The organism is Legionella sp. 39-23, from assembly GCF_001897665.1.
Lineage (GTDB): Bacteria > Pseudomonadota > Gammaproteobacteria > Legionellales > Legionellaceae > Legionella > Legionella steelei.
On record NZ_MKTO01000004.1, the window covers coordinates 115,344 to 173,014 of the forward strand.

The following is a 57,671-nucleotide window of genomic DNA, read 5'->3' on the forward strand; positions in this document are numbered from 1 at the left end:
GTGAAATTCTGTCTTTATATTTTTTTGAATCTCTAAACTTTAATCGGTCTTGGGGTTCTAATGATGCAGCGATCTCTTCTTGACCACCTTCATCAAGAAATTGCTGAATTCGAACACGCGCTGATATCCTGTGATGAAAATTACAGGATGGGCAGACCATTAAATTTCTTTCTAATTCAGTACTGTAAAGAACTTCATTACACCCTAAACATTTAAGCCATAAACCTTCAGGAACTCCCTTTTTTTGGGAAGAATCAGTACTTACTCTCGAAGGCAATAGTTTTTTAAACCAACTCATAATTGGAACCTAATATTATAGAATCACAATATTATACACAGAAAAAAATATTCTTAAATCTATATCAAGGATGGCTTGCTGCTTTTCTCATTAGGTAGCCCGGATTAACCCATATCTTTGCCATAATTCCCACCACAACGAGGGATCTACAAAGCACTACCGCGTAGAGTTCCCAGTTGTATTTGAGATCGTTGGACTTTTTCGCTATGCATCGACCAAGTATTTTTTTAGTAATCCTATAGAGCAACAAAGTAGAAATTCATAGAAACAACAGATTAACGCTCAATCCTTCCCATATTTTTAGCTAAATCATTAGTAAACTCATACAGAATATGACATCCAAATACCAAATTGCACAAAAATACAACTCATTAATTCTAATAAATAAATTTCCCCTATTTTTGAAAAAAAATAGTGATAAGCCTAAAGTTTTCCGCATTCTGTCCGATAACATTTTTGCGTACGGTAAATTCACGCGTAAAAAGGAATTTGCCAATTACAAATGTCCCAAACCAGGGATTCAGGTCTGAGGAGACTATAATTATGGCTCAAATTATTAATACCAACGTACCGTCGTTACTTGCACAGCGTAACTTATCTAAATCCAGTGACGCGATGGCTACTGCGATACAAAGATTATCATCTGGTCTAAAAATTAATAGTGCGAAAGATGATGCGGCAGGTCTTGCAATTGCAACAAATATGACATCACAGATTCGCGGTATGGACCAAGCAGTGAAAAACGCAAATGACGGTATTTCATTGGCACAGGTAGCTGAAGGTGCAATGCAAGAGTCAACTGACCTCTTACAACGCATGAGAGAATTAGCACTTCAATCTGCAAACGGAACCTACAGCCAAGCAAACCGTGACGCGTTACAAAATGAAGTGAACAACCTTTTGAGTGAAATGGACGATATTGCCCACAATACTCAATTCAACGGTCAAACAATATTGAACGGATCATACACCAATGCTTCACTGCAAATCGGTGCTAACTCTGGTGAGACCATTACATTTTCTATCAACAGTGTTGCATCTGCTGATATAGGTCATATTGCTTACCAAACAGGAACTACAGTAAGCGGTAATGCTGCAAGTGATATTACGATTGCTCTTGGCTCTAGTGCAGCAGTCAGCATTGGATCTTCTGCAAACTATATCGGTGCAGCAGCTAGCCAGGACAGCACTTCAGCTTTTGCTAAAGCAGCAGCACTTAACGCGGCAGGTATTTCTGGTCTAACTGTAACTGCTTCAACAAGTGGCAGCGCAACCGTCGGGGCTATTGGTGGTGCAGCCGGCGATACTTATAACCTGAGTATTAATGGAGTTAACATATTTATTAACCAAGACGTGTCTACTGCATTAAGCAACAACTCGCTTTTAGACGCAATTAATGCTTCAAGCCAACAAACTGGTGTGGTAGCCACACTTAATGGCGGTAGTATGACCTTAACTGCAGCAGATGGAAGAAATATTGACGTAACAGAAACTGGTACTGGATTTACAGCTGGTACAAACGGACTAAGTGTTACTGGCGGTGCATTTGCTACAACTTTACGTGGAAATATCACTATGAGTGCGGCAGAAGCCATTACTGTCGGCGGAACAGCAACAGATATTGGCTTATCTAGTGTGAGCGTGGACACTAGTGGGGTTAATATAATTGATATCACTACTCAAGCTGGTGCAGAAAAAGCCATATTGAGAATTGGTGCTGCTTTGGACAGTATTACGACTAACCGTTCATCATTAGGTGCGATGCAAAACCGACTTGATGCAACAGTAAATAATCTGCAAAACGTATCTGATAATATGTCTGCTGCGCGTAGCCGTATTCAAGATACCGATTATGCAGCAGAAATGGCTAGTTTAACTAAAAACCAAATCCTGCAACAAGCTGGAACAGCAATGTTGGCGCAAGCAAATTCAATGCCACAATCTGTTCTTTCCTTGTTAGGATAGTTGTAACAAAAGAAGTAAAAAACCGAAATGCGGCATTTGCCGCTTTCGGCTTATTTGTATCCCAATGATTAAAGATACAAATCAAGGGAAAGGAGTAAAAAATGACTATGGAATCGATTCCTCCAGCAAATAATAAATTGCTACAGACAGATTCAGCCAAATTAAAGGACAAAAACATTAAGCCTGTGACCAAATGCGCCACATCGGATCTTAATTTGGATATTGATTCGAAACAAGCCATAGATAATGCCACTGGTCTTCTGCAAACTATTGTCACTGACAAAATCTCGGCAAAGATAATTCGCAAAATACCCTCAGACGAATATTTGCATTTACTACACTTGCTTGATGGGATAATTAGTGGTTCTATAGATAAACATGTTTGATGCAATTTATGGATAAAATGTAATTTCAGAGGAAATTATTAAAACAGAAAAGGGAATGCTATGGGTCTATCAACGCCAGGTATTGGATCAGGTTTAGACATTAAAGCAATGGTTGAAGGGATGGTGAAAGCAGATCTCATGTCAATTCAGCTAAAACATGATAAAAAACTTAATTCAGTCGCTACTGAATTGTCTGCATTTGGGCAATTAAAAAGTGCCATATCAACCTTTCAAACGAGTCTTAACTCCCTATCTTTTGCTAGTGAATTTAATCAAATGAATTGTACAATCAATGAAACCGGATATGTTGCTGCATCAGTTACAGGAACAGGGGTTGCAGTTGATGGTTTATATCAAATACAAGTTCAACAATTAGCTCAAGCACAAAGCCTTGCCAGTGCTTATTTCGCCAACAGCACTACTGCTGTGGGTAGTGGCAGTATCACCATTAACTTTGGCACATACAGCAACAGCAATACAACGTTCACGCAAAATACAACAGTTCCTCCTGTAACAATTAATATAGCTTCAGGAAATGACAGTCTCACTGCGGTTTGCGATGCAATTAACGCTGCGAACGCAGGTGTTACGGCATCGATTGTGCAAGATAGCCTTGGCTCAAGATTAACCCTAACCTCATCAGAAACAGGTGAGAATTATGCGATGCAAATTACAGGCAGCTTGACTGCTTTAAATTATGACCCAACAACAAGCAATACTCAGTTAACTCAAACCATGGCCGCGCAAAACAGCCTAGTAAAAATTAATGGATTAGTTCTAAATGAAAACAGCAATCAAATTGAAGGAGCGATATCAGGAATCACTCTTGATCTACAACAAGCTGATCCAGCAACAACAGTAACTTTGACTGTAAAAAAAGATGTAGAGCATGCCAAAGGCTTAATTAATGATTTCGTCAAAAAATATAATGATTTTATGAAATTCATCACCAACTTAACTGGTTTCGATATGCAGACCAGAAAAAAAGGCGTGTTACAAGGTGACAGTAAGCTTAGAGAGTTAAAAACCAACTTATATAACTTGGCCACCAGCCCATTAACTTCTGTTGGACCAATCCAAAGTCTCGCTGACTTAGGTATTACCTCCGATAAACATGGTTTATTACAAATTGACCCGGATATGTTGAATGAGGCCATTGATAATAATTATCAAGCTATAGGTAACTTATTTGCAAAACAAATTACAGCGACTGATCCCAATATTAAACTCAACTCTTTAGACACTGAGGTCGCTGCAGGTTCATATGATGTTATATTGAGCGAATATACTCCTGGGGTAAGTATGTCAGGGACTATAGGTGGCATTTTAGCCAACTCCCCAGATGGAGTTACTCTAAATGGTACAGGCGATTTCAGTACATTATCGATCGACGTGCTTTCAGGATTAGTGGGAAATCGAGGCCAAATTATCGTTAGCGATGGTTTAGCCTCATTGATCGATGGCTATTTAGACTCCTTGGTGGATGATGATGGCGAAATTGAAGAACGAATAGACCGTTTAAACGATCAAGCAAAACAATTAGATGAAATGCAAATACGCATTAACGAACGCAGCATTACTCTAGAAAAAAGATACTATAAGCAATGGAATGCTGTGGATCTCTTAATTTCACAGATGCAAAACACCAGCAATACACTGACTCAAATCTTGTCGAACCTACCCAAATTGAAAACCAAATAATTGGAGCATCATTAATGAAAAAACCCTATCAACAAGTTATAAATCAATATAAAACCATTGAACTACAGACTCGTATTGATACAGCCTCTCCACATGAATTAATTAATTTATTGCTGCAAGGTGCACGAACTCATATTGCTACAGCTCAAGGCAATATTGATCGCAATGAAATTCAAGAAAAAGGAGAGCATATTAGTAAAGCATTAAGTATTATTGAAGGTTTAAAAACCAGCCTAAACCGTGAACAAGGTGGGGAAATAGCGGAAAATTTACTCCAATTATACGGACATATTGAGTTTTTGTTGTTAAAAGCCAACCTTAATAATGACAAAGAACTGCTGACACAATCTAATTCATTGCTTGCACAGTTGCATGAGGCATGGCAAAGAATAAGCCCCGATAATCTAGAGTCTGACTCATCGCTCTCTTAATTATAGATACTGAAACTTAATAAGCATTGTACCTGGGTGCAGCGCAGCGGAACCCGGGAGCCGTATTACATCATTCCAGGGTTCCGCTGCACTGCACCCAGGCTACAAAAACACACCTAGTATCCCTTAACCGTCATTATTGGCATTGAGTCAACATAAGCCTACCATCATTTAAATCAATAGGGTCAACTCACTGAAATAACTACAAAACTTTATTTTAAAAATTACTGCAGATTTGCAATTTTATGCTAGACTTTACCACGAGTGGTTGCTGTATATTCCACGTTTTGTTGTTTAAACATCAATCAAAGGAAGACTATTTAAATGGAACAATTAAAACAAACCTTTTTAAAATCCACCCTTGTAGTTGCCTTATTCGCATCAAGCTCTGTTTTTGCAGCTGGTGTTACAAGTGGACAACTCGTCATAATTAATGGTCTCGGGAATGCCGACTCCTCTTCAGGCTACCCAGGAAGTACAGCTTCGAGTATTTCTGTAGTAGTATCAGACAGTACAGGACCATGCTCAACTACTGCAACAGTTGCTTATTATGGTACAGTAACTGTCAAATGGTCTGCTTCAAATACCCATAGTTCAACTTCTTGTACTGGTATTACTTCAGTAGCAGTAACACCTCTTAAAACATCAATCGGTACTGTTTCAACTGTAGTTTATGACAGTGTGACTACCACAACAGTTCCTGCAACTACAGCAACAGCAGTATCCTTCACTCCTCCTACTACAGCTTATGCTAACATAGCACTTCTTGTTACTGGAGCTGGAACTCCAGCTTCAGCTGTTACAGCATCTGCTACAGCATGGGGTGTAGGTGCAGCAGCAGCTCCAGTTTTTGACACAGCTAATGGTGCTCTAACTACTGTAGGTATTCCAGGTGCTACAGGTCTATATGGAATCAGAGCAGAAGAAATTATGAGACATTTTGCAATTATGCCGTTTCTGGGTTAACAATTAATTAAAAAACACAGATCCTTGAGTTGTTAGGCCAAATGCTTCAACTCATTGCCCCCAATTTACAAGGGTTTGTGTTTTTTATCTAAAGGCAGCTAACACCAGATGAGTTTCTCCTGAATTTTTTTAATCTTATCGTTGTTTTCTCATTTTTTCACTAAGGATTATCCTTATTATTTCTCCCTATAAATGCTAGCTTTTTACTCAATATCCTTTTTTACTTAACATTAATTAACATCGAAATGCTGGTTTTCATTCCAACTCGCATTATCAAGAACTAGCATAAAAATAGAGCTCATCAAATTTAAAGTTATTTTTAAAAGTGTCGCTATAGAGAGTACAACGACTCAAATTGAGATCATGTTATGAAAATTATGATATCAATGACCGTCTCAATTGCTTTACTAACGGCCAGCCAATTCGCTTTTTCCTATACGCGATATGGTGAAACTTTATGTAATTCACCTGATTATTTTTGTATGAAAGTTAAAAATGGTGAAAGCTGGGAAAAACTATTTCCTAATACTGAAGAACGAGATATGGTTCGACGAATTAATCGCATGAATATTTCATTGCGCTCCGGAATGACGATTGCTGTACCTAAAAATATCGATCGCTTAACTATCTATGACGTTTCTCCCTTTCCACGGTATATTGACTCTGAAGGAGAGAAAACAATTTATGTAAGCCAAAAAAAATTGGCTTGGGCTGCCTATGATCAAGATGGAGAATTACTTTGGTGGGGGCCAATTTCTTCGGGGATAGGAAAGTGTCCAGGGGTCATAGGTGGTTGTGGTACACCTACAGGTTCATTTCGTATTGTGCGTAAACAAGATATAGATTGCGTATCTACGGTATTCCCGAGAAGAGCTGATGGCAATGATGGAGGTGCGCTAATGCCCTATTGCATGCATTTCTTTAGAGGTTATGCATTACATGGAAGTTATGATGTGCCAGGTTTTAGAGCAAGTCATGGTTGCATTAGAATGTTCATTGAAGACGCACGTTGGCTAAATGAAGAGTTTGTTGATCTACCCGGTGATGGCATGAAAGGTACTCGTGTTATCATTGATCCTACTGATGACCCAAACGAGCAATAGACAAATTATAGACAAACTGTTAATATTTTACATGGTGAAATTTATATATTTGTATGATAACGTTGCCCGTTGACTTCGTGATTTAAAAAACTGCATAGAGTACGCTATGGTCAGAAAAAAGTAACCGTTTGCTTGAATCTCGGGAAACAGTTGGATTTGAGCGCAGATTGCGCCAAATTACAGCTACTCAATGAATAGGGCTTGAGCTCTTACAAAAAAGTGCGGGTTGAGTAGGCTACATCTGGACATCTTTTTCGATTGAAGAATGTTTCAGAATAATTGGTCAAAATAATGCTAAGCGCTTATTTTATGCCAAAGTAGTAATACAAAATCAATCCATGTAGATGAATTTGGAGAATGATAAAAGCATGGCACATTACAATACACGATCCGAATCAGCAGTTAGCTTTGGGATGCAGTCGATAATGCCTTGGATGGTATGGGGCTTGGGTTGTTTATTTTACTTTTATGAATGTCTTTTACAAGTATCCCCTAGTGTTATGAGTAACGAATTAATGAGAGATTTCTCAGTTACCAGTCAAACATTAGGAATTCTATCTGGTGTCTATTTTTATTCTTATGCAGCGATGCAATTACCTGGTGGCGTATTAATGGACTATTTTGGTCCACAACGATTGTTAACACTAGCGACTATTGTTTGTGCAATAAGCACTATCGCCTTTGGAATGACCAATAACTTTTTTATGGCGTGTGTCGCACGCTTGATGATAGGTTTTGGTTCAGCCTTTGCAGCTGTAGGTACGATGAAACTCGCTGCAAATTGGTTCCCTGCTCAACGTTTTGCTCTGCTGACGGGTCTTATGGTTACCATAGGAATGTTAGGAGCAATTGGTGGTGAAGCACCGTTAGCATTATTAGTTGATAGTTTTGGCTGGCGCCATAGCATGCTCATTATGGGGACTATTGGTCTTGTTCTTGCTGTTTTAATTAGCATCATTGCTAAAGATACTCCTAAGAATCATGAAATTGCCCATCAACATCCTATCGAAGAAGAACACCTAATCCCCAGTTTATTAACGCTAATAAAAAATAAGCAACTTTGGTTGGTTGCTTGCTATGGGGGGTTAATGTATATGGCCACTCCTGTTTTCTGTGGGCTGTGGGGTGTTCCTTTCCTAATGACTAAAATGATGATCACCAAAACAACTGCAGCAAACTATATTTCCTTAGTTTTCATCGGCTGGGCAATTGCTAGTCCATTATGGGGAATATTTTCGAATCGTATTGGCTTACGCAAACCACCTATGTACATTGGATGCATTGGTGCGCTTATCTGCTCTACGATTTTTATTTTTGCCCCAATTAATAATGCAATATATATGGAAATTTTGTTGTTTGCATTTGGTATATTTTCCGCAGGTTTTTTACCTGCATTTACTGTAGCCAAAGAATTATGCAATAAAAAATATGTCGCTACCGGTTTAAGCTTTATGAACATGATGAATATGATAGGCATTGCATTAGCACAGCCACTTATTGGTTTCGTCCTGGATAGGATGTGGCAAGGAGAACTGAATGGAAATGTTCGAATATATCCATTAGAAGCGTACTATACCGGACTTGCTATTCTTCCTATAGGAATGCTTATTGCGCTAATTATTTTACCAAAAATTAAAGAAACTTATTGCCAAAGTGTACATTAATGGAATAATACGTGACTTCCTGGGGTATAATAACCTGGGTGCAGCAAAGCGAAACTCAGGTTTTCCTGTCGCAGATTATGCATGCACTCAAATACATTTTTTAAAGTAGATTTGATATGGCTAAAAAACTATACATCAAGACCAACGGCTGCCAAATGAATGAATACGATTCAACTAAAATGGCAGAAGTTTTGCAGCAATCACATGGCTTAGTCAAAACGGAGCATCTAGAAGAGGCAGATGTAATATTGCTTAATACATGCTCTATTCGTGAAAAAGCACAAGAAAAAGTTTTTTCCCAATTGGGACAATGGCGTGAATATAAAGCAAAAAACCCACATGTGGTTATTGGTGTCGGTGGCTGCGTTGCAAGCCAAGAAGGTGAGGCAATCATTAAAAGAGCCCCATTTGTCGATATCGTTTTTGGCCCTCAAACCCTACACAGACTTCCAGCATTGCTCAATGAGCGTGCAGAAAAGAAAAAACCCGTGGTTGATATCAGCTTCCCTGAAATTGAAAAATTTGACCATTTACCGCCACCAAGAGCCGAAGGTCCAACTGCATTTGTCTCGATTATGGAAGGTTGTAGTAAATACTGCAGTTTCTGTGTTGTCCCTTATACCCGTGGTACTGAAATTAGTCGCCCTTTTGATGATGTACTTGCTGAGTGTTATCAATTGGCCACACAAGGTGTTAGAGAAATCAATTTATTAGGACAAAATGTTAATGATTACCGAGGCGTGATGGAACATGGTGATATCGCTGACCTGGCACTTTTAATTCATTATCTTGCTGCTATAGAAGGTATAGATAGAATTCGTTTTACAACCTCACATCCTTTGGCATTCTCAGATAATTTAATTAACGCTTATGCAGAAGTACCGGAATTGGCAAATCATTTACATCTGCCGGTACAAAGCGGTTCTGACCGCATTTTAGGTTTGATGAAACGAGGCTATACAGCGTTGGAATTCAAATCCAAGATTAGAAAATTACGTAAAGTACGCCCTGATATTCGTTTATCTACAGACATTATCGTTGGTTTCCCTGGAGAAACAGATAAAGATTTTCAAGACACTATGGATTTGGTTCATGAAATTGGTTTCGATACCTCTTTTAGTTTTATTTATAGTCCAAGACCGGGTACACCAGCAGCGAATTTGCCTGATGACACCCCATTGGAAGTGAAAAAACAACGGCTGCAGATATTACAAAATAGACTAGTACTAAACGCTTCTCGTTATAGCCAATCGATGGTTGGCAGTACACAAAAAATATTAGTTACTGGCCATTCTAAAAAAGACTCCCAACAACTGTCCGGGCGCACTGAATGCAATCGAGTTGTGAATTTTGATGGCCCAGCTCATTTAATAGGTCAATTCGTCAATGTGCAAATCAATGATGCCTTACCTAATTCATTACGAGGGCGTCTCAGCGAAGTTGAGATTGAAACAATTTAATGATAGAGCATATTCACAAACAATTAACGGTTCCACGCGAGTACCATAATCAACGTATTGACAGTGTACTCGCCCACCTACTCCCTGATTATTCGCGTTCACAAATTAGCAATTGGATTAAAAGCGGTACAATAACACTCAATCAGAAACCATGTAAGCCTAAAGACAAGGCGTTGGACGGGGATTACATTGAGGTCAATGTTAATTTCACGTTAATGGATAATGATTTTAATCATTGTGCCCCTGAACAAATTCCTTTAAGTATTGTTTATGAAGATGACGACATTTTAGTACTCAACAAACCTGCAAACATGGTCGTTCATCCAGGCGCGGGAAATAGAGAGCATACTTTAGTAAATGCTTTGTTACACCATGCCCCTTCCTTACACCATTTACCTAGAGCAGGCATTATTCATCGCTTAGATAAAGATACAACCGGTCTTTTAGTCGTGGCAAAAACATTACCGGCACATACTGCTTTAATACGCCAAATGCAGGCACGCGATATTCAACGTCATTATATTACTTTGGTACAAGGGCATATTATTTCAGGTGGTACGATTGATACTGGTTTTGGTCGACACCCACGAAATCGGTTAAAAATGGCCGTGCAAGAGCACGGTAGACAAGCAGTAACTCATTATGCAGTAAAAAAACAATATCAAGATTTTACTTTACTGGATGTCCAGCTGATGACTGGACGCACTCATCAAATTAGAGTTCATTTGTCTTATATCAATCATCCTGTTGTTGGAGACTCGCTTTATGGTGGTCGGATGCGTGTTCCAGCTCATGCGACGGAGCAGTTACGCACTCTAATCCAAGATTTTAAAAGACAGGCACTGCATGCACGTACACTCTCATTTTATCATCCACAAACAGAAAATGAGTTGACGTTTACAGCGCCAATACCTGATGACTTTCAACTTCTTCTTAACACATTGGACGAGCATTATGAAGAATAACCTAGCAAATTGGCCTGCGCCAAAAAATATCACCGCCTTGAGCACAACTCGTCTATCAGGGTATAGCCAAGCACCTTATGACAGCAATAATATGGGTTTGAATGTGGGTGATAACGATCAGCACGTGTTGCAAAACCGACAGCAGCTTATAGAGGTGTTGCACCTGCCCGGCGAGCCCCAATGGTTACATCAAACACATGGTACTCATTGTGTTATTGCCGAAGAGGATCCGAATCGAAATGCGGATGCTTCCATATCCCGCTCTATGAATCACCCTTTAGTTATTCTTACTGCCGACTGCCTGCCCATCATGCTTTCTAATGTACAAGGCACTGAAATTGCAGCGGTTCATGCTGGCTGGAAAGGATTAGCTCATGGAATTATTGAACATACCCTTGATAAAATGAACAGTCTGACATCTGATATAATAGCCTGGATAGGCCCATCAATTTGTCAAAAATGTTATGAAGTTGGCGAAGAGGTATACCAAACGTTTACCGATACTTATCCTTTAAGTAAACAAGCATTCAAACCTGTAAATGGAAAATGGTTGGCTAATTTACCCCTTATCGCTGAAATTGTTTTAACTAAAAGAGGCATTAAAGCTGTATATCAGTCTGGATTATGTACTTTTGAGTTAAAAAATGAGTTGTATTCCTATCGAAGAACATCACAAACAGGTAGAATAGCTACCTTAATCTGGTTTAATGATCAACCTCAGGACTAATAATTATGATAAAACATATCAAATTCATTATAAGTACCCTGCTTCTTGTAACAGCCTCATCAACTTATGCGGCAAACGAAGCAGCAGCCCCTTCCCCTACGCCTATGCCCAGTTTGGCTCCGGCTCTAAAAAACATTATGCCTGCGATTGTCAATGTTGCAGTACAAGGCTATTTACCTCCTAGTGAAGCTCAAAACAACAAAAAGCAAGGACCAAATTCTGAAAAAGGACGTAAATTTGAAAGCATAGGCTCTGGTGTCATTGTTGATGCGCAAAACGGGATCATCATAACTAATGATCACGTAATTCGTAATGCGAATCTTGTTACCATTACGTTACAAGATGGTCGACGTTTAAAAGCAAAACTGATCGGTAGTGATAGTGAAACTGATTTAGCCATATTAAAAATTACTGCTACCAATTTAAAATCCCTGCCTATAGGTGATTCGGATCAACTGCAAGTTGGTGATTTTGTAGTGGCTATTGGTAATCCTTTCGGTTTAAACAGTTTTGGCAACAGCCAGTCTGCAACATTTGGTATTGTCAGCGCATTAAAACGCAGTGATTTAAATATTGAAGGCGTAGAAAACTTTATTCAAACTGACGCAGCAATTAACCCAGGTAATTCTGGTGGTGCGCTGGTTAATACAAAAGGGGAGTTGATCGGAATTAATACTGCAATTCTTTCTCCTTATGGCGGTAACGTGGGAATTGGTTTTGCCATACCCATCAACATGGCAAAAGATGTTGCCCAACAAATAATTAAATTTGGCTCAATTCATCGTGGCTTAATGGGTATATTTGTTCAACATCTCACGCCAGAACTTGCCCATTCATTAGGATATGCTGAAGATTTTCAAGGTGCGTTGGTATCACAGGTTAATCCAAACTCGCCTGCTGAACGTGCTGGTTTAAAAGCGGGCGATATCATTACCCAAATTAACAATACAAAAATCACGCAAGCGACTCAGGTCAAAACAACCATTAGTCTCTTACGCGTCGGCTCCAATGTTAAAATGATGGTACAACGTGATGGCAAGACAATCACCTTGGATGCGGTCGTAACCGACATTAAATCTCATGAACAAAAGCTTCAATCAGAAAATCCTTTCCTTTACGGACTGGCATTAAAAAGCTTTGAACAAGAAACCCCTCCTCACGGTAATGTGATCGGCGTACAAGTCGTCGGCGCTTCAGAAACAAGTGCAGGATGGCGTGCAGGTTTAAGACCTGGGGACATTATTATCTCTGCTAATAAAACTCCAGTTAAAGACGTTAAATCGCTACAACAAGTTGCGCAACAGAAAAAACAAGAATTGTTGGTTCAAATATTACGTGGACCAGGCGCTATGTACTTATTGATTATCTAATTTTAAGTACTTTGTAGCCCCGGATTAACGCAACATAATCCGGCTACGTCAGCAAGTGTAGGCTGGGCTGTTAAGCCCAGCACGCGCTGAATTAATTCTCCAAAATGTCTATTCACAAAATCCATCTCTGTAGACCAATTAACAAATACTTATCCATTGTTCTTAAGAAAGATATTGGTGTTGTTAATGCAGGGCTTAGCAGTCCAGCCTACGGTTATTTAGTTTTGTCAACGAATTACCTAACGCCTACAATCCCGCCCCAGGCACAACACTTGGGCTAGCCCTTTTGTCTTAATGGGTTGTATAAAAAATTTATAAAAAAGCACGATAAAAGCCCACTTTACTTATAATCAGAAAAAAATCAAAAAAAATAGATTAACAGACTTGACAACTTTCCATTAAAACGACAAAATCACGCCTCTTGTGGCTATGTAGCTCAGCCGGTTAGAGCGCGGCACTCATAATGCTGAGGTCGGTGGTTCGAGTCCACCCATAGCCACCATCAAAATCAAATTTATCCCGAAAACATGCATCTTCCCAATCTTGGGAAACACCTTTAAAGAAAAAGCGCCTAACACCAACTCTGTAACTGTTGAAACTCTGCAACAAGATATATAAGATAAAATGTTGGGTCAAAATAACTCAACCTACTTAAAATGCAATCTTCTGGCTGATATATAGTTATTAAAGGAGTAATAAACATGCCTGGACTTGGTTCTCATTTAGATCTACATAATGATAATGACACTTCATCGAGTGCTTATAATCTTTTGTACCTACTTTTTGCGCTCGCTACACTCACGTATTTACTTGCAAGATACTTTGAGTCTCGTAATCGCCTTAACTATGAAAGCCGCTCTGCTCGTATAATATCCGGTTTAATAAAGACTACGACGGACTTGTTGCATACCAAAAGCGACGATATAAAGATTACCGACTATGAAGGTCAAATCATTGCAGTAGGACCACATCGAACTGGTCTAGTGGACGGAGCTGTTGTTGCCTCAAAAATGGAAGGCATACCACCTCATGTTTTTGCCACAGATGACTATGATAAGATACCCGGAGTCCGTACTTTTCTGGATATGTTTCAAGCGATAACAATAAAATCTAAAGCAAGTAAAAGTAGTGATGGGCGATCGGCTAATGCCGAAGCACTAGAAAAAGCTGGGCAAATACTTAGAGAAAAAGGCTGCTTAGCACTCTTCCCTCAAGGTAATCTTGCAAAAATAGGCCAAGAGCCACACAGAGTCTATGACGGAGCAGCCAAGCTTGCAGTGAAGAATAATGCAGCTATTCGTGTTCTTCGACTAGATGGTTTCTGGAGTGTGGATAACCCGCTCATTCCTGTATTTATTCGTAACAACTCTATTTATCGTGCATTAGGATCTTTTCTTCATATGAACAACGTACGCGTCACCGAGTGTTGTGTCATTGATTTCCACACCAAGCCTGGTAGTGAAAACCTAAGTGAGGTGGAGAAAATTGAGAAGATCTGTATGCAACTTTATGCATTCTACCGTCGTCCAGAGAACCTTACTGTGAAACAAATTCGTGCTATTGAAAAAGAAGTTGTTGATATTTCTGATAAAACGCATCACCTAATTTGGGCTAAAAAACTCAAACGTGATGGCTTAGTCAAGGAGCTCGCAACTTTAGAAACAGAAAGAGCCGAACTGGAAAAAACTGCTTTAACATCAATGAACGCGAGTCACTGAGCTAGTTAAGTAGTAGCCGCGACCTCAAATCCAAACTCACCATCGATGGTTGGGTCAAAATACCCAACCTACTTGCTACTGTATAAAGCAGCTGAACCACGAAAGCTTATTTACAACGATTCTATCTGATAAGGCTCTTAGAAAAACCCCACTCGCAAATAATAAGCCAACCATTTATTGTAGTGATAAACGCCAATCTGTTTCTTTTATACAGGGATCCGTCCCGGACCTCCACATAAATATTCTAAGGATACCTATCTCTTAAACTTTAGCCATTTGCATTTGGAGGATTTCCTCAATCCGTCTCTATCCATAAGCCTTCACCCAGGCTATTTTTTTGACTACCAGTAAGCTTAGATTTTGTAGTAGCAACATCAAATATCTGGCATCATTGTAAAACGAGATAAGCACAGGAATGAGTCATGGCCTCCAAACAAAGTACCGTTGATTTTATCATTGACCAAACTGCAACAGCAGGAATCGTATATGCGAAAAAAATGTTTGGTGAGTATGCCATTTATTGCGACAACAAAGTCATTGCTTTAGTTTGTGATGATCAATTATTTGTTAAACCCACTCATGCGGGTAAAACATTTATTAATAACTACATTGAAGGCATTCCCTATCCAGGTGCAAAGCCCTATTTATTCATCTCAGCTGAATTATGGGATGAAAATGAATGGTTGACTCATCTCTTTCAAATTACGGCATCCGAAGTACCCATGCCTAAGAAGAAAAAAACTATTAAAAAGTAATATCCCTATGAATCATCAAAGCTCCTTCAATTTTAAACCATTACATGAACAGGATATCAACCTTCTTTACCACTGGTTTCAGGAGCCGAACATTAATCGATGGTATGCTCGAGGTATGGTTTGGTCCCTTGACATGGTAACGAAGAAGTACTTACCAAGAATTTATGGTCAAGATAATGTTCCTAGTTTTATTGTTTACTTGGATAAACAAGCCATAGGCTTTATTCAATACTATTGTTTCAAAGATCATCTCCCTGAAGGTATTTCACATACCAAGAATGCTTTATTTCAAAAGTATCAACCGAATGAATTGGCAGGAGTGGATCTCTTTATTGCAGCAGGCGATAATCGCGGTAAAGGATTAGGCAAACACATGTTGGATATTTTTACAGAGAATCTACCTAACACGTTTCGTGCTGTTGTCGTTGATCCCGCAATTAATAATTACCAAGCAATTCACTGTTATGAAAAAGCCGGATTTCAACACACCGAATATAGTGAAGATAAAGATTATCTGCTCCTGCTGAAAACGTTACGCTAAGGCTTAAATAATATGGGTACACAACAAACAATCAATCCAGTGATACTGGAAAAGGTTACTCAAATACTACAACAACTTTTTAAAGTAGAAGTTGAAATTGCTTCTTTACAGTTTTTAAGCGAGCCAGAGCGCCGAAATGTTGTGTTACGAATTATGCTCCAAAGTACATTGAGCTCTATTCCCCAAAGCATTATTTTCAAACAATCATTACCCGAAGAATCAGAAGCCGATGATAAAGAGGCATACGTACGATTTGCCCGCGATTGGGCTGGTCTTGAGTTTGCAAACGAAATTCATCAAAGCATGCATAATGTCCCGCGCTTTTATGGCGGTGATAAAGAGTATCGATTTATTCTCATCGAAGATTTAGGAGCACCACATATAAGTTTGGTTGATGCATTGACACTCCCCTACCGCGATAAAGCGATTCGGGCTTTAGGTCGCTTCATGCACGCATTAGGGAGCTTCCATGCAGCAAGTTTTTCTAAAACAGAACGGTATGAAGCCATTCTAAATAAAATTCATGGGAATGCGGAAACATTGCAAGAGGACTTGGCGTTCACTCGTACAGATTTACTCGAGAAATTGCACACAATTAATAAAAAACTCAATCTGACTTTAACAACTGCATGCATTAATGAGTCCACTGCACTGATTGAGTCGATACTCACGCCAGGTCCATTTACTGTTTTAACTCATGGGGATATTTGCCCGGATAATGTTTTTGACCACGAAGAAACACGTGATTTGCAACTCATTGATTTTGAATGGGCCTTTGTACGCAATGCCCTATTGGATGGAACTTATCTTAGAATGAGCATGCCTACGTGTTGGTGTGCCAAAGCCATACCCGAGGAGGTCATAGCCCCTCTTGAAATGATTTATCGAGAAGAACTCAAACGAACTATTCCCGCAGCATCTGATGATTTAGCTTATGCTAAAGCCTATACTGAGGCCTGTGGTTTCTGGTTATTGCAACAAACCCTCCACTTTCTTAATTCGACTCTGGAAAAAGACAGAGTAGGTCCTTCAGGGCCTATTCCTCAAAACTCATTATGGGATATCAAAGAAAATTGGGTAAGGCCGAGAGCTTTATCACGTTTACAAGCATTTATTCATGTTGCATCCAAAACCAACTTATTACCCCATTTAAAACAAATGGCGGAGAACATACTCTGTGAAATGAACAAACTCTGGGCTGATGCAAAACCCCTAGAGTTTTATCCTGCCTTTAGGACACTAGATAAAAAATTTTATATTAGAGCTTTTGAAGCAAACGACACACAAGAAATCTGCCAACTCTTTTATGATACAGTCCACAATATTAACTGCAACGATTATACCCAAGAGCAACTTGACGCATGGGCACCTAAAAATCCGAATGTGTTCGAGTGGCAAAAATCTCTTACTAAAAACTACACCTTTGTAGCTATTGCTCTAGAAAATAATAAAATCATTGGATTTGCAGACTTAGAAGAAAATGGCCATCTCAATCGAGGGTATGTGCATAAAGACTATCAAAATCAAGGAATCGGAAAAGCATTATTAGAAGCACGTGAACATAAAGCAATTACCTTAGGAATTGTTACACTCTTTTCAGATGTCAGTATCACTGCGAAACCATTTTTTGAGCGTCGCGGGTACATTACGAAAGCAAAACAAACTAAAGAACTGCGTGGCACAATGTTTACAAACTATCGCATGATAAAAAAGTTGACGTCATCTACTAAATAAAATGTCTATGCAAACAAATGCAAAAGATGATTAGCGAAACATTGCTTCATTGTTTTCAGTGAGGCTTTCAAGATGCGTTTTTCGCATATAAATTACAACAAGCCCTAGATACTTTAAACTGAATTTTTGTTATGTTTAGTAGAAATCACTCACTAATGACATTGCGATAACCAGTGTCTTTAAATTCACTTTTAAATAAGAGTATAAAACACTATGGAGCGGTTAAAAGCCTATTTTCTTAAAGACACGACACTAAGAACTGAAATCATTGCAGGGATCACCACTTTTTTAACAATGGTGTATATTGCCTTTATTAACCCAAGTATTCTGCATGATGCAGGGATGGATCAAGGTGCAGTATTTACAGCTACTTGTCTTATTACTGCTTTTGCCTGTTTACTCGCAGGCCTCTTTGCTAACACCCCCATCGGTATTGCTCCGGGTATGGCTTTAAATATCTTCTTTTCCTATACGGTCGTACAAGGAATGGGTATACGCTGGGAACAGGCTTTGGCTATTGTTTTTCTTTCGGGTGTCTTATTCTTTTTTATGTCGCTCACTAGCCTGCGACGTCTTTTAATTGAAGCAATCCCCTATAATTTACAAATTGCTATCTTAATAGGGATTAGTCTGCTCATTGCGTTAATTACCTTACAAAATAATCAAATTATTATAGCGGATAACCATAATTTAATGCGTCTAGGTGAAATCAATCGGCCTGAAGCAGGATTATTTTTCTTAGGTTTTCTACTTATTCTGATTTTGGATTATTTTCAAATACCAGGAGCTATTATTCTTGGGATACTGAGTATTACCGCTTTAAGTTTGTTAATGGGCTTGTCCACCTGGCAGGGATTAATTTCCATGCCCCCTTCCATGCAAGCTACTTTTTTAAAACTTGATTTTTCTGGTCTAAATACTGCGCTTGCCATAAAAGCCACTTTCACCTTTTTTTTAATTGCTGTATTTGATGCAACAGGCACATTGATCGGATTATTGAATCCATCAGTATTCAAACAACAAAAAAACTATGGGAAACGCCTGAGTAACTGCTTAACAGCGGATGCAGCAGCTTCAGCTGTAGCGGGATTATTGGGCTCAGCAAGTACATCTCCTTATATTGAATCAGCGGCAGGTATTGAAGCGGGTGGACGTGGTGGTATTACCGCAATCGTCATTGCTCTCGGTTTTATTCTCATGTTATTTTTCTCACCTTTAGCGCGAATGATCCCTAATTTTGCTGTAGGTCCCGCTCTTCTTTATGTCGCATGTTGTATGATGAAACACCTTACTGATATGAAATTAAATGATATTAGTGAAACAGCACCCTGCATGGTTACAATTATGATGATCCCCTTTACTGCATCTATTGCGGATGGGATTGGTGGCGGTATTATTCTTTATACTTTGTTGAAACTATTAACACGGCAAAAAATTAACTTTTTACTCTGCATATTAAGCATTGTTTTTGTAATATTCTTTCTGGTTAGTTAAACAGAATTGGATTCGTTTTTTACTGCATATTTTGCAAAATTAATCATAAGGATATTCTACGATGTCCATCAAATGTTCCGTATTTATTGCTACTAGTGTCGATGGATTTATTGCTCGAAACGACGGCTCTATTGATTGGCTGATGAAAGTAAACTCCATTGTCCCTGAAGGTGAGGATGGTGGTTATAAAGCCTTTATTTCGACAGTTGATGGATTGGTCATGGGCAGGCACTCCTTTGAACAAGTCCTATCATTTGCTGAATGGCCATATGGAACACTTCCAGTAATTGTCATGAGTAGTACGGCAATAAATATTCCTCAGCACTTACAAAACTACGTTACCTCATCGTCTGAAACGCCCACTGCCCTCGTGCAACGCTTAGTAAAAAAAGGAATGAAACACCTTTACATTGATGGAGGAATCACCATTCAAAAGTTCATTGCAGAGCGCCTCATTAATGAATTAACCATTACATTAATTCCCGTTTTACTCGGTTCTGGTAGGTCATTATTTGGCCCTCTAAAAAATGATGTCGAACTGGAGCTTTTGGATATAAAGAATATTGGCTGTGGTATTGTACAATTAAAATATCGTCTTCCAGGCCCCAATTATTTGCATAATAAAATGCATTCAACTTAATGCAGTTGACGGGGTAATCACATTCGTGTACAAAAGTTGATTGAGCTTAATCGGCACTATAAGTTCAACTGAAATTGTTGTATGTAATCACCAACTCATCCATCTGGAGATTCGCATGCCCAAATTTTTTGATAGAGATACAAAAACGTTGTTCGTGACCAGAGGCCAAACAAGTACAGGTGATTTATCAGAAAATCATTTGGTTCTATTACCTAATCCCGATGAAATCCTCCCATCACTCGTACTTCGAAGACAAAATGCAGTGATATCAAGATTTTTTGAAAAGTGCTACATCAGTTCAGCAGGTGAAGAGCTTCATGGCAACTTTGATTTAAATGATCCGAGTAATGCCGATCTCGAAGAAGTAATTGATACAATTTATTGCCCTTAACTTTTCCTAAAATTTGCAAAAGCTTTCTACATATAAATGTAGAAGGCTTTTTCTCATCATTATGCTAATGCATTGATAGTGTTTAAATTTTATAGTGTTCGAAAAGCCATATACATTTGCCAAACTCTCTGCATATAATGCGTTTGGATGATACTTAAAATGTACACTTATATTCTTTATCATCAGTACACGTCAATAAATAAAATTCAATTCTTAATTTAATTAGGGTGAAATAATATGACTTCAAGAACAACACATGGACATCAGCCAAACGCCCATCAATCAACTACCCAACCACACACTACAGTAGTTGTTACGACTCCGGTAGTACAAGGCGCCCATCATAACGGTTTCTTTCAGCCACATCATCATGTACATAATCCATACCAAAATAATCACCATCATCAACAACAACATCATCAGCAACAACATCATCAGCAACACCATCAGCAGCATGACTCACATACACATACCCACCATCCTTAGTTAAGAGAGAGTCCCGGATCAACATTAAGTGATCCGGGACTGCAGTTTTTTCTGTATAAAAAATGAACACTCAGAAATCAATTTGAAGAAAAAAAGAAGCACTATGCATCGTATTTCATTAATTTCTTAACAATTAATATAATCTTGAAGCAAAATAGAAAAATGCTTCAAAATACCTTCAGTTACTCGTCAAAAAAGCTATGGTAAGTTTATAAATTTAGTTATTATGTTATTTACTTATGATTTTGCGGTTTTTCAATGCGCTCGATAGTAATTATAATTTTAACATTTATCTGCTCTGCATTAATTCATGCAAACGAAATTAATATTTCCACCACAACCAAGAACGGGAATACTATTTTTTACCTGCAAGCAGGAGCATTTAATTTAGAAAAAGATGCAAAGCAACGTGAAAAAGAGCTATCTGGTCTTGTTAGTGAACATGTAACAATTAAGAATCTATCAGATAAAAAACTTTATCTTGTACAAATCGGTCCTATTAGTGATTATCTTAAAGCGCGTGATTTGCAGAATAAACTAACCCAACAAATCAGTGCTCAAAAAAATCAAAAAAATAATGAGCAAAATCAAACACCTCCCTCGGTACAAACAAATCAATCTGAAAATTCAAGTGAGCCAACAGAAACACTGCCACCAAATAGTCAAATATGGAATTTAAGAAACGCGGATATCCGAGCTGTCATCGCTGAAGTATCGCGCGTTACAGGAAAAAACTTTGTCATTGATCCTCGTGTTCAAGGGAAAATATCGATTGTATCGTCAACACCAATGAATAATAACGAACTCTATCAAGTTTTCCTTTCCGTTTTGCAAGTATCGGGCTATGCTGCCATACCCAGTGGTGCAGTGATTAAAATTATTCCGAATATTGATGCGAAAACCCAATCACCTGATCTGCTGAACGAAATAAAACATCCGCCTCAAGGCGATGATATGATGGTCGCTGTTGTGCCTGTTCATTATGTTCCAGCAGAACAATTAGTCCCTGTTTTACGTCCGTTAATGCCCCAATGGAGTAGTATCTCCGCATATGCCCCTTCAAACATGCTCATCCTCTCAGGAAGAGCAAACAATGTTCATAGTCTTGCAGACATTATCAAACAAGTAGATAACTCAACCGCAAATGGTATTGATATGGTCCATTTAAGACATTCTTTAGCAATGGACATTGCCGCAACTCTAAAAGATCTAGTAAAAACCCAACCCAGTATGGGAGGAGCTCGAACTCAGTTAACTGTAGCGGCTGATGACCGCTCAAATTCTCTATTAATCAGCGGATCCAAAACAGATAGAATACGTCTTAGAATGTTAATATTAAAGTTAGATAAAGAAAGCTCTGAGGGTCTTAACACTAATACTCAAGTTGTTTATCTGAACTATCTCCGCGCAGAAGACCTAGTCCCCATTCTTGCCGGTATTGCTCAAGCAAACTTCAGTGGTAATGTTGGAACAACTATTGGCACAGTCACGCGTCCCGTTTTAGACAGCACTAACCCTGCTTCCAATCTTGTAAGCAACAGTAATAACTCTAGCTCTAGTCCGAGTTCGACTTCTCCTTATCCAGCAGGAGGCTCTCCATTGGCATCACCTGGGGCGACTGCAAATACTACGTCAGCAACCTCACAAAATGAAGGCTCCACAAAACCAACAGTACAAATTATTGCTGAGCCCAATACAAATTCTATTATTCTTAATGCCCCAGCGTCTGTAATACGAATTCTGAAAAAAGTAATTAGCCAATTGGATATTAAGCCTGCGCAAATTCTCATTGAGGCCATTGTCGCTGAGATAAATCAATCAGACATTAATGACCTAGGTATAGAATGGGGTAGTAATCAACAAACAGGAAAACCAGCCAGCTTTAGGCCTGGGTTTGCTATAATTAATAGCAAGACCAGACTTGATGATTTTCAAGCGCAAATATATGCCTTGGCAAGAGAAAATAAAGCGAATATTTTATCAACACCTTCGGTTGTAGTTCTTGATAATCGTCAAGCTAAGATACTGGTAGGTAAACAGGTTTCGATTGCATCCACTACTCAGCCTGCCAATGCGGGAGGTACAACAAATAATGGCGTACCATTTACCACTTTTGATCGGGTTAACGTTGCATTACATCTTTATGTCAGACCTCAAATTACGCGTGGCCAAGGCATTCAAATGCAAATCGATCAGGGCAATGATACTTTAGACCCACCAGTTGTTGCACCAAATACAACCACGCCAACATTTAGAATTAGCAGTATCGTTACTTCTGTTCATGTTGACAGTGGTGACATTGTTGTTCTAGGGGGATTAACTCAAGACAGTCTGGGTAATGACGATAATCGTATACCTGTGTTGGGAGATATACCAGGCATAGGTCGCATTTTCAAACGTAACGTAAATTCTCGCGAAAAACGTGTACTGATGGTCTTTATTAAACCCATTATTTTACGTAATGAACGAGATGCGATGCATATGACTGGCGAAAAGTATAATAGCGTACGTCAATACCAACTGGATTGGATAAGATCACAAGATGCATTTTTACAAAGTAATAACGCAACGGTAATGCCTGCTTTAAAACAAGCAGAATTACCTAAACCGTTTAATCGTCCACCTTTATTAGTAACGAACTAAACTATGGAACATGAAGAAACATCACTGAAAATCCCATACAGTTTTGCAAAAAACCATGGGATTGTTGTTGCCAGTGAAATGAGTGATGGTCATGTTCTTGTTTATTATTTATCTAACACGCCCTTACAAGCACTTGCCGAAATCAAACGATTATTACAATGTGAATTTACTTTAAAACAAGTTGATGAATCCGCGTTTCAGCAACATTTAGCTCATGTGTATCAATCAAAATCATCAATATTGGAAGCTGCTGGAGGAATGGAGGATGATATGGATCTTTCATTACTTGCAAGCCAACTACCTGTAAGTGAAGATTTGTTGGAAAATCAGGATGATGCACCAATTATCCGCTTATTGAATGCATTATTTACTCAAGCGATAAAGCAAAAAGCTTCTGATATTCATATTGAAACTTATGAAGATCGGGTCTTAGTACGTAATCGAATTGATGGGGTTTTACATGAAGTTTTAGAAATTCAACGGGCTATAGCTCCCCTAGTAATTTCCAGGGTCAAAGTTATGGCCAAATTAGATATTGCAGAAAAGCGTATTCCACAAGATGGCCGTATTTCCCTGCGTATTGGTGGACATAATATTGACGTCCGGGTTTCAACACTCCCCTCTAACCATGGTGAACGTGTCGTTTTAAGGATTCTAGACAAACAGGCTGCTCAATTAGATTTAAATTTGCTCGGTATGCCTGAGCCAACTGTGAAAGCCATGCGACGAATGATTGCCGAGCCTCATGGCATTATTTTAGTTACTGGGCCAACTGGTTCTGGAAAGACTACGTCCTTATATGCCATGTTAACCGAGTTAAATGAAGTCACACGTAATATTCTAACCATTGAGGATCCCATAGAATATGATCTTGAAGGTATAGGACAAACGCAGGTAAATACTAAAGTACAGATGACCTTTGCTAAAGGCTTGAGAGCAATTCTTAGGCAAGATCCCGATGTCGTTATGATTGGGGAAATCCGTGATTTGGAAACCGCTGACATTGCCGTGCAGGCGAGTCTTACCGGGCATTTAGTACTGTCAACTTTGCATACAAACAGTGCACTAGGCGCGTTAACCCGTTTACGCGATATGGGAGTAGAATCATTCCTTCTCTCCTCAAGTATTGTTGGACTCATCGCCCAACGACTGGTCAGAAAATTATGCCATCAGTGTAAAACACCTCATCAATTGAGAGATGATGAAAAAGAGCTTATGGGACTTGCTCCTGACGCAGATACTTCTAATGTTTTTGAGCCCAACGGCTGTGACGCCTGTAATCACTTAGGCTATAAGGGGAGAACGGGGATTTATGAGCTGATTACTATAGATGAAGTATTAAGAGGAATGATTCATCGTCATGAAAATTTACAAACAATGGAAAATCATTTACGCCCCACTACTCCCAGTATTCGCGATGATGGATTTCAGCGAGTGCTGGCCGGCGATACCTCACTTGCTGAAATCCTTCGCGTAACAACACAGGGTTAATTGATTAAGCATCACATCGAAGTGTTGCACAAAAAACAGAAAAAAAATGGAATAAATTAATACACTTTGTTCATATTAATATTTCTTTAAGCTTTTTCTTATATAATTTGAATTACTTTTATATTTTTAGCACAAAAAAGTGTTTAAAAAGTATTCGATTTTTTATAGTTAATCGCTGGGAGAATAACCATGCCATCTGGGAAACAAAGAGAATATTTTCACAAAAAGACTCAAGAAGCGCTTCAAAACTTACAAAAAGTAGGTACCCTTCATTTTTTTCGTGATCCCATTTTTAATGAAGCTTTGGCAATACCAATACCTAAAACAAAGAAAGTTGACTCGTTAGAGACTTACTTAGATAATTTAAGTAATGTGTTTAATAGCATATTATATTCTGCAGAAGCTGGTTTTTATAATGCTCTTAAAGTCAGTGATCAAGCTTCTCAAGTTGCTCCCGTTGCGAGCTTTTGTCTCGAGGTATTAGGTTCAATAATATATAAAATATCAGAGTTATTGCCTAAAGATGACAAAGAAATAGAACTACAGCCCATGATAAAAGGTAACTGAGTATTGCAAAATATCATACTCTCGTCATCCCGAGCTGACGTATACCTGGTTTTTTGAACATAAATTTGAATTAATTGCTCTTACTTATGAGCAAGCCATCATCCCTGCGAAGGCAAGGGATCCATCCATCAAGATGGTACAATGCCAAAATAGTAATAGATCCATGCCTTGCAGGAGTGACAACAAATTCATGGAAATACATCAGATCCTGAGTGTAGAGAAGGTTCTTCACTTCGTAACATATGTACCCTATTGCACTTGGGATAACAACACCTTCAATTATTCAAAAAATTGTTTCCTATTAATCGATAGAAAATTCCTATGAAAATCAAATGTTAATGGTTACTATATAGGATATTTGCTATATCAGTGGCTGGGCTCATTAAGTTAAGGAATTAGCAGTCTGTCCTTAGGACCATAAAGTCACGAATGCATGGAATGGGATAATTTTTTAGGATTGAGTGGTGCTGCCAAATAAAAAGGGATCAATTATGCGGCTTTGGATAGTAGGATGTATTTGTTTTAGTTTGTACGCATTAACATCCTGCACTGTATCTCTGCCCCAACAAAGCCAAGTTAAAAATATAAAAGCCATTCCGAATATGGAACACACCATTAAAAAAAGCTTACAAAAAAAAGCCATTTATTCTAAAGGCAAATGGCCCAGAGAACAATGGTGGTTATCTTATAATAACCCCGAGCTCAATACCTTAGTTGTAGAAGCATTAACGAATAATCCATCAATTCATGAGGTCAGAAATCGTATTGAAGTTGCCAAGCAACAAGCAATTGTTACGCGATCTGTATTATTCCCTTTAGTTTTCTTCAATGCAGATGAAAATCGACAATATATAAGCAAAAACGGTTTATATCGTGCGTTCAATCATAAATTCCCCTTGAATGCCACACTCTTAGACCTTTCGCTTTCCTTTAATTATGAGTTTGATTTCTGGGGAAAAAACCGTAATCTTTTTCACGCTGCATTAGGCGAAGCAAAAGCACAAGAAGCAGAAGCTGCTGAAGTAGTTTTGATTACAAGCACAGCAATCGCGCAAGCTTATTTTGCTTATAAAACGAATCTTATAAGAAAGCAATTGTTCACACAGTTAATTGATGTACGACAAAAAATTGCAAAATTGCAGCGCTTACTAGTACAAAAAGGACTTTCCTCAAAATTGCCCGCATTAGAAACTTCAGCAAACCTACTTGAATCCCAAAAATTACTCTCAAGTATTACTGATGAATTGACGGCAAATAAACACTTAATTAATACGTTAGCAGGTCGTGGACCAGATACTCCTCTTATGATAAATTCATCCCTTCCTGCATTGCCTAAAACTCTGAATATCCCTCAAATACTACCACTCGATTTCTTAGCACGCCGACCTGATCTTATGGCACAAATTTGGCGAGCTAAAGCCTTAGCCTACAAAACAGGGGCAGCGATGGCAGAATATTATCCTGACGTAAACCTTGCTGGCTTAATTGGCTTAGAAAGTACCAGTTGGAGAAAGTTTCTTGATATTTCAAGCGGCACCGCAGCGATTAGGCCCGCATTACAGTTACCCATTTTTACTGCAGGCGCGATACGCGCTAATATTAAGGCAACTAAAGCACAATTTGATGCGGCAATCAATTCATACAATAGTTTACTCTTATACAGCACCCAGGAAGTTCTTGATGTTTTGGCTTTTTCTGAAGACATTTATCAACAAAAAATAGAACAAAAAAAGATAGTAGAATATGCGAAACAACGTTATGAATTAAGTTTTTTACGCCATAAAAAAGGTTTAGATAACTTATTTGATCTTTATCTTATACAAGAAGAGGTCATCCAAAGAAAACTTGAAGATGTTACGCTGCTTTATAATCAATACTTAGCCTCTATAAAATTAACTAAGGCGTTAGGTGGCGGTTACCATCAAAATACCATCCCATTGGTGAAAAACTCATGAAAAAAAGATCTCCTTCTTTTTATTTTACACTTATTCTTATAGTCTTATTTATTTTTATTTTCTTGTATTGGTTTTTTGTATGGAGAAACCAAGCTTATACCAATAATGCTTATGTACAAGGGAATCAGGTTTACATCAAATCCTTACGGCCAGGATTTGTTACAGGCATTTATACCGATGATAGTTTTCTAGTAAAAAAAGGACAGCTCATTGTTTCTTTAAATGAAACTGATTCACTGATCGCGCTCGAAAAAGCAAAAAAGAAACTTGCCAAAACAGTACGTGATGTATGCCAAGCATTTCATGATGTGTTTATTTTGGCCGCAGATATTGAAGTTAGAAGTGCAGAGCTCTTAAAAACAAAACAAAATCTAAAGCATCGTCATGATGTCATTGGTGCCAATGCGATTTCTTTAGAAGAGTACCAAAATGCACAAGATGATCTCAAAGCCGCGTCTGCCACCTTAAGAAGTACTAAAAACACTTATCAAAAAAAGCTTGCTTTTGTACAAGGTACCTCCATTACAGAGCATCCATGGGTACAAGCAGCAGCACAAGAGGTGCGCGATGCATGGGTACAATTATATCGATGTAAAATTTATGCTCCTGTAGAGGGATTGATCGCACAAAGAACAATTCAAGTAGGCATGTGGGTTTCTCCCAATGATCCACTAATGGCCATTATTCCGCTCGATCAAATTTGGGTCAATGCCAATTATAAGGAAACTCAAATGAAAAGAATGCGTATCGGCCAAAACGTTAGGTTTACTTCTGATCTGTACGGTTCCAATGTTGTATTTCATGGGAAGATTGTCGGTTTACCAGGTGGTGCAGGTAATGTTTTTTCATTATTACCCCCCGAAAATCTCAGTGGGAATTGGATTAAAATTGTCCAAAGATTACCGGTTCGTGTAGCAATAGAACAGGATGAATTAAAAAAATATCCTCTGCGAATTGGTCTCTCTTTAGAGTTAACTACTGATTTGTCCGATCAAAACGGACTTTTAGTGCCCACCTCAACATCAAACTCACCAAGTTACGTTACTGAAATTTTTCAAAAAGAAGAGGCAGGTAATGAGAAGCTCATTGCAAATATTATTAAGAACAATTTAGACCCTAATCTTCAGGAGTTTGCCCATACTCCACTTAGGCACAATAAAATTGCGCTAAATAAAATGAGTAAGTAATGATTCTTTATATTTTACTGTTCTCACTTGCTGCAATCATTTTCAACCTGACCTTAACTATAATGGCTGGTCTATATATTGTCAGTGATCTGGGTGGCAGCCCTTATATGACGTCGTATACAGTCAGTTTTTTTTGCATTGGAAATCTCCTCGGCGTTCCTCTAGGCAAACCTACGGCAACACGCTTAAGCCCCATTCAGCTTTATGTAGTATGTCTTAGCCTTACCGCATTATTCTCGTGGCAATGCGCTATAGCCAACAATTTTTTTACTTTTATCTTATTCAGATTCTTAGAAGGATTGGCTTCAGGACCAATGTTTCTTCTTATTACGTGTACACTGATTCCGTTACTTTCATCAAATAAGGATAAAGTCTATATTGTTTCTTTAGTATTGATTTGTCTTTCAATAGTTCCGGTACTTGGTGCTTCATATGGCGCTTGGATTGCTTACATCTATGATTGGCGTTTCCTTTTCTATTCTAATATACCTATTTGTTTGTTTTTTATTGTTTATGTAGGTTATGGCTATAGAAAATATCATGAACCTGTTAAAAAGGCATATTTTGACAAACTCGGATATCTTTATTACTGCGTCAGCATGATCTTTATTGTCAGCGCGTTAACAATAGGCCAGGAGCTAGATTGGTTTCGCTCTCCTTTAATTACTTTTTTGCTCGTTTCTGGGGTAATCAGTCTTATCTTTTTTATTTTACGTAGTTGGTCAGCACAGCATCCTGTCATTGAATTAAAATTACTTAAGAATTTTTATTTTTCACTTGCAATGCTCTATATCATCTTATTTTTTGCACTCTATTTTGGTATGGTGATTTTATTGTCTTTATGGTTAAAACTTTATGTCAATTATACCCCCAATTGGATCGCACTCATTATAGGTACTATGGCATTTTGTGGATGGATTCCAGTTCTTTTCAATAAGAAACAATATGATCCGTTTTTCCCATTAATCATTGCCTTACTTTTTTTTGCCATTTCCTGTTTCTATACCACTTCCTTTAATGTAGATATTGATTTTAATCGAATTGCTTTTTCACGTGTATTAGCCGGTATAGGTCTCGCATTGTTCTTATCGCCACTCTTTCAATTGTCAGTACAAGCTTTTCCTGAAACAAAGCTTGCCGAAAGCATATGCTTCTTTCATGTCTCTCGATTGCTTGGTAGCGGATTAGGAGTTGCTTTATTTTCTATTTTATGGCACAGACGTGAAGTATTTTTTCATCTTCGTTTAGGAAGCAGATTAACTGCATTTTCCCAGGAAACACAACAGTTTCTCGAGCGAGCAAAACTATTTCATCTGCAAGGAAAACAGACTGCTGCCCAATTAAATGTTTATCTTACGCGACAAGCCACTGCTTTGGCATTGGACGATTGCTTTTATCTTATGGGCTGGATGGCTCTCAGTTTACTCTGTTTTTTAGTTGTTATTCTTTTATTTCGTAATAAAAAGCAAGCATCATCCCGAGTGCAACGAGAGATCCCCGCGTTGTAACAACGTGTTACGGTGGGATCTCTCGTTGTACTCGGGATGACGGCTATCTTTGCATAGAAACCCGGGGTACGCTGTGCTGTGCCCAGGCTACAGAAAATTGCTTATTCCATCCTACGCCAAGTGGTACCATTGGGTCCATCTTCCAACTCAATCCCACGATGTAACAAATCTGCTCTTATTTGGTCAGCCCGCTGCCAATTTCGATCAGCACGAGCTTGAAGTCTCTCAGCAATTAATTGTTCTATTTCAGTCTTATCTTCTTCAGCAAAACCTGATTGTAAAAAAGATGCTGGATCTTCTTGTAATAGACCCAGGATCCCGGCTAAGTGCTTCAATGTATTCGCTAAAATAGATGAACGATTCTTATTGACTTCATGGCTTAGTTGGAACAAAACAGAGAGCGCTACAGGCGTATTAAAATCATCATTCATTGCTTGATTAAATTCATTAATCCAATGATTATCTAACTCACCATCTGCAGCAGTATGGCTGTCTTTTATTGTCTGGTATAAGCGCGTTAACGCTTTCTTAGTATTCGCTAAATTTTCTTCGGAATAATTTAATGGACTACGATAATGGCTACTTAAAAGAAAATAGCGTACAACCTCTGGGTGATGCTTGGCCAAAACATCAGCTATTGTAAAAAAATTACCCAATGATTTGGACATCTTTTCATTATTGACTTGTAGCATTCCTACATGCAACCAATAATTTGCAAAAGGCTTTGCAGTAGCAGCTTCACTTTGAGCAATTTCATTTTCATGATGTGGGAATTGTAAATCCAGTCCACCTCCATGAATATCAAATTGTTCACCTAATTCACTCATAGCCATCGCAGAACATTCAATATGCCAGCCAGGGCGTCCTTCGCCCCATGGGGAAGGCCAACTTGGTTCCCCTTGCTTTGCCTTTTTCCATAGAACAAAATCTAAGGGAGAGCGTTTTTCTTTGACAATCTCTACTCGTGCTCCTGCAACTAATCCCTCTAAATCTTTATGCGATAATTTGCCGTAGTCAGCGAAAGAATCTACTTGATAACATACATCGCCATTATCACTAAGATATGCATTCCCCTTTTCTAGCAATCGCTCAATTAGGCGAATAATGCTATTGATATGTTCTGTAGCACGTGGCTCTACATCCGGAGATAAAATATTTAGAGCTTGCGTATCCTCATTCATTGCCGCGATATACTGAGCAGTCAACTCATCGATCGGTATTGCACGTTCATGCGCACGTGCAATAATTTTATCGTCAATATCTGTAATATTACGTACGTATTTTACTTCATAACCTTGAGAACGAAGGTATCGAACAATGACGTCAAAAGATACCATAGAGCGGGCATGGCCTATATGACAACGATCATATACGGTAATACCACAAACATAGATACCAATTTTTCCAGGAGAAATGGAAACAAATGGTTCTTTTGTTCTGGTTAGAGAATTATATAAATGCAACATATCTACCCCTTTAGGTTACTCTATCCTTTTGTCCAAGTATCTTTTAAGTCAACAACACGATGAAATACACTAACTCGTCCATCTTTTGACTCATTAACACAATAGTACCCTAGACGCTCAAATTGGAATACCTCACCTAATGGCTGATGGGCTAGAGCCGGCTCACAATAGGCTTGTTTTACTTGCAACGAATCATGATTTAAAAACTGGAAAAAATCCTCCTCTCGACCAGGATTCGGATCATTAAATAAACGGTCATACTCCAGTACACTCACAGGATAAGCGTGTTCACATGATACCCAATGAATGACACCTTTTACTTTTCTATCTTCTGGATTCTTTCCTAAAGTTTTTTCATCATAGGTACAACGTAACTCGACGATATTACCCTGCTCATCATGAACCACATCATGACATTTAATCACATAGGCATGACGTAAACGTACTTCAGCCCCAGGAGATAAACGGAAATATTTTTTAGGTGGTTCTTCCATGAAATCAGAACGCTCAATGAAGAGTTCGCGAGTAAAAGGTAATTCCCGCTTTTCTGAATCTGGGTCCTGCTGATTATAAGCAGGCTTTAACATGTCTACTTTGCCTTCAGGGTAATTTTCTATAACTACTTTTACAGGATCCATAACACATAAAGCACGTTTGGCAGTCCTATTCAATTCGTTACGGACGCATTCCTCAAGAATAGACATATCGATTACGGAATCACTCCGTGATATCCCTATTATTTCACAAAATTGCCGAATTGCAGCCGGTGGATAACCACGTTTACGCATTCCGCATAACGTAGGCATTCGCGGATCATCCCATCCTGAAACAGCATTTTTTTCAACTAGAGTACGTAATTTACGTTTTGATGTGACCGTATGCGATAAATTCAAGCGCGCAAACTCAGTTTGTATTGGCTTTGCCGGTAAAGGTAAATTATCAACACACCAGTCATAAAGAGGACGATGGTCTTGAAACTCTAAAGTACATAGAGAATGAGTAATTTTTTCTAGCGCATCAGAAATAGGGTGAGCATAGTCGTACATAGGATAAATACACCATTCATCCCCAGTGCGTTGATGATGCGCATGTCGAATACGATAGATTACTGGATCACGCATATTTAGGTTACCAGATTGCATATCAATCTTTGCTCTTAGCACATGCGTTCCATCAGGAAACTCTCCAGCTTTCATACGAGTAAATAAATCCAAACTTTCCTCTATAGGTCTATTTCTGTAAGGGCTTTCACGTCCAGGCTCTTGCAAAGTTCCTCGATAAGCACGAATTTCATCCATGCTTAAGCTATCAACATAAGCCAAGTCTTTTTTGATTAATAATACTGCAAAGTCATAGAGTTCATGATAGTAGTCTGAAGAATGAGTCATTGCATGCCATTCAAAACCTAGCCAACGTACGTCTTCAATAATCGCATTGACGTACTCCTCTTCTTCTTTCATTGGATTGGTATCATCAAAACGTAAAAAACAAATACCTTTAAATTCTTGTGCCAAACCAAAATTCAGGCATATAGACTTAGCATGCCCTACATGCAAATATCCATTAGGCTCAGGAGGAAAACGAGTCACTACAGACTTATGTTTGCCACTCGCTAATTCATCAGTAATCAGTTGTCTTATAAAATGAGCTCGTTTTTCAGTTAATTCTATCATTAGATTTTTCCGTCTATTATGGGCTTTTGACAATTCTACAATTCTACTATGAAGCCATTATTTTAATTATCCATCGCATGTCGCATGGAATAAATTAAATCTGCTCCCGCTTGCAATATATCATTATTCGTATTGTACGCATCCAGAATTTGCGTAATAAGGGCTGCTCCCACAATGACACCATCAGCAAAACCAGCAACCTCTGCAGCCATTTCTGGTGTTTTTATACCAAACCCCACCATTAAAGGAAGTGTGGTTTGTGCTTTCCGGTGTTGATATTGCGATTTTAAAGATGAAACATCCAACGCATTCGATCCAGTAACACCCTTTAAAGACACGTAGTACAAATAGCCCTTCGCGAATTGGTTAATTAATGCCATTCGCTCATCAGAGGTCGTAGGCGAACAAAGAAAGATACTGTATAAACCATGTTTTTGCCAGACTTTTGCTACATCCTCACTTTCTTCTGGTGGTAAGTCTACCAAAATCGTTCCATCTACACCCGCTTCCACAGCCTGTTGTGCAAACAGTTCATAACCAAAATGTTCGATAGGATTTAGATAGCCCATGAGAACAATGGGTGTCTCTTGATCCTGTACACGAAACTCCTTCACCATATTCAATACGGTATGGCAATGTACATCTTGAGCAAGTGCACGCTCCATTGCTCTTTGGATAACAGGGCCTTCTGCCATAGGATCAGAAAAAGGGATGCCTAATTCTAAAATATCAGCCCCTGCTCTAACCAATTCATGCATGAGTTTGACCGTGACTTCTGGATATGGATCCCCAGCAGTAATATAAGGGCTAAGCATTTTTTTGCCTTGAGCTTGCAGGCGCATCAAAGTTTTATCAATTCGATTCATACAGTAATTCCATCAATTTGAGCAACAGTATGCATGTCTTTATCACCACGACCAGATAAATTCACGATAATGCTTTGCTCCGCTGACATGTTCTTAGCAAGTTTCATTGCATAAGCAATTGCATGACTAGATTCAAGAGCAGGAATAATCCCTTCAACGCGTGTTAAAGTACGGAATGCATGCAAGGCTTCATCGTCATTAATTGCTTCATAAACGACACGTCCGGTATCTTTTAAGTAGGCATGTTCTGGGCCTACACCAGGATAATCAAGGCCAGCTGAAACTGAATGGGTATCTTTAATCTGACCGTATTCATCACACAGCAAATAAGTCCGGTTGCCATGTAAAACACCCGGTTTTCCAGCAATCAGCGACGCAGAATGTTCACCACTTTCTAGCCCTTTTCCTCCAGCTTCAACACCATAGATAGCCACTGTTGAATCATTCAGGAAAGGATAAAATAAACCGATTGCATTGGAACCGCCACCGACGCAGGCCACCAGGGCATCAGGCAAGTGTCCTGTTTTTTCCAAAAACTGGGCGCGCGCTTCAATACCAATAATTGCTTGAAAATCGCGAACCATTTGCGGATATGGATGTGGACCGGCAACCGTGCCAATAATATAAAAAGTATCATCAATATGACTTACCCAATCGCGCATGGCTTCATTTAATGCATCTTTTAACGTGCGTGATCCCGCAGTGACCGGAACAACCTCTGCTCCCAACAATTTCATGCGATAAACATTTGATGATTGACGTTTTATGTCTTCAGCACCCATATATACGACACATTCTAAACCTAATTTAGCAGCTACTGTTGCTGAGGCAACTCCATGTTGACCTGCACCCGTTTCAGCAATGACTCGCGTTTTTCCCATGCGCTTGGCAAGTAACGCTTGTCCTACAGTATTATTAATTTTATGTGCACCAGTATGATTCAAATCCTCTCGCTTTAAGTAGATTTGTGCACCACCAAGCTCCTGACTTAAACGTCGTGCATGATACAGTGGATTGGGACGTCCCACATAATCTTTTAATTCAACATTCAGCTCAGCTAAAAACTCAGGATCTTTTCGATATTTTGCATAAGCCTCTTCCAATTGCTTCAATGCGTACATCAAAGTATCTGCAACAAAAATACCGCCGTAGGGGCCAAAGTGCCCGCGCTCATCAGGAAGCTCTTTTTTGCTCATTATCTACCTTATTACTTCTTATAAACGTAGCCTGGGTGAAGCGCAGCGTAACCCGGGAATATTGGATTACTAATCCTGGGTTATGCTGCGCTTCACCCAGGCTACTACTACATTATCTATGTATTAATTTCTGCATAAATCGACTCATTTTGCCATGATCTTTAACTCCAGGCGACATCTCAATGCCACTGCACAGATCTACAGCATAAGGATGGCATGATTTAATTGCCTCGAGTACATTAAACTCATCTAATCCACCAGCCAGCAGGAAAGGCTTTTCTACTTTTTGGGGAATAATACTCCAGTCAAAAACACACCCAGTACCACCTCGTGCCACATTAGAAGGAGTATCCAGTAACAATGCACGTGCGGTCATAAAATCCCGTGCCGCCTGATGAATATGTTCTGTCGAATCACAATGAATGGCTTTAATAAAAGGTTTATTAAATTGCTGGCAAAACTCAGCTGATTCATCTCCATGAAATTGCAATAACTGAATTGGTAATTCCTCTACTATTTCATAGACAAAATCTCGCTCAGGATTAACCAAAACAGCAACTGCATCTACAAGTGCAGGAAGGTCTCTTAATAAAATTTTTGCCTGCGCGACTGAGACACAACGAGCACTTTTTGGATAAAAGATCAAACCTATAGCATCAACACCTAGATTAACCGCATGTGCGATATCTTCGTTACGTGTCATACCACACATTTTGACTCGTACACGTGCCAGATTCAATTATTTCTCCAAAAGAAAAGTAGGCCCCGGACCACTTTGTAATATAGAAAACTCCTGAGGATAAGTTACTTGCACCAAATACAAACCATAAGCAGGTGCTGTTTCAGCACCTAATCGTCTGTCTTTTGCTTTAAGTACTTCATCGACCCAAGCCACAGGATGCTTACCTGATCCTACTGCAATTAACACACCAGCAATGTTTCGTACCATATGATGCAAAAAAGCATTGGCAGTAATATCGATTACCACCAAATCCCCCATGCGACTAACCTGTAATTTGTGGATATTTCGCATAGGTGTATTCGATTGACACTCAACGGAACGAAATGAAGTAAAATCATTTTCTCCTAGTAAAACTTGGGCTGCTTGATGCATCAAGCGGTGATCTAGTTGCCTGTATTGCCAAGTTACATTACTTCGTAATAAAGCAGGTCTAATGGCACAATTATAAATCACATAACGATATCGTCTTGCGGTAGCGGAATATCGTGCGTGGAACTCTTCTGATAATTCTTTTCCCCACTTAACACAAACATCTTTAGGCAAAAAAGAATTCGCACCATGAATCCAGGCACGAATGCTGCGAACTTTATCGCAGTCAAAATGAATTACTTGATTTGTAGCGTGCACGCCAGTATCTGTCCTACCTGCGCACACAACAGAAATAGGGCAATCAGCTACTCTTGATAAAGCATGTTCTACGGCTTGTTGCACAGTATGCAAGCCTGTTTGTGCTTGCCAGCCATGATACTGGCTACCATCGTACTCAAGCACTAAGGCGATACGCATTGATTATTCCTGAAAAAAAGGATCAATTTATAATACAGTATATGTTTTGTCTATACCCTATAATCCTAAAAATGCAATGGCGTAGAAATTTGTAATTTTAATCATGGTCGCGTGAATATAAAAAATTTTCTCAAAAAGTTCAGTCTTCTATCTTCTAATAGAAACAACCATTCCTGCAATTTAATGAGCCCCCTACCCTAAATCGAAATATTTTATGACCTACGAGTTCTTTTCTCTCTCTTGATATTCCTTGACCATAAAGTTAAAGTCATCTTATAACTATAGTACATTCATCACTGAAATTGCTTACTTTATAATCAAGCTAATTAATATTAGATATGCTCAATCAATTAGTCCTTGTGAATGGGAACCTTATTAAGCTGAATTTATATTTCGCGGTGTAACCAGGGTAAAGCACAGCCAACCCTGGGACTTTCTGCAGACTCCCCGGCTTAGGCTTACGCCTTCCCCCAGACTACAAAACTACAAAGTACTAAAATATTAGGACTTCCCTTTAATCTCATCAATTAAACGTTGTGCGTCTTCTTGTTGTGATTTACTTCCATGTTCCATGACTTCATTCAAGGAATGTAATGCTGATTCTATATCTTCCATTCCTATATAGGTTCTTGCTAAAGCTAATAGTGTGTCTAATGCTTTTTTATTCTTTAAATTAGCCAGATTTTTACCCTGCTCATCCTCTTGTGTATGTACATCGGCAGATGCAGAAGGAACAAAATCCAAACTATTTTCATCCTCGCTAATTTGTTCTTGAGTATTTTCTTTGGGGGTTGGGTTTTCTGTAAGTAAGTGATGTAGACCTGATTCAAACTCCAGTAGATTATCTTCCTGGGAGGCATCACTTGTCGCGTTTTGGTTTCCATCAGACTGAGAAGATGGTTTATTTTCATTCTCAGTTGGAATCATTTCCAATAATTGCTCTTCATCTGTAGCTGTGGGCTCAGCCTCAATAGCAAGTGAACTATGTTCTGGAGACATACCCGCTGACTCTAAATACTTCTTTTCTTCAAGCTCAACTAATTGCTCAGAGCTACTTGATGCAAGATCAGGAACTATCTCCGGCTTAGTCTCAGTCTCCATATTTAATCCGGGTTCAAGCTCTATCTCAGGTTCAGGTTTTATCTCAGGTTCAGGTTTTATCTCAGGTTCAGGTTTTATCTCAGGTTCAGGTTTTATCTCAGGTTCAGGTTTTATCTGAGGCTCAGGTTTTATCTGAGGCTCAGGTTTTATCTCAGGCTCAGGTTTTATCTCAGGCTCAGGTTTTATCTCAGGCTCGGGTTTTATCTCAGGCTCAGGTTTTATCTCAGGCTCAGGTTTAGGTTTTAGCTTACTTTCTGGTTTTAATTTGGGTTTAGATTGTAGCTCAAGCCCAGTCTTTAACTCTGGTTCGGGCTTTGACTCAGACTCAGACGCTTCTAATTTAGGCTCTGATTTTACTTCCTGTAGTGGCTCCTGCATACCGTCCGCTTCTTTCGGGCTAATAACAGGTAGCATTGAAGATGTTGCTAAGGTAGAAGAGTTAGTCGCTGTAGATCTGGCTTTTTTTGCTTGATCAGAACGTTTAAAATAATAATAAGTAGCAACACCAACGCCTCCACCACCAATAAGTAATAACATAAATAAAAACCAAAAATCAGAAGATGAGTTGTTAGGCGAGCTAGAGCTGGCTTGTCCTGCAATTGCCATGCGCTCTTTCATCATAGTTTGAATTTGATTATGAAGTAATTGAAGTTCTTTATCGCGCGCATCTAATTGTTCTTGCAGTTTTTTATTTTGCGCGTGTAAAAAACTCAATTGTTCTGTCATCTGAGCATTAGACTCTCGTAAAGAATCTACCGCGGCACTGGTTATTGATATTTCAGCCTTAAGTGTCCTACTTTGTTCTGGGCTTACTTGCTTTGATGTTTCCAAAGATGGTATTGAAGACAAAATACGATCTGGCATAGAAGCTTCGGGCTCAGAAAACTTTGGCACAGGAGGTATTTGTGAATACTCAACCACCGCGTTAGAAGCTTGCCCAGTAATATAAGGTGGAGCCAACACATGATTAATCGATGTTTTTTCGTTCCAGGCCTTATCATGGGCCATTACTTCAACAGTAGCTAGATCAGCTGGTACCTCAAGGAACTTTTTATCAGAAGGAATTTTAAGGCGGACACCCATTTTCAATCCATTCAAGTTGCCATCAACAAAAGCATCAGGATTTGTTCCCACAATAGCTAAAACAATTTGCGGTAAAATTGCCTCTGTAGTTTTATATCTTTGAGCGATTTGCCATACATTTTCATTGGATGAGGTAGGACCATAAATTGGTTTTTTCTTTTTCCCACTCGGTTCACCAGCAGAAACTGCTGTATTTTGGTGATAATTAGTGAATTTTCGCTGATAAGTTAGCCCGCTTTGTGCCGTTGTATTAGTTAATTTATAACCCGGCGGGTCTAACAATACGGTGTAAACTTTATAGATTTGTCCTTTAGGCCAAGTTAACTCCACAATAAGTTGCATATAAGGCTCTGTCATTCGCGCTGAGGAGTGTACTTCTATAACGAATTTTCCTTGTTTATTTTGTTTGATATCAAAAAAAAGAGAGCCGACTACCTCGGAACGTGCAACACCTAAACTTTGATAACTTTGTGGATCAGCAAGCGCCACTCTCATATTGGATAAAGAAGCATTGCGTGCATCAATGAGTTCAATCTCAGCAAGAAAAGGCTGGTCTAAGGCTGACTCCACTTTCATTTTACCCAAACCAAGCGCATAAACACACATAGGTAAACTCAGCGCAAATAAAGATGAAAATAAAGCCGTTTTTTTCAATCAGCGCTCCATGCCCTTAGGGGGTTGAACATAAGAATTAGTTTTAAAAAAATTAACATCATTTACTTACGTATTCAAGCAATTAGCGCTTTAATACACATTTAATCTAGAAATATTTCAATTGTGAATTCCAATTCGAATCATCCTTTATCATTCCCTATTATTCACAGAAATCATCAACCTATTTCTTTAAAATTTCTGGCCAAAATGAGCTTCCCATCTCAAGCAGAATGATTAATAATAGAAATCAATTTAAGACTATTAAAAATAGGGATAAAAATCATGGAGTTCACCAAAATAAACCCACTTGCTTTGGGAATATCTATTAGTGTCCCATCGGCAATCGCTGCATTCTTTATGGGATTAGCAGCATATGTTTTTTTTGCTGATAAACCCATTGTAGGCATGGTTGGAAATATGTATTTATCATATAACCCCTCTTTGGCCAATGCTGGCCTTGGTGCAGCAATAGTACTCATGAATACATTCATCAGTACTTATATTGCTGCATGGATATACAACTTTCTACTTGATTACATTAGATAAGCGTCGTTTCTCGAGTTGGATCTTGGTTTTTTGCAGCATCATGATAATTAGACACAGCATAACATTCTTCAAGCGAAATGAAATCAAACCAGCAGGTCTGCAGCAACATCAAGGTCTTATATCCCATTTCAATGTTCGTTGCAATTAATTGCTCGATAAGTAATTCTAATTGTTCATGCTGATGCAATAATTGTTTTGATTTCGGCTTTTCTTTAGACATTTTGGCAAACATAGCCTGAAACCGCTCTTCTACCATTTTAGGAACTGTCGAATTACCATCAAAAATACGATGATCTGCACTGATGGATACTGGCAACATATCTTTAGGCTCAAATGATTGGGTATCTTTTTGCCAAACAAGTTTGCGGTCAACTTCCGTTATAGTAAATCTCATGGCTTCCGTTTTACGGAGAGGCGCTACCGATTGGGTATAACCAAAAATACCAATATTACTTAATGTGATATAAGGAGTTCCAGCGAGAGGATATGGATACGTGTTATAAGCATATTCATAAACCATATCTTTCATAAGTTGCTGCACACGTGGATTTGTTTTTTCAAGTTGTTCACGTTTTTTATAACAATAAGCCATCATATTCACAATGACTCGAATTTTTGCGGACAACTCATAAAAACTAAGATTATGGCAATTTTCAAAAACAATCGTACCTAAATGATCGCCACATCCTGGCAACATGACGACCAGACCAACATAGGCTTCTTTGGTTTGAAAGATTTTTCTAAAGCTTAAGTAATTTCTATGATGATCAGATAATGTCATCCATGAACTAACCGCCTGCAACATCAAAGTAGTCAAAGTTTCTGAAGCAAATTTTTTATTAAAAAAATCAAGGCATGAGATATCAATACTAAACTGCCCAGTCATGGTTGGATCACTTGGTCCATCCCACTGAGTCATAAATACTTTACGAATGGGAGTCATTTCAACTTCCCGATTTGCATCAGTATAAATTTGAACTCTAGGCAATAACTCATCTGTAAACTCCATGAAATTTTTCCAATTTTCAGTAGGTTGGAGATTTACTTTACTGAGTTGCTGAGTATGTTTTTTATTGAGTGACTCTTTAAAATGAATAACACCATCAACACCTAGCAGCGCGCTAACTGATGACATATATTTATATTGCATAAAAATATTAGTTATCAATTGGTCTTCTAGGTAAGCGATTTTTGGCTTTATTTCTTCAACATTGGGCATTCCAATATCACGATATAAATCCGCTTCACACACATGGCGATGTTCATCTTCTAGAATGGTTGTGAATACTTTTGGGGCGACACCATAACGATGTAAACTTTCAAAAATTTCCTCGATCCATCCTTCACCAATAAGGTTAAGTAACATAATTGCTACTTTGGGACACGTTTCATTACGGATAAAGTTACAAATAAGTTCAATATGCGGACTGTACGGAGGTGGCGATGCGTAGGGAGCACACAGCATATAAACAATTTTAGTAAACACCAAACCATGAAATATTTCGTCAAGCAATTGTTGACGCATACGCTCTCTGTATTCAGCAGTCGACATTTTTGATTCAAACTTAAGAGGAATTTGAACCGCTAAAACTTCAAGCTGCGCTAAAAGTGAAAACGTGTAAATGTAAAAAAGTTTGTCAGATTTAAGCTCAAAAGGTAAACCATCGCAAAATAACTCATTTATCCTATTTTTAATGAGTTGTTTCTCATCCGCAGTAATCTTGTTCCACCCTTCTAAAATCCATTTTTCAGCACCCCAAGATGGCCTAAGTAATTCAGTAAGTTCATCCACGATATTTACCATAAAATCAAAGATTTTCCAGTATAGACATAGCAGGCTCATGAGTCAATCGTACTCTGCTGCAAACCTTTTTTGGTAATATAACGCATCTTTTTTTGCCATGATAAAAATTACATGCTATCGAATACAAGTTTTCAATTTATGGCACATGATGAACTACTTCCAATGACTATGATAATGATTAATAATGGAATCGTTATTATGAATCATAAGGCAATTATCATGACATTTGGCAAAATAGATCCCATGTCTTTAGGAGTATCTCTTGGTATTTTATCTGGAGTATCCACTATTTTTATGGGCTTGATTCTTTTAATTTTTAATACTGGAAAGCCCTTTAATGGCACGATGGGAGCACTATACATTACTTACGACTTTACTTTGCTTCAATGTTTGTTAGGTGGCGCAGCCGTAGCTGTAAGTACATTCATTGGCAGTTATATTATTGCCTGGATCTACAATCTATTGAGAAACAAATTAAACAGCTAATACGACCAGGTTACACCAGAGGTTATGACGTTTTATGAATTACCAGTATCGTTTGTCCTATTGCATTACCACCCCCTCTAATTCATAATTTATTACCTTGCTTTTCTTCTGGGTAACTATGTCAGCATCTTTAATTGATGGAAAAGTCGTCTCCTCTCTTCGTCGAGATACATTAAAAGACCACGTGCGTGAGCACATAGAAAAAACTCAGCGCGCCCCGGGTCTTGCCGTTGTTCTCATTGGCAATGATCCTGCCTCTTCTGTTTATGTAGCGAATAAGCGTAAAGCGTGCGCGGATGTGGGTATTACCTCTCACTCTTTTGATTTACCTGAAGAAACAACACAAGAAGAACTACTGAAGCTGATCGATGATTTAAATCGCGCGGATCAAATTGATGGGATTCTCATTCAACTACCATTGCCTAAGCACATTAATGAGCGCGTCATCATTGAGCACATTAAACCAGAAAAGGATGTTGATGGCTTCCACCCTTATAATTTAGGACGACTTGCTCAACGTAATCCATTATTGCGCCCATGTACCCCGCTGGGCATCATGCACTTATTGCAACACTATCAGATCGACGTTAAAAGAAAACACGCGCTTGTGATTGGTGCATCGAATATTGTTGGGCGGCCTATGAGCCTAGAACTACTCCTCGCAGGAGCAACAGTCACTATTGCCCACAAGTTCACCCAACAATTAGAAAAATTTGTCCGTATCGCGGATATTGTCATAGTGGCAACAGGTAAAATGGATGTTTTAGATACCTCATGGCTTCAGAAAGAGCAAATCATTATAGACGTTGGCATTCATCGATTGGCAGATGGCAGCATACGAGGAGATATAGATTTTAAAGATGCTGTAAACAGAGTCGCATGGATTACGCCCGTACCTGGGGGCGTAGGACCTATGACTATAGTTACACTGCTTGAAAATACATTAAAGGCTGCAATGCTAAGAAATAAATAGAAAAGCAAAACATTTTATTTCCTGGGCCCGCATACGCTACGCCCAGGATAAAAATAAATTATTTATCTAAAACATCCCAATCAAAATCACCACTCAATTCATCAAAATCATCTTTAAACTCTTCTTTTAAACGCTTACGCTCGAGCTTTTCTTCGAGCATACGTCTAACGTTTTTTCGATGCGCGGAAGAGTCTATATCCTCATCATAATTATAATCAGAGAACGATTGGTCATCATAATCTTCGTGAAGCGCCATAGCTTTCCCCTTTTATACTCTCTTAAAAGGAGTATAGTAGACAATCACAAAAATGTTTTAGGAACCACATGCTCAGTTATCAACATGGATATCATGCAGGAAATTTTGCAGATGTCATCAAACACCTCGCTTTAACACGTCTTCTGGACTACTTAACACGTAAAGAAAAGCCTCTATTTTATCTTGAGACTCATTCAGGAAAAGGCTTATATGATTTAAAAAATAAACAAGCGGAAAAAACCCAGGAATACAAACAAGGCATAAAACTGATTTGGTCTGAAAAAAGCGCCCTACCCGCTGTGTTTCAAGACTACATTCAGGTCATTAAAGAACTCAACCTTACTGATGCATTACGAAGCTATCCCGGCTCTCCGTTTTTCACAATAAACAAGTTACGCATGCAAGATAGAATGTATTTTTGCGAGCTTCATCCTAGAGAGTTTGAAGCACTGAGCCAACTGCCGTGCTTTAATAAAAAAGTACATTTTAGTAGGACGGATGGCGTAGCTGCAATGAAAGCATTACTGCCGCCACCTGAAAAAAGAGGGCTGATTTTCATTGACCCATCGTTTGAAATAAAAGAAGAATACAAGGAAATCCCCCTTGCCATAAAACACGCTTACTCTCGTTTTGCTACAGGAGTATATTGTCTTTGGTATCCATTGGTCGATAAAAAACTAACGGAAAGACTCAATAGATATATGAAAGAAATCAACGCAAAAAATGCCTTACACATTGAATTTAGCCTGACGTCAGCTCCGATGGGAGGAATGTCCGGTTGTGGTTTGTGGGTTATAAATCCACCATTCACTTTGGCAGAAGAAATGCAAACAATATTAAATTCACTTAAAATTTATTTTAACCCAGGTGTCTCCTCTTATATTATTGAGAGCTATTCATGACTATTTTCCCCATTCCTGCTTTTTCAGATAATTATATCTGGGCAATTATTGATAAAACCACAGGGGTATTTGACTGTGTGGACCCTGGTGACGCTGAGCCAGTATTGCAATTTGCACATGCACATCAGCTGAAACTACGAGCCATTTTATTAACTCATCATCACCAAGATCATATTGGCGGTGTGGGTCAATTACTCAAAACCTATCCTACATGCATCGTGTATGGTCCAAATGATTCTCGCATCTCCAATATAACTCATACCGTGCAAGAACATCAAACCATCCAAGTTGGGCGCTGTATTTTTAAAATTTTATTCAATCCAGGACATACCTCAAGTCATATTAGTTATTATGAGCCCCAACACGAATTATTGTTTTGTGGTGACACACTTTTTTCTGCCGGTTGTGGACGTGTTTTTGATGGAACTTTAGAGCAACTGCATCAGTCACTAAATCTTTTCAAAACATTACCCATTACTACAAAAATCTTTTGTGCTCATGAATACACCCAACAAAATTTACGCTTTGCACAAACTGTGGAGCCCAATAATTCTGTTATTCAAAAATACTTGCAGAAAATACATAGCGCACCCAGCTCGTGTACCCTTCCATCAACATTAGAACAAGAATTATTAATTAATCCTTTTTTACGCACTGATAATTCTGAAGTACAAAAATACGCATTGGCGCATAGAGCATCATCAAATAACTCATTAGAAATATTTAAAGTTCTAAGAGAAGAAAAAAACCTGTTTAAATAATTAACCAGAAAGAGCTGATTTAATCCTTTATGGATTAATCGAATGCAAATAGGGTTTAATCCTATAACTAATTTTAGTAAACTCAGTAGCTAATAATATTCATAGGTAATTGCCATTGAAATTTAAGTTTTTCAAAATAAAAGTATTTTTATTCTGGTTACTCATTTTTTTTGGCATTACTAATGAGTTAGCATATGCAGCTCCTGACGTATGGGAAGTATTGCGTGCCGAATTCACTTTAAATCACGAAACCTCACGTCCTGAAGTGCAAGAGCAAATCCGATGGTTAGTAGCCCATCCTAGCTATATTCATAAAGTATGCCGCCAAGCAGAACCCTACATTTATCATATTATTGATGAAGTTAAAAAAAGAAAGATTCCTGGTGAACTGGCTCTCCTCCCTATGATTGAAAGTGCGTTTGACCCTTTTGCTTACTCTGTGGCCGGTGCAGCAGGATTATGGCAATTAATGCCACGAACGGGGGCTGGTTTAGGTCTAAAACAAGATTGGTGGTTTGACGCCAGACGCAGTGTCAGATCGTCCACTGATGCCGCGCTAAGCTATCTGCTTTATCTCAATAAATTCTTTAATGGCAACTGGACTTTAGCCATAGCAGCCTATGATGCTGGAGAGGGAACGATTGATCGGGCAATCAAAGCCACAGGAGCTCGCACAACAAATTTTTGGGAATTAACTGTTCCCAAAGAAACCCAAGCTTATGTTCCTCGATTGCTCGCCTTAGCAGAAATCATTAGAGATCCGGGACGCTATAAATTAACACTGCCCGAAATACCCTATATTCCTTATTTCGAGGAAGTCAGTATAGGAAGCCCAATAGACTTAAACCACGCCGCAAAAATGGCGGGAATTAGTTATAAAGAGTTAATTAAATTAAATCCAGGATTTAACCGCTGGACCACAGATCCTCATAAACCAATTAAATTGCTTATTCCCGCTGAGAAAGTACAACAATTCAATTTTAATCTTGCCAACCTTCCTGAAGAACGACGAGTAAGCTGGGAAATACATACAGTAAAACCAGGAGATAGCCTAGACAATATTGCTGTTCGTTATCACACAACAGTTAGTTTTATTAAACAGCTAAATCAGCTAACAAGTAATCAAATTAGACTCAATCAATCTATTTTAATTCCGAGTACCAAAAATACTCCTGTTGTTGTGAAACAAGAACCCACCGCTGCAACCATCCCTTTAGAGCATCATATCATTGCAGCACGAAATCATCGTGTCATTCACATTGTTCAAGAAAATGATACTTATCAAAAACTGATAAAAACTTATAACGTCAGTATTCAAGATATTCAGAGATGGAATAGATTAGCAAACAATCAACCTTTAAAAACAGGACAACAACTTGTAATCTGGAAAAAAGTAAATCAACCTATCCAATATATTGTAAAAAAGGGTGACAGTCTTAGTAGCATAGCGCAACAACATCAAACTAAAATAGAGCGTATCATCGCATTAAACCCTAGCCTTAAACGGAATGATCCACTCTACAGTGGACAAAAATTATTTGTTGGGTAACTTTGTCTTTTAAGCAACTAGAAACTATTATTGATTTTAGCTCTTAATCATTCTGCTTCAGAAATTGGCTAATCGTTTTTACGAACCACATAATTACCCGTTATTAGCAATTATTTTACATTTCTGGCATAAAGCAAGGAGGAGAGCACAAAAACTTGTGTTATACTCAAAGTAACTTATTTTATAGTATTAAAATATATGAAATTACTATTTGATTTTTTTCCTATAGTTTTATTTTTTATAGTATACAAATTTTTCGGTATCTATACTGCAACTGCTATAGCTATGATTGCGTCCTTAAGCCAGGTCGCTTTTTATCGATTAAAATTCCAACATTATGAAAAAATGCATTTAATTAGCCTTGCAATAATCATGGTCTTGGGGGGCGCGACACTCTTCTTCCATAACCCCTGGTTTATTAAATGGAAACCAACAGGTATTTATTGGCTCTCTGCTTTAGTCTTTTTCAGTTCAGGTTACATTGGCAGTAAGCCGTTGATCCAAAAAATGATGGAGGCCAATGTAACGCTACCTGGAAAAATTTGGCATAGACTTAATATGGCATGGGTATTGTTTTTCCTACTAATGGGTGCAGTAAATATTTACGTTGCCTACAATTATAATACTGACGCCTGGGTTAACTTTAAGTTATTCGGTGGGGTTGGTTTTACTCTGCTTTTTGTGTTAATTCAAGCTTTTTATCTTACAAAACATATGGATGAAACCGGCCTTGAAAAACAATAGGAGCAAGAATGAGACTATTGCTAGTTGAAGATGACGAATTACTTGGTGATGCGGTCAAAACAGGATTAACCCAGTTCGGTTATATTGTAGATTGGCTCAAAGATGGTGAAGCCGCCCGCGCTGCTCTAAAATCAGAATCATTTGAACTAATTATCTTGGATTTAGGTTTACCTAAACTCTCTGGACTCGCATTACTACAAAGTGTACGCCATGACGGCAATCCTACTCCCGTTATTATTTTAACTGCCCGAGAATCAGTTGAAGACCGTGTAAAAGGTTTGGATAGTGGCGCAGATGATTATCTAATAAAACCCTTCGATCTCAATGAACTCAGTGCACGCATCAGAGCTTTAGTCAGGCGCTCACAGGGACGAGCTGATTCAGTTCTGCAATATAGAAATATTACCCTAGATCCCGCTGCTCATTCGGTATTTGTTGATGATGTTTTAGTTAATGTTCCACGCCGAGAATTCGCACTGTTACAGAAACTTCTAGAAAACAGCGGCCAAGTTTTATCACGCGAACAACTCATGCAAAGCATCTATGGCTGGGAAGAGGATGTAGACAGTAATGCATTAGAAGTTCATATACATAATTTACGCAAAAAGCTTAATGCCAACTTTATTAGAACCATTAGAGGCGTTGGATATATGGCAGAAAAAAATGATGGTATCGCTGTATCGTGAAATCATCTATAAGAAAATTTCTTCTCATCAATCTGTTGTTGGCCATTACGATAACGACCACATTAACTGCTATAGGTAACTATTACCTTGATCAAAAGGATATTCAGGAACATTTGGATAGTCTAATGGCAGTTTCTGCGCTTTCATATCAAGCTTTATTGGGAGAGGACCTCCACCAGCGTCCTCTTGCTAAAATTCAAGAAGCACTCGAAACAATCCCGCAAAAAATTGATACCTACTATCAGAAAAGATTTTTAAATGAAGAACCCCCAGAAAATTATCTCGATAAATTTAATTTTCAGGTTTGGACCAATGGCGGAAAATTACTGTTACACTCATCTTCAGCACCAAAAATTCCTTTAACCTCGGAAGTTGATGGATTTAGTGATAAAAAAATATCAAACCAGGATTGGCGTGTATTTACTACATACAATGATAAAGCAGGAATCCGCACTGTTTTAGCTGAGCGCTATGATACGCGAAATGAGCTTGGCCATCGAATTGCTCAAGATGATCTTTATATCATGCTTTTAACCTTTCCGTTATCTGGCTTGTTAATTTGGATTATTATTGGTCGAGGATTAGATAGCCTGGATAAAGTTGCCGAAGAAGTTGCCAACCGTGCTCCCAGCCATCTTGAACCAGTCGATTTACACGAAGTGCCCGAAGAAATTAAACCTGTCATCGATGAATTGAATAAATTATTCTTTAGACTGAAAGAAGGATTTGAACGCGAAAAGCGTTTTGCTGCAGATGCGGCACATGAGCTGCGCACCCCACTTGCTGCACTTAAAACACAAGCACAAGTTGCCTTACATTCTAATGATATAGAAGAAAAAAATCAGGCATTACAAAAGCTTATTGCCAGCGTTAACCGTAGTACACATATAGTCCAGCAGTTACTGACTATGAGCCGTCTTGTGCCTGAAGCAGCTCACATGGAAGAAAAGGATGAGGTCAATCTAAGTAGGCTAACCCGAGAAATACTGGCCATGCTTGCACCAGCTGCTGTGGAAAAACAAATTGACCTTGAATTTGAAAGCGATGAGGAAAACTTAACTATTTATGGCAATTCAACTGCTCTAGGAATATTAATTCGCAATCTTGTAGATAACGCCATACGTTACTGTAATGAACATGGTCGGATTATAGTGCGTTTAGCCAAGCGGCAGAACGAAATAATGCTAGAAGTTAGTGATAATGGCCCAGGTATTCCTTCAGAATTACAACCACGTGTTTTCGAACGTTTTTTCCGTGTCCTCGGAAATAAGAGTCCAGGAAGCGGTCTTGGCTTGGCAATAGTTCAACAAATTGCCGAGTTGCATGGTGGAAGACTGATGATGGATACGCCAAAAGAAGGCACAGGTTTAATTGTACGATTCTTTTTACCTATTAAAGAATAATAGTGAATCTTTTTTTGTTCATTGAAGCCTGGGTGCAGCGCAGCGGAACCCGGGAATTTAGCATTAATCATCCGGAGTTCCACTGCGCTGTTACCAGGCTACAATTATCGAATCGCTAAAACTTGTAGTGCATCACGAATTAGCTGCTCACAACTTTTAGAACCATCATTTATTTTATTGACGGCCTTTAATGCCTCTTGAGGTTTATAGCCTAAAGCTTCCAAAGCACTCACTGCTTCATCCGGCCCGCTCATCATTGGAATTGCTTTGCTGAGCGAGTTAGCAACGGACACAGAAAATTGTTTTATACTATCACGCATTTCAATAACTAAACGCTCTGCAGTTTTTTTACCTATACCAGGCAATTTCATTAAAAAGGAAGCATTTTCTTGTTGAATACATTGAATAAACTCATTTGGTGTAGTACTAGAAAGTATTGACATGGCAACTTTTGGACCAATGCCATTTACTTTTATTAAAGCTCTGAACAACTCTCTTTCTTGTCGCTCCAGAAAACCATACAGTAATAAAGCATCCTCACGAACTACCGTATGTATGTGCAATCCTACCGAACTATTAATGCTCTCCAACTGAAAAAAGGTATTTAATGATGTTTCCACATCGTATCCAACACCTTGGACATTAAGAACCAATTTTCCTGGTTGATGCTTATCAATAATATGCCCATCCAACCAACCAATCATCTTTTTCTTCTCCTTAATCCTTGCCTGCCTATCATAGATGATACGTTATGACGCATATGACTATGACATATCGCTATAGCTAATGCATCCGCAGCATCTTTTTGGGGTGCCTTATTCAATGCAAGCAGATGCACTACCATATGACTTACTTGAGCTTTTTCTGCAGCACCATAACCCACAATCATTTGTTTAATTGCACGCGCTGAATATTCACTGACTTTCACACGGTGGGATGCTGCTGCAACCATAGCAACACCACGAGCATGTCCTAACTTTAAAGCTGAATTGGGATTCTCATGCATAAATACTTGTTCGATCGCTACTTCGGCAGGCGAATAATGGTCCATTAATTGGCAAATACCATCATATATTTGCAATAATTTTTGGCTTAATTCACCATCTGGGTTAGTACGTATACAGCCACTATCAATGTATTCGATTTTACGGTTTGATTCTTTTATCAAACCGTATCCGGTAATCCGTGATCCGGGATCTATCCCTAAAATGATGGTCATTAATTTATTGATTCTAATAATTTTTCTGAGAACTCAGCATTACTGTATACTTCTTGAACATCATCTAAGTCTTCCAGCATGTCAATTAATTTCAATAGGGTTTCTGCTGACTCATCATCGATAGAAACCAAAGTTTGAGCTCGCATAGTTAAATGTGATTGCTCAATTTCTAGACCCGCCTCAGTAAGTGCATTTAATACACTATGATATGCCTCAACTGGTGTAATCACTTCAATTTGTCCTTCATCTACAGAAACATCATTTGCTCCTGCATCTATGGCAATTTCCATAACCTGCTCTTCAGACTGTCCAGAAGTCATAAGAATCTCTCCCTGATTGGTAAAGAGATAAGATACTGAACCATCTGTCCCTAAATTTCCACCGTTTTTCGTGAATGCATGGCGTACGTCGGATACAGTTCGGTTTTTATTATCTGATAAACAATCTACAAGTACTGCAACCCCGCCAGGTCCATACCCCTCATAACGCATAGCAATCATTGCGTCGCCATCGAGTCCACCAACACCTCGTTTGATGGCATTATCAATTGTATCGCGCTTCATATTCGCAGCCAGCGCTTTTTTTACTGCGTCTCTTAATCGTGGGTTGGAAGACTCATCACCTCCTCCCATACGAGCTGCGACAGTAATTTCACGAATTAATTTAGTGAATATTTTTCCACGTTTTGCGTCTTGCACTCCTTTACGGAATTTAATATTTGCCCACTTACTATGACCTGCCATAATGTTACCCCAAAACCTTATTTAATTTTGCATAAATTATACATGCTCTTTTGTTAAAAAGAATAACTTAACGTACATTTGGACTCGACATTTTTAACTTTTTTAGACTATAGTAGCCACCAGCATTAAGTTTTTAATTTTGTCTTGTCGTCATCCCAAGTGCAACGAGGATCTCCAAAATAACGCGGTGGTACATTATGGAGATCCCTCGCTATGCTTGGGATAAGGGCATAGTCTCGCGGATTACACGGTGTTATTCCGCACTACAAGACAGCAGACTACTCAGTGAATCATAACGCTAAAGGAGATCAACAGTGTATTTGCAAGGATTTGGTAATCATCATCAAACTGAAGCAGTTCCAGGTGCTTTACCCAGCGGCCAAAATTCACCACAACACTGTAACTTAGGACTTTATGCTGAACAATTAAGTGGCACGGCTTTTACACGTCCAAGACAGAATAACTTACATAGTTGGCTTTACCGAATATTACCTTCTGTAGTTCAAGGCACTTATCAAGCCCACGAAATGGAACTGTTTAAACCGTATCATGCGGAACAGTCCCCCAATCCCTTGCGTTGGTCCCCTATAGACCTATTTAAAGAAGAGAACTTTGATTTTGTAGAAGGAATGTTTCATCTTGCTGGAAGTATTAATGTGAATGCGTACATTTATCATTGCACTCGTTCCATGCAAAATAAATACTTTGCAAATAATGATGGAGAAATGCTTTTTGTTCCTTACTCCGGTGAAATCAATTTACATACTGAGTTTGGGAAACTTAATGTATGCCCTGGTATGATAGCCGTCATTCCTCGCGGTGTTAAATTTAAAATGGAGCTTGTTGATGCGGAAACCAAAGGATATCTTTGTGAAAACAGCGGTAGCCCGCTTACTCTACCTCAATTAGGGACTATAGGCGCAAATGGATTGGCGAACCCTCGACATTTTCAATACCCAGTTGCAGCATTTGAACAAGGTATTACCGAAGCCACTCTTATATGTAAGTATCAAAATAAATTATGGATGGCAAAATGCAATCATTCCCCTCTTAATGTAGTCGCATGGCATGGTAATTATGCGCCCTATTGTTATGATCTAAGCTTATTTAATACAATAAATACAGTAAGTTTTGATCATCCTGATCCATGTATTTTTACCGTATTAACTTCAGAAAGTGACACACCCGGCGTTGCCAATTTAGACTTCGTCATTTTCCCACCTCGATGGATGGTTTCTGAGCATACATTTAGACCGCCTTATTACCACCGAAATTACATGAATGAACTTATGGGGCTTGTACGTGGTGAATATGATGCGAAAAAAGAAGGATTCTCACCGGGAGGAGTAAGTATCCACAATTGCATGACCCCGCATGGACCAGATCAAATAAGTTATGAAAATGCGGTAGCGCAAAAACTTACACCTGAACCTTATTTAAATACTTTGGCCTTCATGTTTGAAACTAGAGATGTATGGCTGGTTACAGAGCAGGCAATGCGCATTCCTCAGCTGCAAAAAGATTATGCGCACTGCTGGCAAGGACTTAAAGCAAATTTTGAATGTTCTTAAACATTGTCCTTCTGATTTTTAGCCCGGGTTTCGCTTCGCCACACCCAGGCTACATTAAAAATGTTTAACCAAAAACCTTAAATCCTTTATTTAAAGCACAGTCAATTTGAAAGCTTGCAAGTTGCTGATAATTGCGAGCATTCATTACTGTATTTTTTATAGAAACACTTCCATCCGCATTTATATTGTATTTAACAAATTCAAATACAGGATTGTTGCGAGCAAGAGGATTATCCAGTGTAAAATGCTTCAGCGAAGTAGCAATTCGATTATTATCAATAACAAGAAAAGCAGTAGGTTGAACTGAGGCAACAATAGAATTCGCAGGTGCTTTTTGAGCATTGCATTCTTGAATATTCATTACCAGTGTAATTTTTTTTCCTTGAGATATTGAATCAGCAATGTCGGTAAATGTTGCTAATTGTTCTGCATGAGCCGCTGATGATAAAACAATCAATGCAGATAAAATCATTTTTTTCATTACAACCACACTCCTTATTTTCAGGTTTTAATAATAAAAATAGCCTGGACAAAACGAAATTTGAACCATCGTTTTACTCAGGCTAAAATAAACAGTTCACTGGCATACTTTTGTAATTGGACGTTTAGAACAAATCTTCCTGTGTTAATCCCATTTTTTCCAACAAGCCACGCAATGTCTTTAATGCTTCGACTTGAATTTGTCGAACACGCTCTCGCGTTAAGTCTATTTCTTTACCCACATCCTCAAGAGTTGCTTTTTCAAACCCTCTTAAGCCAAATCTTCTTGCAATAACCTGTTGTTGATTTTCAGTCAATTTATCTAATAGAGACTCTATATGCAATCGCAAGTTTTCATTAGTTAAGAGTTCTGCAGGATTTACACTGTTTTCATCAGCAATAGTATCCAATAGTGATTTATTTTCATCAAAACCTATTGGAGTATCTACAGAAGTCACTTTATCGTTTAACCCCAACAACTTCTGCACATCTTCCAGAGGTTTATCAACCATTTCTGCAATTTCTTCAGGTGAAGGTTCATGATCTAATTTTTGTGTGAGTTGTCTTGCCGCTCTAAGATATACATTCAGTTCTTTAACTACATGGATAGGTAAACGAATTGTTCGCGTTTGATTCATAATCGCGCGTTCAATCGTTTGTCTAATCCACCATGTGGCGTAAGTGGAAAAACGAAAACCGCGTTTAGGATCAAACTTTTCAACAGACTTCATTAACCCTAAATTTCCCTCTTCAATTAAATCGAGAAGAGGCAAACCACGATTAAGATAACGACGTGAAATTTTAACAACGAGACGTAAATTGGATTCAATCATCTTTTTGCGAGCAGCAACATCCCCTTTCAAAGCAAGAGTTGCATAGTGCACTTCTTCTTCAGCACTGAGTAAAGGAGAAAATCCAATTTCACTCAAATACAGTTGAGTCGCATCCATCATTTTAAGTGCAGCTTTGCCACGAAAAGTTGGGAAGGCGATATCATCCGTAAAATCATGAAGCTCTTCATCCTCACCATCTTTTTCAAGAAGCGAATCAATCTCCTCTTCCGCTAAGAGCGATTCATCATCTGGCTCAGGCCAATCTCCGTCCTTAATTTCTGGTTCTTTAATTGACTCATCGTCTTCGTGCATTCTTTTTCACCATAGTGTTAGTCATGTTGCCAAATTTATTCCATAACTACATTATACTTCAAAACAAAGATTATTGTTGCTATAACTATAAGCTATCTGTCAACCTTTTTGTAGATAATTCAAAGGATTGACTGGTACACCTGATCTCCTGATTTCAAAATGAACACCCGTATACTTGCGGTCAATAACCCCTGCTTCTGCGATTATTTGCCCTGCGTTTACATGCTGTCCCTCGGAAACCATAATTCGCGCGTTATTACCATAAGCAGTTAAATATTCATGATTATGCTTAATAATAATTAAGTTACCATAGCCAGCCAAACCACTTCCAGCATAGGCAACTACTCCTCCTGCTGCGGCAATGACTTTCTCACCTTTTTTACAAGCAATATTTATGCCTTTTTTGCCCTGCTCTGGAACAAATGATGTGATCACACGTCCGCTCACAGGCCACAACCATCCAGAGGAGGAACGGGCATATCTATTTGCAGGCGAATAAATTACTGAAGGTCTTGCTTTAGGAGCAACATAATAATGCCTTATTGGCACTGGCCGACGTGCTGTTTGTCTGTGCCGAGGAACAATACCTTGCAAGTTGATTACCTGCCCGACTCTTAAGGCATAAGGAGGATAAATATGATTCAAGCGAGCCAGAGTTCTAAAATCAGTATCATACCGGAAAGCGATGGAAAAAAGTGTGTCGCCACGCTTCACAATATAAACTTTTTGTCGCCAAGGATTCCACTTCAACTCAGTAACTGGAGCTAAATTACCCCCACAACCCACTAAGGTCATGACAAGGAAAAGACATAAAAATCTTTTGCACAGTGTAACTATCATTTATTACCTCAAACAAATTGTTTTATTCAATGCAAACCCCATCGAGCCAATTAGCCAGTTGATCAAACATTTTGTAATTCGTCATATCCAAATGAAGTGGTGTGATTGAAACATACCCTTCACTTATCGCATAAAAATCTGTTCCAGGACCTGCGTCTGCTTGCGGTCCAGGCAAACCGATCCAATAAATAGGCCGCCCTCTAGGATCTTGATCCTTTACAACAGGTTCAGCACCATGCCGCGTTCCTAATCGAGTCACTTGCAATCCTTTTAATTTATCCAAGGGCACATCAGGAATATTAATATTTAAAATGGTTTGAGAAGGAAGACTGTGTTGACCCAACTTCATCACCAATTGCTTGGCGATAACTGCTGCTGTTTCATAATGCTGGATGTTATCTCCTACCATAGAAATTGCAAGAGCAGGCAAGCCCAAATAACGTCCTTCCATTGCGGCAGCTACAGTGCCCGAATAGAGGATATCATCGCCTAAATTAGCTCCCTCATTAATTCCAGACACAACCATGTCAAATTCAGTACTTAAAAAACCAGTGACTGCCAAATGCACACAATCAGTTGGAGTACCTTCAACACTATAATAACCATTATCCAATTTTTTGACTTTTATTGGCTGAGATAAAGTCAAAGAATTACTTGCACCACTTCTATTTCTGTCTGGAGCAACGACATCTATGTTTACAAAAGTAGATAATTCTTTAGCTAATATGTTAATTCCAGGTGCAAAAACCCCATCATCATTGCTTATCAATACGTTCATTTTTAACTCGTCGGTGATTCAAACCATCTAACTACAGCTAAATAATCAGCTAAGTCACGTTCATTTTGAGTTAAATCGGCTTGTAAATTTTCATTAGTGGTTTCGGCTTTTAATTGTGCTCGTTGTTTCGCAATTGTCTCTTGCAAGGCCATGATTTTTTTCCCAAAACCTTGAGGACTAAGTTGTAATTGATATGCTAGTTTATTCATGCGGCTAGCAAGAGTTTCTAGCTGCTCACAGGTCAATCCCTGCGGCTGTCTTTGCGGGCAGCTTTTTATCGCTTGCTGCAATTCATTGGGGTGCGATTTGTAATAATGTTCATCTTTAGTCGAACACGATGCTAGCCCTAAAATTACGAGTAGCACTGCCAAATATTTATTCATACTCAACCTATTATAAACGACGAAAAAGCGATATTATCATTAGACAACTGCTAACGCCATCTTATGAGATAACCATGCTTGATTTTAAATTGCTACGTGATCCACAAACAGGAGAGCAATATATTGAAACCTCTCTTTGTGGGAAACCGCTCCTCACTACGCCCCAATTAAATAAAGGGACAGCTTTCACAAATGAGGAAAGAAAAGAGTTCGGACTGTTAGGGAAACTTCCTCATCGAGTTGAAACACTGGATGAACAAGTCAAACGCGCCTATTTGCAATATTCAAGTTATACCACTCGCTTACAACAAAATATTTATTTAAACAATTTACATGATAAAAATCAGATTCTTTTCTATAAATTGATTAACCGACATTTAGGCGAAATGCTGCCTACAATATATACGCCTATAGTAGGCACCGCGGTGAAACGTTTCAGCCATGAATACAGACAACCTCGAGGATTGTATATTTCTCATTCAGATAAAAATCAAATAGAAGAAATATTAAAGAATCGCTCTAATCCTGAAATTGATGTGATCGTCGTAACAGATGGTGAAGGAGTTTTAGGTATTGGTGATCAAGGAATCGGAGGAATGGATATTCCTGTTGCTAAGCTCATGGTTTATTGTTTATGTGGTGGAATTGAGCCCACTCGTACCCTCCCCGTTTTCCTTGATGTCGGTACG

At 38.6% G+C, this 57,671-nt stretch carries 54 protein-coding genes and 1 tRNA gene (2 of these 55 cut by a window edge); 35 read left to right on the forward strand and 20 right to left on the reverse strand.

Annotated features, from left to right (window positions below; genetic code table 11):
• A protein-coding gene (gene accD / locus BGO44_RS01665) for an acetyl-CoA carboxylase, carboxyltransferase subunit beta (RefSeq protein WP_058512403.1) crosses the window boundary here: on the reverse strand, nucleotides 1-298 show its beginning. It extends 590 nt beyond the left edge of the window; the window shows 298 of its 888 coding nt (coding positions 1-298); its start codon is at nucleotides 296-298; its stop codon lies beyond the left edge, outside the window.
• Nucleotides 299-841: 543 nt separating this feature from the next.
• On the opposite strand from accD, the gene BGO44_RS01670 reads away from it, so the two are divergent.
• The 19 genes from BGO44_RS01670 (at nucleotide 842) to BGO44_RS01760 (ending at nucleotide 20,309) form a co-directional block, all read left to right on the forward strand.
• Nucleotides 842-2,263: a flagellin N-terminal helical domain-containing protein gene (locus tag BGO44_RS01670; protein ID WP_058512402.1), complete on the forward strand. Its 1,422-nt coding sequence runs from the start codon at nucleotides 842-844 to the stop codon at nucleotides 2,261-2,263.
• Between the two features lie 101 nt (nucleotides 2,264-2,364).
• The gene (locus BGO44_RS01675) at nucleotides 2,365-2,649 is read left to right on the forward strand and encodes a hypothetical protein (RefSeq protein ID WP_058512401.1); all 285 of its coding nucleotides are present in this window, start codon (nucleotides 2,365-2,367) and stop codon (nucleotides 2,647-2,649) included.
• Nucleotides 2,650-2,709: 60 nt separating this feature from the next.
• Nucleotides 2,710-4,350, forward strand: coding sequence for a flagellar filament capping protein FliD (gene fliD / locus BGO44_RS01680; RefSeq protein WP_058512400.1), 1,641 nt, complete (start codon nucleotides 2,710-2,712; stop codon nucleotides 4,348-4,350).
• Between the two features lie 14 nt (nucleotides 4,351-4,364).
• The gene (gene fliS / locus BGO44_RS01685; RefSeq protein ID WP_058512399.1) at nucleotides 4,365-4,781 is read left to right on the forward strand and encodes a flagellar export chaperone FliS; all 417 of its coding nucleotides are present in this window, start codon (nucleotides 4,365-4,367) and stop codon (nucleotides 4,779-4,781) included.
• A 324-nt stretch (nucleotides 4,782-5,105) separates the two neighbouring features.
• Nucleotides 5,106-5,747, forward strand: a complete 642-nt coding sequence (locus tag BGO44_RS01690; RefSeq protein ID WP_058512398.1) for a hypothetical protein — start codon at nucleotides 5,106-5,108, stop codon at nucleotides 5,745-5,747.
• 368 nt (nucleotides 5,748-6,115) lie between these two features.
• Entirely contained in the window at nucleotides 6,116-6,850 is a 735-nt protein-coding gene (locus tag BGO44_RS01695) for a L,D-transpeptidase (RefSeq protein ID WP_058512397.1), read from the forward strand.
• A 368-nt stretch (nucleotides 6,851-7,218) separates the two neighbouring features.
• Nucleotides 7,219-8,514 carry an MFS transporter gene (locus tag BGO44_RS01700; protein WP_058512396.1) on the forward strand — a complete coding sequence of 432 codons (1,296 nt, stop codon included), beginning with the start codon at nucleotides 7,219-7,221 and terminating at the stop codon, nucleotides 8,512-8,514.
• 116 nt (nucleotides 8,515-8,630) lie between these two features.
• A complete protein-coding gene (gene miaB, locus BGO44_RS01705) occupies nucleotides 8,631-9,974 on the forward strand; it encodes a tRNA (N6-isopentenyl adenosine(37)-C2)-methylthiotransferase MiaB (RefSeq protein WP_058512395.1) in 1,344 nt (447 codons plus the stop codon).
• Complete coding sequence (rluD, locus tag BGO44_RS01710; protein ID WP_273199155.1) at nucleotides 9,974-10,939, forward strand: 23S rRNA pseudouridine(1911/1915/1917) synthase RluD; 966 nt, start codon at nucleotides 9,974-9,976, stop codon at nucleotides 10,937-10,939. Before miaB ends, rluD begins: the two co-directional genes overlap by 1 nt.
• Nucleotides 10,929-11,666, forward strand: coding sequence for a peptidoglycan editing factor PgeF (pgeF, locus tag BGO44_RS01715; RefSeq protein WP_058512393.1), 738 nt, complete (start codon nucleotides 10,929-10,931; stop codon nucleotides 11,664-11,666). The genes rluD and pgeF overlap by 11 nt, the downstream gene beginning before the upstream one ends.
• A 5-nt stretch (nucleotides 11,667-11,671) precedes the next feature.
• Nucleotides 11,672-13,036, forward strand: a complete 1,365-nt coding sequence (locus tag BGO44_RS01720; RefSeq protein ID WP_058512392.1) for a Do family serine endopeptidase — start codon at nucleotides 11,672-11,674, stop codon at nucleotides 13,034-13,036.
• Between the two features lie 425 nt (nucleotides 13,037-13,461).
• Nucleotides 13,462-13,538, forward strand: a tRNA-Met gene (locus BGO44_RS01725).
• Nucleotides 13,539-13,737: 199 nt separating this feature from the next.
• Nucleotides 13,738-14,754, forward strand: a complete 1,017-nt coding sequence (locus tag BGO44_RS01730; protein WP_058512391.1) for a lysophospholipid acyltransferase family protein — start codon at nucleotides 13,738-13,740, stop codon at nucleotides 14,752-14,754.
• Nucleotides 14,755-15,176: 422 nt separating this feature from the next.
• The gene (locus BGO44_RS01735) at nucleotides 15,177-15,509 is read left to right on the forward strand and encodes a TfoX/Sxy family protein (protein ID WP_058512390.1); all 333 of its coding nucleotides are present in this window, start codon (nucleotides 15,177-15,179) and stop codon (nucleotides 15,507-15,509) included.
• A gap of 7 nt (nucleotides 15,510-15,516) precedes the next feature.
• Nucleotides 15,517-16,050, forward strand: a complete 534-nt coding sequence (locus tag BGO44_RS01740; RefSeq protein WP_273199151.1) for a GNAT family N-acetyltransferase — start codon at nucleotides 15,517-15,519, stop codon at nucleotides 16,048-16,050.
• A 12-nt stretch (nucleotides 16,051-16,062) separates the two neighbouring features.
• Entirely contained in the window at nucleotides 16,063-17,784 is a 1,722-nt protein-coding gene (locus tag BGO44_RS01745; RefSeq protein WP_273199148.1) for a GNAT family N-acetyltransferase, read from the forward strand.
• A 213-nt stretch (nucleotides 17,785-17,997) separates the two neighbouring features.
• Nucleotides 17,998-19,278, forward strand: a complete 1,281-nt coding sequence (locus BGO44_RS01750; protein WP_273199146.1) for an NCS2 family permease — start codon at nucleotides 17,998-18,000, stop codon at nucleotides 19,276-19,278.
• 61 nt (nucleotides 19,279-19,339) lie between these two features.
• Entirely contained in the window at nucleotides 19,340-19,918 is a 579-nt protein-coding gene (locus tag BGO44_RS01755) for a dihydrofolate reductase family protein (RefSeq protein WP_273199144.1), read from the forward strand.
• 115 nt (nucleotides 19,919-20,033) lie between these two features.
• A complete protein-coding gene (locus tag BGO44_RS01760) occupies nucleotides 20,034-20,309 on the forward strand; it encodes a hypothetical protein (protein ID WP_058512386.1) in 276 nt (91 codons plus the stop codon).
• Nucleotides 20,310-20,622: 313 nt separating this feature from the next.
• On the opposite strand, the gene BGO44_RS01765 is transcribed toward BGO44_RS01760, so the two are convergent.
• The gene (locus BGO44_RS01765; protein WP_273199142.1) at nucleotides 20,623-20,820 is read right to left on the reverse strand and encodes a hypothetical protein; all 198 of its coding nucleotides are present in this window, start codon (nucleotides 20,818-20,820) and stop codon (nucleotides 20,623-20,625) included.
• 233 nt (nucleotides 20,821-21,053) lie between these two features.
• Between BGO44_RS01765 and lspD the strand changes: the two genes are divergently transcribed.
• From lspD to BGO44_RS01795, 6 genes are all read left to right on the forward strand, one after another.
• A complete protein-coding gene (gene lspD / locus BGO44_RS01770; protein WP_058512385.1) occupies nucleotides 21,054-23,438 on the forward strand; it encodes a GspD family T2SS secretin variant LspD in 2,385 nt (794 codons plus the stop codon).
• A 3-nt stretch (nucleotides 23,439-23,441) separates the two neighbouring features.
• Nucleotides 23,442-24,929, forward strand: a complete 1,488-nt coding sequence (gene lspE / locus BGO44_RS01775) for a GspE family T2SS ATPase variant LspE (RefSeq protein WP_058512384.1) — start codon at nucleotides 23,442-23,444, stop codon at nucleotides 24,927-24,929.
• A 189-nt stretch (nucleotides 24,930-25,118) separates the two neighbouring features.
• Complete coding sequence (locus BGO44_RS01780) at nucleotides 25,119-25,496, forward strand: hypothetical protein (protein WP_058512383.1); 378 nt, start codon at nucleotides 25,119-25,121, stop codon at nucleotides 25,494-25,496.
• A 491-nt stretch (nucleotides 25,497-25,987) separates the two neighbouring features.
• Nucleotides 25,988-27,451, forward strand: a complete 1,464-nt coding sequence (locus BGO44_RS01785; RefSeq protein ID WP_273199138.1) for an efflux transporter outer membrane subunit — start codon at nucleotides 25,988-25,990, stop codon at nucleotides 27,449-27,451.
• The gene (locus tag BGO44_RS01790) at nucleotides 27,448-28,638 is read left to right on the forward strand and encodes an HlyD family secretion protein (protein ID WP_058512381.1); all 1,191 of its coding nucleotides are present in this window, start codon (nucleotides 27,448-27,450) and stop codon (nucleotides 28,636-28,638) included. Before BGO44_RS01785 ends, BGO44_RS01790 begins: the two co-directional genes overlap by 4 nt.
• Nucleotides 28,638-30,146, forward strand: coding sequence for an MFS transporter (locus BGO44_RS01795; RefSeq protein ID WP_058512380.1), 1,509 nt, complete (start codon nucleotides 28,638-28,640; stop codon nucleotides 30,144-30,146). The genes BGO44_RS01790 and BGO44_RS01795 overlap by 1 nt, the downstream gene beginning before the upstream one ends.
• Before the next feature lie 101 nt (nucleotides 30,147-30,247).
• Here the strand turns inward: BGO44_RS01795 and cysS are convergent, their stop codons facing one another.
• The 9 genes from cysS to BGO44_RS01840 all read right to left on the reverse strand — a co-directional run bounded on the left by cysS (nucleotide 30,248) and on the right by BGO44_RS01840 (nucleotide 42,051).
• Complete coding sequence (cysS, locus tag BGO44_RS01800) at nucleotides 30,248-31,612, reverse strand: cysteine--tRNA ligase (RefSeq protein ID WP_273199131.1); 1,365 nt, start codon at nucleotides 31,610-31,612, stop codon at nucleotides 30,248-30,250.
• A gap of 20 nt (nucleotides 31,613-31,632) precedes the next feature.
• Complete coding sequence (locus BGO44_RS01805; protein WP_273199129.1) at nucleotides 31,633-33,285, reverse strand: glutamine--tRNA ligase/YqeY domain fusion protein; 1,653 nt, start codon at nucleotides 33,283-33,285, stop codon at nucleotides 31,633-31,635.
• A gap of 62 nt (nucleotides 33,286-33,347) precedes the next feature.
• Nucleotides 33,348-34,151, reverse strand: a complete 804-nt coding sequence (trpA, locus tag BGO44_RS01810) for a tryptophan synthase subunit alpha (RefSeq protein WP_273199127.1) — start codon at nucleotides 34,149-34,151, stop codon at nucleotides 33,348-33,350.
• The gene (trpB, locus tag BGO44_RS01815; protein ID WP_273199125.1) at nucleotides 34,148-35,347 is read right to left on the reverse strand and encodes a tryptophan synthase subunit beta; all 1,200 of its coding nucleotides are present in this window, start codon (nucleotides 35,345-35,347) and stop codon (nucleotides 34,148-34,150) included. Before trpB ends, trpA begins: the two co-directional genes overlap by 4 nt.
• A 112-nt stretch (nucleotides 35,348-35,459) precedes the next feature.
• On the reverse strand, nucleotides 35,460-36,086 hold the full coding sequence (locus BGO44_RS01820; RefSeq protein WP_273199123.1) for a phosphoribosylanthranilate isomerase: 627 nt from the start codon (nucleotides 36,084-36,086) through the stop codon (nucleotides 35,460-35,462).
• Nucleotides 36,087-36,875: a tRNA pseudouridine(38-40) synthase TruA gene (gene truA / locus BGO44_RS01825; RefSeq protein ID WP_058512374.1), complete on the reverse strand. Its 789-nt coding sequence runs from the start codon at nucleotides 36,873-36,875 to the stop codon at nucleotides 36,087-36,089.
• Nucleotides 36,876-37,376: 501 nt separating this feature from the next.
• On the reverse strand, nucleotides 37,377-39,713 hold the full coding sequence (locus tag BGO44_RS01830; protein WP_286822649.1) for a motility hub landmark protein FimV: 2,337 nt from the start codon (nucleotides 39,711-39,713) through the stop codon (nucleotides 37,377-37,379).
• A gap of 221 nt (nucleotides 39,714-39,934) precedes the next feature.
• Nucleotides 39,935-40,192, reverse strand: coding sequence for a hypothetical protein (locus tag BGO44_RS01835; protein ID WP_286822650.1), 258 nt, complete (start codon nucleotides 40,190-40,192; stop codon nucleotides 39,935-39,937).
• Nucleotides 40,193-40,251: 59 nt separating this feature from the next.
• Nucleotides 40,252-42,051, reverse strand: a complete 1,800-nt coding sequence (locus BGO44_RS01840) for a 2-oxo acid dehydrogenase subunit E2 (RefSeq protein ID WP_058512488.1) — start codon at nucleotides 42,049-42,051, stop codon at nucleotides 40,252-40,254.
• Nucleotides 42,052-42,261: 210 nt separating this feature from the next.
• Between BGO44_RS01840 and BGO44_RS01845 the strand changes: the two genes are divergently transcribed.
• On the forward strand, nucleotides 42,262-42,549 hold the full coding sequence (locus tag BGO44_RS01845) for a hypothetical protein (protein ID WP_237760525.1): 288 nt from the start codon (nucleotides 42,262-42,264) through the stop codon (nucleotides 42,547-42,549).
• Between the two features lie 118 nt (nucleotides 42,550-42,667).
• On the forward strand, nucleotides 42,668-43,522 hold the full coding sequence (folD, locus tag BGO44_RS01850) for a bifunctional methylenetetrahydrofolate dehydrogenase/methenyltetrahydrofolate cyclohydrolase FolD (RefSeq protein WP_273199113.1): 855 nt from the start codon (nucleotides 42,668-42,670) through the stop codon (nucleotides 43,520-43,522).
• Nucleotides 43,523-43,580: 58 nt separating this feature from the next.
• Here the strand turns inward: folD and BGO44_RS01855 are convergent, their stop codons facing one another.
• On the reverse strand, nucleotides 43,581-43,778 hold the full coding sequence (locus tag BGO44_RS01855) for a PA3496 family putative envelope integrity protein (protein ID WP_058512370.1): 198 nt from the start codon (nucleotides 43,776-43,778) through the stop codon (nucleotides 43,581-43,583).
• A gap of 68 nt (nucleotides 43,779-43,846) precedes the next feature.
• On the opposite strand from BGO44_RS01855, the gene BGO44_RS01860 reads away from it, so the two are divergent.
• The 6 genes from BGO44_RS01860 to BGO44_RS01885 all read left to right on the forward strand — a co-directional run bounded on the left by BGO44_RS01860 (nucleotide 43,847) and on the right by BGO44_RS01885 (nucleotide 49,823).
• Complete coding sequence (locus tag BGO44_RS01860; RefSeq protein WP_058512369.1) at nucleotides 43,847-44,680, forward strand: 23S rRNA (adenine(2030)-N(6))-methyltransferase RlmJ; 834 nt, start codon at nucleotides 43,847-43,849, stop codon at nucleotides 44,678-44,680.
• Nucleotides 44,677-45,441, forward strand: coding sequence for a hydroxyacylglutathione hydrolase (gene gloB / locus BGO44_RS01865; RefSeq protein ID WP_273199111.1), 765 nt, complete (start codon nucleotides 44,677-44,679; stop codon nucleotides 45,439-45,441). Before BGO44_RS01860 ends, gloB begins: the two co-directional genes overlap by 4 nt.
• Nucleotides 45,442-45,556: 115 nt before the next feature.
• Entirely contained in the window at nucleotides 45,557-46,990 is a 1,434-nt protein-coding gene (locus BGO44_RS01870) for a lytic transglycosylase (protein ID WP_273199109.1), read from the forward strand.
• 198 nt (nucleotides 46,991-47,188) lie between these two features.
• Complete coding sequence (locus tag BGO44_RS01875) at nucleotides 47,189-47,734, forward strand: septation protein A (protein WP_058512366.1); 546 nt, start codon at nucleotides 47,189-47,191, stop codon at nucleotides 47,732-47,734.
• Between the two features lie 8 nt (nucleotides 47,735-47,742).
• Nucleotides 47,743-48,420, forward strand: a complete 678-nt coding sequence (locus BGO44_RS01880; protein WP_058512365.1) for a response regulator — start codon at nucleotides 47,743-47,745, stop codon at nucleotides 48,418-48,420.
• Nucleotides 48,417-49,823 (forward strand): ATP-binding protein, encoded by a 1,407-nt coding sequence (locus tag BGO44_RS01885; RefSeq protein ID WP_058512364.1) that lies wholly within the window; start codon nucleotides 48,417-48,419, stop codon nucleotides 49,821-49,823. The genes BGO44_RS01880 and BGO44_RS01885 overlap by 4 nt, the downstream gene beginning before the upstream one ends.
• A 104-nt stretch (nucleotides 49,824-49,927) precedes the next feature.
• On the opposite strand, the gene ruvA is transcribed toward BGO44_RS01885, so the two are convergent.
• From ruvA to BGO44_RS01900, 3 genes are read right to left on the reverse strand one after another with little or no spacing between them, the layout of a single operon-like run.
• Nucleotides 49,928-50,527 (reverse strand): Holliday junction branch migration protein RuvA, encoded by a 600-nt coding sequence (ruvA, locus tag BGO44_RS01890; protein ID WP_058512363.1) that lies wholly within the window; start codon nucleotides 50,525-50,527, stop codon nucleotides 49,928-49,930.
• Complete coding sequence (gene ruvC / locus BGO44_RS01895) at nucleotides 50,524-51,042, reverse strand: crossover junction endodeoxyribonuclease RuvC (RefSeq protein ID WP_058512362.1); 519 nt, start codon at nucleotides 51,040-51,042, stop codon at nucleotides 50,524-50,526. The genes ruvA and ruvC overlap by 4 nt, the downstream gene beginning before the upstream one ends.
• Nucleotides 51,042-51,785 (reverse strand): YebC/PmpR family DNA-binding transcriptional regulator, encoded by a 744-nt coding sequence (locus BGO44_RS01900; protein ID WP_273199105.1) that lies wholly within the window; start codon nucleotides 51,783-51,785, stop codon nucleotides 51,042-51,044. The genes ruvC and BGO44_RS01900 overlap by 1 nt, the downstream gene beginning before the upstream one ends.
• 314 nt (nucleotides 51,786-52,099) lie before the next feature.
• Here BGO44_RS01900 and hmgA point away from each other — a divergent pair, with 314 nt between their 5' ends.
• Entirely contained in the window at nucleotides 52,100-53,356 is a 1,257-nt protein-coding gene (hmgA, locus tag BGO44_RS01905) for a homogentisate 1,2-dioxygenase (RefSeq protein WP_058512360.1), read from the forward strand.
• A gap of 64 nt (nucleotides 53,357-53,420) precedes the next feature.
• On the opposite strand, the gene BGO44_RS01910 is transcribed toward hmgA, so the two are convergent.
• The 5 genes from BGO44_RS01910 to BGO44_RS01930 form a co-directional block, all read right to left on the reverse strand.
• On the reverse strand, nucleotides 53,421-53,837 hold the full coding sequence (locus BGO44_RS01910) for a VirK family protein (RefSeq protein ID WP_058512359.1): 417 nt from the start codon (nucleotides 53,835-53,837) through the stop codon (nucleotides 53,421-53,423).
• A gap of 124 nt (nucleotides 53,838-53,961) precedes the next feature.
• Entirely contained in the window at nucleotides 53,962-54,981 is a 1,020-nt protein-coding gene (gene rpoS, locus BGO44_RS01915; RefSeq protein ID WP_058512358.1) for an RNA polymerase sigma factor RpoS, read from the reverse strand.
• Between the two features lie 99 nt (nucleotides 54,982-55,080).
• Entirely contained in the window at nucleotides 55,081-55,821 is a 741-nt protein-coding gene (locus BGO44_RS01920) for a peptidoglycan DD-metalloendopeptidase family protein (protein ID WP_273199102.1), read from the reverse strand.
• Between the two features lie 22 nt (nucleotides 55,822-55,843).
• Nucleotides 55,844-56,599, reverse strand: coding sequence for a 5'/3'-nucleotidase SurE (gene surE / locus BGO44_RS01925; protein WP_058512356.1), 756 nt, complete (start codon nucleotides 56,597-56,599; stop codon nucleotides 55,844-55,846).
• A 2-nt stretch (nucleotides 56,600-56,601) separates the two neighbouring features.
• Nucleotides 56,602-56,982 carry an EexN family lipoprotein gene (locus BGO44_RS01930; protein WP_058512355.1) on the reverse strand — a complete coding sequence of 127 codons (381 nt, stop codon included), beginning with the start codon at nucleotides 56,980-56,982 and terminating at the stop codon, nucleotides 56,602-56,604.
• A 74-nt stretch (nucleotides 56,983-57,056) separates the two neighbouring features.
• Between BGO44_RS01930 and BGO44_RS01935 the strand changes: the two genes are divergently transcribed.
• A protein-coding gene (locus BGO44_RS01935) for an NAD-dependent malic enzyme (protein WP_058512354.1) crosses the window boundary here: on the forward strand, nucleotides 57,057-57,671 show its start. 1,098 nt of this gene lie beyond the right edge of the window; the window shows 615 of its 1,713 coding nt (coding positions 1-615); it begins with the start codon at nucleotides 57,057-57,059; the stop codon falls past the right edge of the window.

Bases quoted from the DNA above. Each gene is read 5' to 3' on its own strand.
- ruvA (WP_058512363.1), bottom strand. From the start codon at position 50,527: ATGATTGGTTGGTTGGATGGGCATATTATTGATAAGCATCAACCAGGA.
- BGO44_RS01735 (WP_058512390.1), top strand. From the start codon at position 15,177: ATGGCCTCCAAACAAAGTACCGTTGATTTTATCATTGACCAAACTGCA.
- BGO44_RS01875 (WP_058512366.1), top strand. From the start codon at position 47,189: ATGAAATTACTATTTGATTTTTTTCCTATAGTTTTATTTTTTATAGTA.
- pgeF (WP_058512393.1), top strand. From the start codon at position 10,929: ATGAAGAATAACCTAGCAAATTGGCCTGCGCCAAAAAATATCACCGCC.
- BGO44_RS01930 (WP_058512355.1), bottom strand. From the start codon at position 56,982: ATGAATAAATATTTGGCAGTGCTACTCGTAATTTTAGGGCTAGCATCG.
- BGO44_RS01860 (WP_058512369.1), top strand. From the start codon at position 43,847: ATGCTCAGTTATCAACATGGATATCATGCAGGAAATTTTGCAGATGTC.
- rluD (WP_273199155.1), top strand. From the start codon at position 9,974: ATGATAGAGCATATTCACAAACAATTAACGGTTCCACGCGAGTACCAT.
- BGO44_RS01760 (WP_058512386.1), top strand. From the start codon at position 20,034: ATGCCCAAATTTTTTGATAGAGATACAAAAACGTTGTTCGTGACCAGA.
- BGO44_RS01785 (WP_273199138.1), top strand. From the start codon at position 25,988: ATGCGGCTTTGGATAGTAGGATGTATTTGTTTTAGTTTGTACGCATTA.
- BGO44_RS01695 (WP_058512397.1), top strand. From the start codon at position 6,116: ATGAAAATTATGATATCAATGACCGTCTCAATTGCTTTACTAACGGCC.
- BGO44_RS01745 (WP_273199148.1), top strand. From the start codon at position 16,063: ATGGGTACACAACAAACAATCAATCCAGTGATACTGGAAAAGGTTACT.
- BGO44_RS01805 (WP_273199129.1), bottom strand. From the start codon at position 33,285: ATGATAGAATTAACTGAAAAACGAGCTCATTTTATAAGACAACTGATT.
- BGO44_RS01720 (WP_058512392.1), top strand. From the start codon at position 11,672: ATGATAAAACATATCAAATTCATTATAAGTACCCTGCTTCTTGTAACA.
- cysS (WP_273199131.1), bottom strand. From the start codon at position 31,612: ATGTTGCATTTATATAATTCTCTAACCAGAACAAAAGAACCATTTGTT.
- rpoS (WP_058512358.1), bottom strand. From the start codon at position 54,981: ATGCACGAAGACGATGAGTCAATTAAAGAACCAGAAATTAAGGACGGA.
- miaB (WP_058512395.1), top strand. From the start codon at position 8,631: ATGGCTAAAAAACTATACATCAAGACCAACGGCTGCCAAATGAATGAA.
- fliS (WP_058512399.1), top strand. From the start codon at position 4,365: ATGAAAAAACCCTATCAACAAGTTATAAATCAATATAAAACCATTGAA.
- folD (WP_273199113.1), top strand. From the start codon at position 42,668: ATGTCAGCATCTTTAATTGATGGAAAAGTCGTCTCCTCTCTTCGTCGA.
- BGO44_RS01880 (WP_058512365.1), top strand. From the start codon at position 47,743: ATGAGACTATTGCTAGTTGAAGATGACGAATTACTTGGTGATGCGGTC.
- BGO44_RS01690 (WP_058512398.1), top strand. From the start codon at position 5,106: ATGGAACAATTAAAACAAACCTTTTTAAAATCCACCCTTGTAGTTGCC.
- BGO44_RS01910 (WP_058512359.1), bottom strand. From the start codon at position 53,837: ATGAAAAAAATGATTTTATCTGCATTGATTGTTTTATCATCAGCGGCT.
- BGO44_RS01700 (WP_058512396.1), top strand. From the start codon at position 7,219: ATGGCACATTACAATACACGATCCGAATCAGCAGTTAGCTTTGGGATG.
- BGO44_RS01855 (WP_058512370.1), bottom strand. From the start codon at position 43,778: ATGGCGCTTCACGAAGATTATGATGACCAATCGTTCTCTGATTATAAT.
- BGO44_RS01780 (WP_058512383.1), top strand. From the start codon at position 25,119: ATGCCATCTGGGAAACAAAGAGAATATTTTCACAAAAAGACTCAAGAA.
- BGO44_RS01765 (WP_273199142.1), bottom strand. From the start codon at position 20,820: ATGTTGATCCGGGACTCTCTCTTAACTAAGGATGGTGGGTATGTGTAT.
- lspD (WP_058512385.1), top strand. From the start codon at position 21,054: ATGCGCTCGATAGTAATTATAATTTTAACATTTATCTGCTCTGCATTA.
- BGO44_RS01750 (WP_273199146.1), top strand. From the start codon at position 17,998: ATGGAGCGGTTAAAAGCCTATTTTCTTAAAGACACGACACTAAGAACT.
- BGO44_RS01675 (WP_058512401.1), top strand. From the start codon at position 2,365: ATGACTATGGAATCGATTCCTCCAGCAAATAATAAATTGCTACAGACA.
- BGO44_RS01790 (WP_058512381.1), top strand. From the start codon at position 27,448: ATGAAAAAAAGATCTCCTTCTTTTTATTTTACACTTATTCTTATAGTC.
- ruvC (WP_058512362.1), bottom strand. From the start codon at position 51,042: ATGACCATCATTTTAGGGATAGATCCCGGATCACGGATTACCGGATAC.
- lspE (WP_058512384.1), top strand. From the start codon at position 23,442: ATGGAACATGAAGAAACATCACTGAAAATCCCATACAGTTTTGCAAAA.
- BGO44_RS01755 (WP_273199144.1), top strand. From the start codon at position 19,340: ATGTCCATCAAATGTTCCGTATTTATTGCTACTAGTGTCGATGGATTT.
- BGO44_RS01900 (WP_273199105.1), bottom strand. From the start codon at position 51,785: ATGGCAGGTCATAGTAAGTGGGCAAATATTAAATTCCGTAAAGGAGTG.
- BGO44_RS01730 (WP_058512391.1), top strand. From the start codon at position 13,738: ATGCCTGGACTTGGTTCTCATTTAGATCTACATAATGATAATGACACT.
- surE (WP_058512356.1), bottom strand. From the start codon at position 56,599: ATGAACGTATTGATAAGCAATGATGATGGGGTTTTTGCACCTGGAATT.
- trpA (WP_273199127.1), bottom strand. From the start codon at position 34,151: ATGAATCGAATTGATAAAACTTTGATGCGCCTGCAAGCTCAAGGCAAA.
- BGO44_RS01920 (WP_273199102.1), bottom strand. From the start codon at position 55,821: ATGATAGTTACACTGTGCAAAAGATTTTTATGTCTTTTCCTTGTCATG.
- gloB (WP_273199111.1), top strand. From the start codon at position 44,677: ATGACTATTTTCCCCATTCCTGCTTTTTCAGATAATTATATCTGGGCA.
- BGO44_RS01845 (WP_237760525.1), top strand. From the start codon at position 42,262: ATGAATCATAAGGCAATTATCATGACATTTGGCAAAATAGATCCCATG.
- truA (WP_058512374.1), bottom strand. From the start codon at position 36,875: ATGCGTATCGCCTTAGTGCTTGAGTACGATGGTAGCCAGTATCATGGC.
- fliD (WP_058512400.1), top strand. From the start codon at position 2,710: ATGGGTCTATCAACGCCAGGTATTGGATCAGGTTTAGACATTAAAGCA.
- BGO44_RS01795 (WP_058512380.1), top strand. From the start codon at position 28,638: ATGATTCTTTATATTTTACTGTTCTCACTTGCTGCAATCATTTTCAAC.
- BGO44_RS01835 (WP_286822650.1), bottom strand. From the start codon at position 40,192: ATGAGTACTATTGCTGCACCAAGGCCAGCATTGGCCAAAGAGGGGTTA.
- trpB (WP_273199125.1), bottom strand. From the start codon at position 35,347: ATGAGCAAAAAAGAGCTTCCTGATGAGCGCGGGCACTTTGGCCCCTAC.
- BGO44_RS01740 (WP_273199151.1), top strand. From the start codon at position 15,517: ATGAATCATCAAAGCTCCTTCAATTTTAAACCATTACATGAACAGGAT.
- BGO44_RS01670 (WP_058512402.1), top strand. From the start codon at position 842: ATGGCTCAAATTATTAATACCAACGTACCGTCGTTACTTGCACAGCGT.